The organism is Stenotrophomonas panacihumi (assembly GCF_001431645.1).
Lineage (GTDB): Bacteria > Pseudomonadota > Gammaproteobacteria > Xanthomonadales > Xanthomonadaceae > Stenotrophomonas_A > Stenotrophomonas_A panacihumi.
Genome location: NZ_LLXU01000052.1, coordinates 1 through 54,908, shown reverse-complemented (window position 1 = coordinate 54,908; position 54,908 = coordinate 1). Strand labels below are relative to the sequence as shown.

56 protein-coding genes are annotated in these 54,908 nt (G+C 68.7%); 14 read left to right on the top strand and 42 right to left on the bottom strand.

The window, feature by feature from the left end; all coding sequences use genetic code 11:
* Window positions 1-48 precede the first annotated feature (48 nt).
* Window positions 49-540 (bottom strand): CYTH domain-containing protein, encoded by a 492-nt coding sequence (locus tag ARC20_RS03410; RefSeq protein WP_057644350.1) that lies wholly within the window; start codon window positions 538-540, stop codon window positions 49-51.
* Between the two features lie 9 nt (window positions 541-549).
* Window positions 550-1,881, bottom strand: coding sequence for a 23S rRNA (uracil(1939)-C(5))-methyltransferase RlmD (rlmD, locus tag ARC20_RS03405; RefSeq protein WP_057644347.1), 1,332 nt, complete (start codon window positions 1,879-1,881; stop codon window positions 550-552).
* 156 nt (window positions 1,882-2,037) lie between these two features.
* Between rlmD and ARC20_RS03400 the strand changes: the two genes are divergently transcribed.
* On the top strand, window positions 2,038-2,742 hold the full coding sequence (locus tag ARC20_RS03400; protein WP_057644404.1) for an Hpt domain-containing response regulator: 705 nt from the start codon (window positions 2,038-2,040) through the stop codon (window positions 2,740-2,742).
* Window positions 2,743-2,746: 4 nt separating this feature from the next.
* Here the strand turns inward: ARC20_RS03400 and recO are convergent, their stop codons facing one another.
* The 9 genes from recO to rpoE all read right to left on the bottom strand — a co-directional run bounded on the left by recO (window position 2,747) and on the right by rpoE (window position 11,475).
* Complete coding sequence (gene recO / locus ARC20_RS03395; protein ID WP_057644343.1) at window positions 2,747-3,466, bottom strand: DNA repair protein RecO; 720 nt, start codon at window positions 3,464-3,466, stop codon at window positions 2,747-2,749.
* Window positions 3,467-3,504: 38 nt separating this feature from the next.
* A complete protein-coding gene (gene era / locus ARC20_RS03390; RefSeq protein ID WP_057644339.1) occupies window positions 3,505-4,413 on the bottom strand; it encodes a GTPase Era in 909 nt (302 codons plus the stop codon).
* Window positions 4,410-5,096 (bottom strand): ribonuclease III, encoded by a 687-nt coding sequence (rnc, locus tag ARC20_RS03385; RefSeq protein WP_057644337.1) that lies wholly within the window; start codon window positions 5,094-5,096, stop codon window positions 4,410-4,412. The genes era and rnc overlap by 4 nt, the downstream gene beginning before the upstream one ends.
* Window positions 5,080-5,460, bottom strand: coding sequence for a DUF4845 domain-containing protein (locus ARC20_RS03380; protein ID WP_057644333.1), 381 nt, complete (start codon window positions 5,458-5,460; stop codon window positions 5,080-5,082). Before ARC20_RS03380 ends, rnc begins: the two co-directional genes overlap by 17 nt.
* 33 nt (window positions 5,461-5,493) lie before the next feature.
* Window positions 5,494-6,294, bottom strand: coding sequence for a signal peptidase I (lepB, locus tag ARC20_RS03375; protein ID WP_057644330.1), 801 nt, complete (start codon window positions 6,292-6,294; stop codon window positions 5,494-5,496).
* Between the two features lie 93 nt (window positions 6,295-6,387).
* A complete protein-coding gene (gene lepA / locus ARC20_RS03370) occupies window positions 6,388-8,196 on the bottom strand; it encodes a translation elongation factor 4 (protein WP_108143441.1) in 1,809 nt (602 codons plus the stop codon).
* A 129-nt stretch (window positions 8,197-8,325) separates the two neighbouring features.
* Window positions 8,326-9,876, bottom strand: coding sequence for a DegQ family serine endoprotease (locus ARC20_RS03365; RefSeq protein WP_057644327.1), 1,551 nt, complete (start codon window positions 9,874-9,876; stop codon window positions 8,326-8,328).
* Between the two features lie 109 nt (window positions 9,877-9,985).
* The gene (locus tag ARC20_RS03360; RefSeq protein ID WP_057644326.1) at window positions 9,986-10,852 is read right to left on the bottom strand and encodes a sigma-E factor negative regulatory protein; all 867 of its coding nucleotides are present in this window, start codon (window positions 10,850-10,852) and stop codon (window positions 9,986-9,988) included.
* Window positions 10,849-11,475, bottom strand: a complete 627-nt coding sequence (rpoE, locus tag ARC20_RS03355) for an RNA polymerase sigma factor RpoE (RefSeq protein ID WP_057644322.1) — start codon at window positions 11,473-11,475, stop codon at window positions 10,849-10,851. The genes ARC20_RS03360 and rpoE overlap by 4 nt, the downstream gene beginning before the upstream one ends.
* Before the next feature lie 237 nt (window positions 11,476-11,712).
* Between rpoE and ARC20_RS03350 the strand changes: the two genes are divergently transcribed.
* Entirely contained in the window at window positions 11,713-13,776 is a 2,064-nt protein-coding gene (locus ARC20_RS03350; RefSeq protein WP_057644318.1) for a 3-hydroxyacyl-CoA dehydrogenase NAD-binding domain-containing protein, read from the top strand.
* An 84-nt stretch (window positions 13,777-13,860) separates the two neighbouring features.
* On the opposite strand, the gene ARC20_RS03345 is transcribed toward ARC20_RS03350, so the two are convergent.
* The 6 genes from ARC20_RS03345 to ARC20_RS03320 form a co-directional block, all read right to left on the bottom strand.
* Window positions 13,861-14,877 carry a cation diffusion facilitator family transporter gene (locus ARC20_RS03345; RefSeq protein WP_057644315.1) on the bottom strand — a complete coding sequence of 339 codons (1,017 nt, stop codon included), beginning with the start codon at window positions 14,875-14,877 and terminating at the stop codon, window positions 13,861-13,863.
* A 138-nt stretch (window positions 14,878-15,015) separates the two neighbouring features.
* The gene (gene mmsB, locus ARC20_RS03340; protein ID WP_057644312.1) at window positions 15,016-15,903 is read right to left on the bottom strand and encodes a 3-hydroxyisobutyrate dehydrogenase; all 888 of its coding nucleotides are present in this window, start codon (window positions 15,901-15,903) and stop codon (window positions 15,016-15,018) included.
* Window positions 15,904-15,916: 13 nt separating this feature from the next.
* The gene (locus ARC20_RS03335) at window positions 15,917-17,068 is read right to left on the bottom strand and encodes an enoyl-CoA hydratase/isomerase family protein (RefSeq protein ID WP_057644308.1); all 1,152 of its coding nucleotides are present in this window, start codon (window positions 17,066-17,068) and stop codon (window positions 15,917-15,919) included.
* Window positions 17,065-17,862: an enoyl-CoA hydratase gene (locus ARC20_RS03330; RefSeq protein WP_057644307.1), complete on the bottom strand. Its 798-nt coding sequence runs from the start codon at window positions 17,860-17,862 to the stop codon at window positions 17,065-17,067. The genes ARC20_RS03335 and ARC20_RS03330 overlap by 4 nt, the downstream gene beginning before the upstream one ends.
* On the bottom strand, window positions 17,859-19,040 hold the full coding sequence (locus tag ARC20_RS03325; protein ID WP_057644303.1) for an acyl-CoA dehydrogenase family protein: 1,182 nt from the start codon (window positions 19,038-19,040) through the stop codon (window positions 17,859-17,861). The genes ARC20_RS03330 and ARC20_RS03325 overlap by 4 nt, the downstream gene beginning before the upstream one ends.
* A gap of 5 nt (window positions 19,041-19,045) precedes the next feature.
* Complete coding sequence (locus ARC20_RS03320; RefSeq protein ID WP_057644300.1) at window positions 19,046-20,551, bottom strand: CoA-acylating methylmalonate-semialdehyde dehydrogenase; 1,506 nt, start codon at window positions 20,549-20,551, stop codon at window positions 19,046-19,048.
* A 118-nt stretch (window positions 20,552-20,669) separates the two neighbouring features.
* Here ARC20_RS03320 and ARC20_RS03315 point away from each other — a divergent pair, with 118 nt between their 5' ends.
* The 5 genes from ARC20_RS03315 to katG all read left to right on the top strand — a co-directional run bounded on the left by ARC20_RS03315 (window position 20,670) and on the right by katG (window position 29,615).
* Window positions 20,670-22,034 (top strand): helix-turn-helix domain-containing protein, encoded by a 1,365-nt coding sequence (locus ARC20_RS03315; RefSeq protein WP_057644296.1) that lies wholly within the window; start codon window positions 20,670-20,672, stop codon window positions 22,032-22,034.
* Window positions 22,035-22,123: 89 nt separating this feature from the next.
* Entirely contained in the window at window positions 22,124-24,712 is a 2,589-nt protein-coding gene (mutS, locus tag ARC20_RS03310) for a DNA mismatch repair protein MutS (protein ID WP_057644291.1), read from the top strand.
* Window positions 24,713-24,861: 149 nt separating this feature from the next.
* On the top strand, window positions 24,862-26,328 hold the full coding sequence (locus ARC20_RS03305) for a catalase (RefSeq protein WP_057644288.1): 1,467 nt from the start codon (window positions 24,862-24,864) through the stop codon (window positions 26,326-26,328).
* 115 nt (window positions 26,329-26,443) lie between these two features.
* A complete protein-coding gene (locus ARC20_RS03300) occupies window positions 26,444-27,067 on the top strand; it encodes a DUF937 domain-containing protein (RefSeq protein ID WP_057644287.1) in 624 nt (207 codons plus the stop codon).
* Between the two features lie 301 nt (window positions 27,068-27,368).
* Complete coding sequence (katG, locus tag ARC20_RS03295; RefSeq protein ID WP_057644283.1) at window positions 27,369-29,615, top strand: catalase/peroxidase HPI; 2,247 nt, start codon at window positions 27,369-27,371, stop codon at window positions 29,613-29,615.
* A gap of 63 nt (window positions 29,616-29,678) precedes the next feature.
* On the opposite strand, the gene ARC20_RS03290 is transcribed toward katG, so the two are convergent.
* Window positions 29,679-30,086, bottom strand: coding sequence for an RNA-binding S4 domain-containing protein (locus ARC20_RS03290; RefSeq protein WP_057644281.1), 408 nt, complete (start codon window positions 30,084-30,086; stop codon window positions 29,679-29,681).
* A complete protein-coding gene (locus ARC20_RS03285; RefSeq protein WP_146165842.1) occupies window positions 30,079-30,339 on the bottom strand; it encodes a hypothetical protein in 261 nt (86 codons plus the stop codon). The genes ARC20_RS03290 and ARC20_RS03285 overlap by 8 nt, the downstream gene beginning before the upstream one ends.
* 206 nt (window positions 30,340-30,545) lie before the next feature.
* On the opposite strand from ARC20_RS03285, the gene ARC20_RS03280 reads away from it, so the two are divergent.
* A complete protein-coding gene (locus tag ARC20_RS03280; RefSeq protein WP_057644276.1) occupies window positions 30,546-31,997 on the top strand; it encodes an MATE family efflux transporter in 1,452 nt (483 codons plus the stop codon).
* Window positions 31,998-32,065: 68 nt separating this feature from the next.
* On the opposite strand, the gene rplS is transcribed toward ARC20_RS03280, so the two are convergent.
* The 7 genes from rplS to ffh all read right to left on the bottom strand — a co-directional run bounded on the left by rplS (window position 32,066) and on the right by ffh (window position 37,666).
* Window positions 32,066-32,473: a 50S ribosomal protein L19 gene (gene rplS, locus ARC20_RS03275; RefSeq protein ID WP_057644274.1), complete on the bottom strand. Its 408-nt coding sequence runs from the start codon at window positions 32,471-32,473 to the stop codon at window positions 32,066-32,068.
* A gap of 207 nt (window positions 32,474-32,680) precedes the next feature.
* Window positions 32,681-33,448: a tRNA (guanosine(37)-N1)-methyltransferase TrmD gene (gene trmD / locus ARC20_RS03270; protein ID WP_057644271.1), complete on the bottom strand. Its 768-nt coding sequence runs from the start codon at window positions 33,446-33,448 to the stop codon at window positions 32,681-32,683.
* A gap of 45 nt (window positions 33,449-33,493) precedes the next feature.
* A complete protein-coding gene (gene rimM / locus ARC20_RS03265; RefSeq protein WP_057644398.1) occupies window positions 33,494-34,006 on the bottom strand; it encodes a ribosome maturation factor RimM in 513 nt (170 codons plus the stop codon).
* A 40-nt stretch (window positions 34,007-34,046) separates the two neighbouring features.
* Window positions 34,047-34,307, bottom strand: coding sequence for a 30S ribosomal protein S16 (gene rpsP, locus ARC20_RS03260; RefSeq protein WP_057644269.1), 261 nt, complete (start codon window positions 34,305-34,307; stop codon window positions 34,047-34,049).
* A 100-nt stretch (window positions 34,308-34,407) separates the two neighbouring features.
* The gene (locus ARC20_RS03255) at window positions 34,408-35,205 is read right to left on the bottom strand and encodes an aminotransferase class IV (protein WP_057644266.1); all 798 of its coding nucleotides are present in this window, start codon (window positions 35,203-35,205) and stop codon (window positions 34,408-34,410) included.
* Window positions 35,202-36,272, bottom strand: coding sequence for an NAD(P)H-dependent flavin oxidoreductase (locus ARC20_RS03250; RefSeq protein ID WP_057644265.1), 1,071 nt, complete (start codon window positions 36,270-36,272; stop codon window positions 35,202-35,204). The genes ARC20_RS03255 and ARC20_RS03250 overlap by 4 nt, the downstream gene beginning before the upstream one ends.
* The gene (ffh, locus tag ARC20_RS03245) at window positions 36,272-37,666 is read right to left on the bottom strand and encodes a signal recognition particle protein (RefSeq protein WP_057644261.1); all 1,395 of its coding nucleotides are present in this window, start codon (window positions 37,664-37,666) and stop codon (window positions 36,272-36,274) included. Before ffh ends, ARC20_RS03250 begins: the two co-directional genes overlap by 1 nt.
* 122 nt (window positions 37,667-37,788) lie before the next feature.
* On the opposite strand from ffh, the gene ARC20_RS03240 reads away from it, so the two are divergent.
* On the top strand, window positions 37,789-38,586 hold the full coding sequence (locus tag ARC20_RS03240; protein ID WP_057644258.1) for a cytochrome C assembly family protein: 798 nt from the start codon (window positions 37,789-37,791) through the stop codon (window positions 38,584-38,586).
* A gap of 9 nt (window positions 38,587-38,595) precedes the next feature.
* Here the strand turns inward: ARC20_RS03240 and ARC20_RS03235 are convergent, their stop codons facing one another.
* Genes ARC20_RS03235 through ARC20_RS18160 form a run of 4 tightly spaced genes read right to left on the bottom strand, consistent with a single transcriptional unit; the run spans window position 38,596 to window position 41,212 of the window.
* Entirely contained in the window at window positions 38,596-38,916 is a 321-nt protein-coding gene (locus ARC20_RS03235) for a hypothetical protein (RefSeq protein WP_057644254.1), read from the bottom strand.
* Window positions 38,917-38,948: 32 nt separating this feature from the next.
* Window positions 38,949-39,785 carry an alpha/beta hydrolase family protein gene (locus ARC20_RS03230; RefSeq protein WP_057644249.1) on the bottom strand — a complete coding sequence of 279 codons (837 nt, stop codon included), beginning with the start codon at window positions 39,783-39,785 and terminating at the stop codon, window positions 38,949-38,951.
* Between the two features lie 9 nt (window positions 39,786-39,794).
* Window positions 39,795-40,904: a DUF3182 family protein gene (locus ARC20_RS03225; RefSeq protein ID WP_057644246.1), complete on the bottom strand. Its 1,110-nt coding sequence runs from the start codon at window positions 40,902-40,904 to the stop codon at window positions 39,795-39,797.
* Window positions 40,895-41,212, bottom strand: coding sequence for a hypothetical protein (locus tag ARC20_RS18160; protein ID WP_146165841.1), 318 nt, complete (start codon window positions 41,210-41,212; stop codon window positions 40,895-40,897). The genes ARC20_RS03225 and ARC20_RS18160 overlap by 10 nt, the downstream gene beginning before the upstream one ends.
* A 53-nt stretch (window positions 41,213-41,265) precedes the next feature.
* Here ARC20_RS18160 and ARC20_RS03220 point away from each other — a divergent pair, with 53 nt between their 5' ends.
* Genes ARC20_RS03220 through ARC20_RS03205 form a run of 4 tightly spaced genes read left to right on the top strand, consistent with a single transcriptional unit; the run spans window position 41,266 to window position 42,612 of the window.
* A complete protein-coding gene (locus tag ARC20_RS03220) occupies window positions 41,266-41,544 on the top strand; it encodes a hypothetical protein (RefSeq protein WP_057644242.1) in 279 nt (92 codons plus the stop codon).
* Between the two features lie 14 nt (window positions 41,545-41,558).
* Window positions 41,559-41,819 (top strand): hypothetical protein, encoded by a 261-nt coding sequence (locus ARC20_RS03215; RefSeq protein ID WP_057644240.1) that lies wholly within the window; start codon window positions 41,559-41,561, stop codon window positions 41,817-41,819.
* Window positions 41,820-41,824: 5 nt separating this feature from the next.
* Entirely contained in the window at window positions 41,825-42,403 is a 579-nt protein-coding gene (locus ARC20_RS03210; protein ID WP_146165840.1) for a DUF4142 domain-containing protein, read from the top strand.
* Window positions 42,404-42,429: 26 nt separating this feature from the next.
* Entirely contained in the window at window positions 42,430-42,612 is a 183-nt protein-coding gene (locus tag ARC20_RS03205; RefSeq protein WP_057644235.1) for a DUF3606 domain-containing protein, read from the top strand.
* A gap of 52 nt (window positions 42,613-42,664) precedes the next feature.
* Here ARC20_RS03205 and ARC20_RS03200 read toward each other — a convergent pair whose 3' ends face one another.
* The 7 genes from ARC20_RS03200 to ARC20_RS03170 all read right to left on the bottom strand — a co-directional run bounded on the left by ARC20_RS03200 (window position 42,665) and on the right by ARC20_RS03170 (window position 48,701).
* Entirely contained in the window at window positions 42,665-43,057 is a 393-nt protein-coding gene (locus ARC20_RS03200; protein WP_057644232.1) for a DUF805 domain-containing protein, read from the bottom strand.
* Between the two features lie 99 nt (window positions 43,058-43,156).
* Window positions 43,157-44,539 carry a DNA repair protein RadA gene (radA, locus tag ARC20_RS03195; RefSeq protein ID WP_057644229.1) on the bottom strand — a complete coding sequence of 461 codons (1,383 nt, stop codon included), beginning with the start codon at window positions 44,537-44,539 and terminating at the stop codon, window positions 43,157-43,159.
* Window positions 44,540-44,632: 93 nt separating this feature from the next.
* Window positions 44,633-45,133 (bottom strand): P-loop NTPase family protein, encoded by a 501-nt coding sequence (locus ARC20_RS03190; RefSeq protein ID WP_108143440.1) that lies wholly within the window; start codon window positions 45,131-45,133, stop codon window positions 44,633-44,635.
* 29 nt (window positions 45,134-45,162) lie between these two features.
* The gene (locus ARC20_RS03185) at window positions 45,163-45,843 is read right to left on the bottom strand and encodes a lysoplasmalogenase (protein WP_057644223.1); all 681 of its coding nucleotides are present in this window, start codon (window positions 45,841-45,843) and stop codon (window positions 45,163-45,165) included.
* The gene (locus ARC20_RS03180) at window positions 45,843-47,735 is read right to left on the bottom strand and encodes a M61 family metallopeptidase (protein ID WP_057644221.1); all 1,893 of its coding nucleotides are present in this window, start codon (window positions 47,733-47,735) and stop codon (window positions 45,843-45,845) included. The genes ARC20_RS03185 and ARC20_RS03180 overlap by 1 nt, the downstream gene beginning before the upstream one ends.
* A 98-nt stretch (window positions 47,736-47,833) precedes the next feature.
* Window positions 47,834-48,103: a DUF2024 family protein gene (locus ARC20_RS03175; protein WP_057644218.1), complete on the bottom strand. Its 270-nt coding sequence runs from the start codon at window positions 48,101-48,103 to the stop codon at window positions 47,834-47,836.
* A gap of 67 nt (window positions 48,104-48,170) precedes the next feature.
* On the bottom strand, window positions 48,171-48,701 hold the full coding sequence (locus ARC20_RS03170; RefSeq protein WP_057644215.1) for a carboxymuconolactone decarboxylase family protein: 531 nt from the start codon (window positions 48,699-48,701) through the stop codon (window positions 48,171-48,173).
* A 100-nt stretch (window positions 48,702-48,801) separates the two neighbouring features.
* On the opposite strand from ARC20_RS03170, the gene ARC20_RS03165 reads away from it, so the two are divergent.
* Window positions 48,802-49,689: an AraC family transcriptional regulator gene (locus ARC20_RS03165; protein WP_057644212.1), complete on the top strand. Its 888-nt coding sequence runs from the start codon at window positions 48,802-48,804 to the stop codon at window positions 49,687-49,689.
* 61 nt (window positions 49,690-49,750) lie between these two features.
* Here ARC20_RS03165 and cyoD read toward each other — a convergent pair whose 3' ends face one another.
* The 5 genes from cyoD to ARC20_RS03140 all read right to left on the bottom strand — a co-directional run.
* A complete protein-coding gene (cyoD, locus tag ARC20_RS03160) occupies window positions 49,751-50,086 on the bottom strand; it encodes a cytochrome o ubiquinol oxidase subunit IV (RefSeq protein WP_057644209.1) in 336 nt (111 codons plus the stop codon).
* Complete coding sequence (gene cyoC, locus ARC20_RS03155; protein ID WP_057644205.1) at window positions 50,086-50,721, bottom strand: cytochrome o ubiquinol oxidase subunit III; 636 nt, start codon at window positions 50,719-50,721, stop codon at window positions 50,086-50,088. The genes cyoD and cyoC overlap by 1 nt, the downstream gene beginning before the upstream one ends.
* Before the next feature lie 2 nt (window positions 50,722-50,723).
* Entirely contained in the window at window positions 50,724-52,715 is a 1,992-nt protein-coding gene (cyoB, locus tag ARC20_RS03150) for a cytochrome o ubiquinol oxidase subunit I (RefSeq protein ID WP_057644203.1), read from the bottom strand.
* Window positions 52,715-53,650, bottom strand: a complete 936-nt coding sequence (gene cyoA / locus ARC20_RS03145) for a ubiquinol oxidase subunit II (RefSeq protein WP_057644200.1) — start codon at window positions 53,648-53,650, stop codon at window positions 52,715-52,717. Before cyoA ends, cyoB begins: the two co-directional genes overlap by 1 nt.
* A gap of 271 nt (window positions 53,651-53,921) precedes the next feature.
* Window positions 53,922-54,908 (bottom strand): DUF1254 domain-containing protein (locus tag ARC20_RS03140; RefSeq protein WP_057644195.1); only part of this gene is annotated, 987 nt, incomplete at its 5' end.

The following is a 54,908-nucleotide window of genomic DNA, read 5'->3' as shown; positions in this document are numbered from 1 at the left end:
GCAACGATGCGTCGCGGCGGCGGCCATGCGCACCGCCGCCGACGACCCTCAGCGCGGCCAGCGGCTGTAGGGATGCGCCGCCAGCGCGAGGTTGTAGTAGCGCACGTCGTCGGTGACTTCCTCGCCCAGCCAGGCGGGTCGTTCGAATGCCTCGTCGGCGTGGTCCAGTTCGATCTCCGCCACCACCAGGCCCGCGTTCTCGCCGAGGAATTCGTCCACTTCCCACAGGTGGTTGCCCTGCCGCACCAGGTGCCGGCGCTTGTCCACCAGCCCGCCCACGCACAGCGCCAGCAGCGCGCGCGCGTCGTCCACCGGGATCGGGTAATCGAACTCCTGCCGCGTATGGCCCAGCTCGCGCGATTTCAGGTTGAGGTAGGCCGCTTCGCCCTGGATGCGCACGCGCACCGACGCCTTCTGCGCGCCGCTGTCCATCGCGGCGGCGTCGTTGATGTAGCCCTGCGCCATCGGCACGACCGCATGCGCCGCATCGCGCCAACCCTCGCCGGTGACCAGGAACTTGCGCTCGATCTCGATGCCCATGCGTATTCCTCAGCGCTCGAACAGCGCGATGCTTTCCACGTGCGCGGTGTGCGGGAACATGTCCATCGCACCGGCCGCCTTGAGCTTGAAGCCCTGCTCGTTGACCAGGAAACCGGCGTCGCGCGCCAGCGAACCCGGGTGGCAGCTGACGTACACGATGCGCTCGAACTTCTTCAGCGGCAGCTGCTTGAGCACGTCGATGGCGCCGGAGCGCGGCGGGTCGAGCAGCAGCTTGTCGAAGCCCTGGCGCATCCACGGCGCCTGGCGCTGGTCCTGGGTGAGATCGGCGGCGAAGAACTGCGCGTTGGCCAGGCCGTTGCGCTCGGCGTTCTCCTTCGCGCGCGCCACCAGCCCCGCGTCGCCTTCCACGCCCACCACCTCGCGCACGCCGCGCGCCAGCGGCAGGGTGAAGTTGCCCAGGCCGCAGAACAGGTCGAGGATGCGGTCTTCCGGCTGCGCGTCGAGCAGGCGCAGCGCGTGGTCGATCATCTTTTCATTGAGCGTGGCGTTGACCTGGATGAAGTCCAGCGGACGGAACGCCAGTTCCACGTCCCACTGCGGCAGGCGGAACGACAACGGCACGTTTTCCGGCCACAGCGGATGCACCGATTCCACGCCGCCGGGCTGCAGGAAGATGGCGAAATCCTGCGCCTGCGCGAAGGCCACCAGCGCCTGCCGGTCGGCCTCGCCCAGCGGCTGCAGGTGGCGCACGGTCAGCGCGACGGCATCGTCGCCGGCGATGAATTCGATCTGCGGGATGTCGCGCTTGCCGTCCAGGCTTTCCACCAGCGCCGACAGCGCGGTGATCTTCTCGCCGATCTGCGGGATGACGGTGTAGCAGACCGACAGGTCGGCCACGAAGCGCGGATCCTGCTCGCGGAAGCCGACCAGCGTCTTGTCCTTCTTCTCCACGCGGCGCACCGAGAACCGGCCCTTGCGGCGGTAGCCCCAGTTGGCCCCGACCAGCGCCGGCAGCACGCGCTCGGGCGTGACGTGGCCGATGCGCTGCAGGTTGTCCATCAGCACGCGCTCCTTGGCGACGATCTGCTGGCCTTCCTCCAGGTGCTGCAGCACGCAGCCGGCGCAGGTGCCGAAATGCGGGCAGCGCGGGGTCACGCGCTCCGGCGAGGCCTGCAGCACCTCCAGGGTGCGCGCCTCGTCGAAATGGCGGCTGCGCGAGGTCGGTTCGGCCACCACCACCTCGCCGGGCAGGGCGCCGGAGATGAAGGTGACCTTGCCACCCTCGCCCTCGCGGCGGGCAACGCCGCGGCCGTCATGGCTGAGGTCGAGGATGTCGGTCTGGAAGGGGGTGCGGTCGAGGCGTCTACCGGATCTGGCCACGTGGCGACAAGCTGCGGGCAAAAAGGGCGCGTATTGTGGCAGATGACACCGGCGGTGGCCGGGTTCACCCGTTCATTGTCGTTTGCTGGAAAGGCAGGCAAACTCACCCGGCCGCAGGACGTTGCTGCGGCGTGCTGACATGGAGGCAGCAAGATGATGGCGTCGCGAGAGCCCCCCCGTCCCCGCGTCCTGCTGGTCGAGGACGACCCGATCAGCCTCGGTTTCTTCCAGGCCGCCCTGGAACCCCTCGCCCTTCGGCTGGACAGTGCCGACAGCCTCGCCGCGGCCCTGGAACGTTCCCGTGACGTGCGCCACGACTTGTGGTTGATCGATGCCCATCTTCCCGATGGCAGCGGCAGCGAATTGCTCGCGCGCCTGCGTACCTTGCACCCCGGCACGCCGGCGGTGGCGCACACGGCCGATGCCGGCGCCACCGCGCGCCTGCTGGCCGACGGCTTCCTCGACGTCCTGATCAAGCCGCTGCCCGCGCTCGAGCTGCAACAGCAGGTTCGCCGGCGGCTGCCGACACGGGCCGGCAGCGAGGCGATGGGCACCATCGTGATCCAGCGCGACTGGGACGAGGATGCCGCGCTGGCCGCGCTCAACGGCCAGCAGCATCATCTCAATGCACTGCGCGAACTGTTCTTGTCCGAATTGCCGGGCACGCGCGACGCGGTGGATTCGGCGCTGCGCCAGGACGACGAACCGACCCTGCGCAACCACCTGCATCGGCTGCAGGCCAGCTGTGGTTTCGTCGGCGCGGCGCGATTGGCGCAAGCCGTGCGCGAACTGCGCGGCGACCCGCACTCTCCGATTGCGCGCCATCATTTCCACGACGCCGTCGCCGCCCTGCTCCACTGAAGGCTCAGCGCGGCGTGAGGTCGCGCAGCATGTCCCAGGCTTTCAGCCCGCGCCCGCCCAGGTGGTGCAGCAGCACCGCGCGCAGGCCCAGGCGCAGGCCGGGCAGGTCGAGCGGATCAGGCGCCTGGTCATGCGCCAACGCCAGCAGGCCGCGCCCGGTGGCGGTGGCATTGCGCTCGCCCGCGCCGCGGTCGCTGAGCAGCCGCCGCGCGCCTTCCAGCGGGTCGAGCTGGTAACGCGCGGCCGGGTCGATCGGCTGGCCATCCACGTCGTGTTCGAGGTCGAATCCCACGCCGAGGGCTTCGAGCAGGTCGCGCTCGAAACGACGCAGGCTCCACGCCAGTGGTTCGGCCGCGCGCAGGCGTTCGCGCACGCGGGCGTAGGCGGCGTGCAGTTCGGGCAGCGGGTCATGGCGCGGCGCCAGCCGCAGCACCAGCTCGTTGAGATAGAACGCGGCGAGCATGGCATCGCCCTGCAGGCGTGGCGCGGCGTCCTCGGCTTCGGCGGCGCGCAGTTGCGCCAGTTCGCCGCGCTGCACCGCGCTGAAGCGGATCGACTGCAGCGGCTGCAACGCCGCGCGCAGCGCCTGCTTGCGTTCGCCCTGCACGCCGCGCGCCAGCAAACCCACGCGGCCGTGTTGCCGGCTCAGCACCTCGACCAACAGGCTGGTCTCGCGCCAGTGCCGGGCATGCAGGACGAAGCCGGTTTCATCTTCCAGGCGCATGCGCCCGCCTCAGGCCGCGCGCGGCAGCGCGGCGGGGGTCATTCGTAGCCGAACGCCTTGAGCGCGGCTTCGTCGTCCGACCAGCCCTCGCGCACGCGCACCCAGGTTTCCAGGAAGACCTTGGCGCCGAACAGGCGTTCCATCTGCTGGCGCGCCTTGGCGCCGATTTCCTTCAGGCGGGTGCCGCCCTTGCCGATCACGATGGCCTTCTGGCCCTCGCGCTCGACCCAGATCACCGCGCCGATGCGCAGCAGCGCGCCGTCCTCGGCGAAGCGCTCGATCTCCACGGTGGTGGCGTACGGCAGTTCTTCGCCCAGTTGGCGCATCAGCTGCTCGCGGACCAGTTCACCGGCGAGGAAACGCTGGCTGCGGTCGGTGATTTCGTCCTCGCCGAACATCGGCGGTTGCTCGGGCAGCAGGCCCAGCAGGTCCTTGACCAGCGCTTCCAGGCCCTTGCGCTTGAGCGCGGACACCGGGTGCACGGCGGCGAAGCTGCGCTCCTGGCTGACTTCGGCCAGGAACGGCAACAGCGCGGACTTGTCCTTCAGGCGGTCGACCTTGTTGACGATCAGCACCACCGGGATGCCGGCGTCGCTGAGCACGTTGTAGGCCAGCGTGTCTTCTTCATCCCAGCGGCCGGCCTCGATGACCATCATCGCGGCGTCCACGTCCTCCAGCGAGCCGCGCGCGGCGCGGTTCATCACCCGGCTCATCGCCGAGGCCTTGAACTTGCCCTGCTCGCGATGCAGCCCAGGGGTGTCGACCAGCACGATCTGGCCCTGCGGGAAGCTGGCGATGCCGAGCAGGCGGTGACGGGTGGTCTGCGGGCGGTTGGAGACGATGCTCACCTTGGCGCCGACCAGCGCATTGGTCAGGGTCGACTTGCCCACGTTGGGGCGGCCAATGACGGCCACGCTGCCGCTGCGATAAGAGGTTGATTCGCTCACTTGCCTGGGTCCAGTTGGCGCAGTACCGCGGCGGCGGCCTGCTGTTCGGCCAGGCGCCGCGACCCGCCCTCGCCCTCGGCGCACAGCGCCGGCTCGGACAGGATGCAGCGTACCTGGAAATGCTTGGCGTGGTCGTCGCCACTTTCGGAAACGAGTTCATACGCCGGCAGCGGCCGCTGCCGGGCCTGCAGCCACTCCTGCAGGCGGGTCTTGGGGTCCTTCTCCGGCTTGCCGACCGGCAACGCGGCCAGCGCCGATTCGAACCACGGCAGCACCGCGGCGCGGCAGGCCTCGAAGCCGGCATCCAGGTAGATCGCCGCGACCACGGCTTCCACGGCGTCGGCGAGGATCGAATCGCGCCGATGGCCGCCGGATTTCATTTCGCCCGGGCCCAGCGTGAGCCGTTCGCCCAGTTCCAGCGCGCGGCCGATCACCGCCAGCGCCGGCTCGCGCACCAGCTCGGCGCGGGCGCGGGTCAGCGCGCCTTCGTCGGCCTTGGGCCAGCGCAGGTACAGCGCCTCGGCGATCAGCAGGTTGACCACGCCGTCGCCGAGGAATTCCAGTCGTTCGTTATGCGGGGCGCCGGCGCTGCGATGCGTCAGCGCCTGCGCCAGCAGCGACGGATCGGCGAACACATGGCCGATCCGGTCGCCGCGCTGCGGGGTTTTACTCGCTGATACCACTACGGGTCAGGTCCTGGCTGGCACTGAAGTTGCCGACCACGTCGAGGTTGCCGACCAGCGGGCGGCGCACTTCGTAGTTCACGTTCATGCGCCAACCGTTGCCCACTCGCTCGAACGACACGTCGTCCTTCTGCACGTTTTCCGAATAGTTGATGTACAGGCGGCGGAAGAACAGGTCCTTCGCCCGGCCCGGGTCCATGTCGCCACTGCCCGGCTCGTTGGCCACGCCCTTCATGGCTTCCTTCACCGAGTAGAACTCCTGGTACATCGGGAACAGCTTCATGCCGATGTACAGGCCGAAACCGACCACCGCCAACACCACGATGAATGACAGCAAGGTCATTCCGTTCTGATTGCGCTTCATCGCTACTCCCCTAGCTACGCCACGCGTATTGGATTACTGGATACCTGTCCCGATCCGCGACGGATCGAAACTCCCCTTGCAGAACCACCCCTCGCAATTGAGCCAGATCAAGAACGCCTTGCCGCGGAGATTCTGCTCCGGCAGGAAGTGCGTCTGGGTCCAGAACCGGCTGTCCTCGCTATTATCGCGATTGTCGCCCATCACGAAATACTGCCCCGCCGGCACGACCCAGTCGCCCTGGCCGGCGGCGTTGGAACGCCCGATCAGCTCCAGCACGGTGTGCGTACGGCCCGGCAGGGCCTCGCTGAGCAGGGTGGCGCCGGTCATCTCCGCGCCGCGGCCCTTGCCCACGTACTCGCCCTTGACCTCGTACTTCATCGGCTCGCCGTTGATGTACAGGGTATCGCCGTGGAAGCCGATGCGGTCGCCCGGCAGGCCGACGACGCGCTTGATCCAGTTCTCGTCCGGGGCATGCGGCGGCTTGAACACCACCACGTCGCCGCGCTTGGGCTCGCCCACCGGCACGAACTTGGTGTTGGTGATCGGCAGGCGCAGGCCGTAGGCGAACTTGTTGACCAGGATGAAATCGCCGATCAGCAGGTTGGGCATCATCGAGCTGGACGGGATCTTGTACGGCTCGGCGATGAAGCTGCGCAGGATCAGCACCACCGCCAGCACCGGGAAGAAGGCGCGCGAGTACTCGATGATCACCGGCTCGCTGTCGAGCAGGCTGGCGCGCGCGGCGCGGCGCTTGGCCAGGAAGAGCTTGTCCAGCAGCCACACCAGGCCGGAGCCCAGCGTCAGCACGACCAGCGCGATCTCAAACCATTTCATGCGTATTCCTTTGCGGTGGGAGTCGGGAGGGGCCTTCCACCGGGAGACGAGCGCGCGCGGCGCATGTGACTCCCCGTGGCAGCCCCCTTCCCCTTACTTGTTGTCCATCTGCAGCACGGCCAGGAAGGCTTCCTGCGGGATTTCCACGCGGCCGACCTGCTTCATGCGCTTCTTGCCTTCCTTCTGCTTCTCCAGCAGCTTCTTCTTGCGCGAGACGTCGCCACCATAGCACTTGGCCAGCACGTTCTTGCGCATGGCCTTGACCGTGGTGCGGGCGATGATCTGCGCGCCGATCGCGGCCTGGATGGCCACGTCGAACATCTGCCGGGGAATGAGGTCCTTCATCTTCTCGCACAGCTCGCGGCCGCGCCGGTCGGCATGGCTGCGGTGGGCGATCAGCGACAGCGCATCGACCTTGTCGCCGTTGATCAGCACGTCCACGCGCACGAACGGGCCGGCCTCGAAGCGCACGAAGCTGTAGTCCAGCGAGGCGTAGCCGCGGCTGACCGACTTGAGCTTGTCGAAGAAGTCCAGCACCACCTCGGCCATCGGCAGCTCGTAGCTGATCTGCACCTGGCTGCCCAGGTAGTTGATGCCGAGCTGGCTGCCGCGCTTTTCCTCGCACAGCTTGATGATGTTGCCGATGTATTCCTCGGGGGTGAGGATGTTGGCGCGGATGATCGGCTCGCGGATTTCATCCACGTAGTTCACCGGCGGCAGCTTGGCCGGGTTGTCCATCATCACCACGGAGCCGTCGGTCTTGAGGACTTCGTAGATCACCGTCGGCGCGGTGCTGATCAGGTCGAGGTTGTACTCGCGCTCCAGGCGCTCCTGCACGATTTCCATGTGCAGCATGCCCAGGAAGCCGCAGCGGAAGCCGAAGCCCATCGCCTCGGAGCTTTCCGGCTCGAAGCGCAGCGCCGCGTCGTTCAGGCGCAGCTTTTCCAGTGCCTCGCGCAGGTCCGGGTAGTCCTCGGCATCGACCGGGAACAGGCCGGCGAACACGCGCGGCTGCATTTCCTGGAAGCCGGGCAGCGGCTTGGGCGCCGGGTCGGCGGCCAGGGTCAGGGTGTCGCCGACCGGCGCGCCGTGCACGTCCTTGATCGACGCGGTGACCCAACCCACTTCGCCGGCGGACAGCTTCTGCAGCACCTTGCGCTTGGGGGTGAACACGCCGACCGCATCGACCTGGTGGTTGCGGCCGGTGGACATCACCTGCAGCTTGTCGCCCGGCTTGATCTCGCCTTGCATGACGCGCACCAGCGACACCACGCCGAGGTAGTTGTCGAACCAGGAGTCGATGATCAGCGCCTGCAGCTTGTCGGTGTCGCGCGGCACCGGCGGCGGGATGCGCTGCACGATCGCCTCGAGCACGTCCTGCACGTTCAGGCCCGTCTTGGCGCTGACGGCGACGGCATCGGCGGCGTCGATGCCGATGACGGCCTCGATCTCGACCTTGGCGCGCTCGGTGTCGGCGGTCGGCAGGTCGATCTTGTTGAGCACCGGCACCACTTCCAGGCCCTGCTCCACGGCGGTGTAGCAGTTGGCGACCGACTGCGCCTCCACGCCCTGGGCGGCGTCCACCACCAGCAGCGCGCCCTCGCAGGCGGCCAGCGAGCGGCTGACTTCATAGGAGAAGTCGACGTGGCCGGGGGTGTCGATGAAGTTCAGGTGGTAGACCTGCCCGTCCTTCGCCTTGTACGGCAGGGACACGGACTGGGCCTTGATCGTGATGCCGCGCTCGCGCTCGATCGGGTTGGAGTCGAGCACCTGCGCTTCCATCTCGCGGGCCTCGAGGCCGCCGCAGAGCTGGATGATGCGATCGGCCAGCGTGGACTTGCCGTGGTCGACGTGGGCGATGATGGAGAAGTTGCGGATGTTCCGCATCGAATCGATGGACATTGGAGGTGGGCGGCGGCTCTGGGCCGTCGTCAGGATAACGGCGCATTATCGCACGGCCGGGGCCCTGCCCGCCCCACGGGGCGGACGACGGGGCGCGGCGGGCCGTTCAGCTCCGCCGCGCCGGCGGTCTTACTCGCCCGCCTTGACTGCCACGTAGCTGGTGGCCTGGCCGCTGGTGACCAGCAGCATGACCACGTCGCCCTTCTTGTAGCTGGCCAGTTCGCGGTTCAACGCGGCCACGCTGCCGACCGGGGTACGGCCCACGCGCAGGATCACCAGGCCGGGGCTGAGCCGGGCCTCGCGGGCCGAGCTGCCGGTGACCGCGGTGATGCGCACGCCTTCGCCGGCCTTCAGGCCCACGCGCTCGCGCTCGGCGGCACCGAGGTCGGCGACCTGCAGGCCCAGCAGCGCGGCGCTCGCCGGGCCGCTGGGGGCGGCCTCGTCGTCATTGGCGGCGGTGGCCGGGCGCACATCGCTGTCCAGCGTGGTCAGGGTGACGCTGATGTCCTTCGGCTTGCCGTCGCGCAGCACGCCCAGGCGCACCTTGGTGCCCGGCGGCATCACGCCGATCATCGGCGGCAGGTCGCTGGCGGCGTTGATCGGCGTGCCGTTGACCGAGCGGATGACATCGCCCACCTCCAGGCCCGCCTTGCCGGCCGGGCTGCCGGCCACCAGGCTGTTGACCAGCGCGCCCTTGGTGTCGGGCAGCTTCAGGCCCTGCGCCTGCAGCGAATCGATCGGCCCGACCTGCACGCCGAGCTGGCCGCGGCTGACGTGGCCGGTCTTCTTGATCTGCTCGGCCGCGCTGACCGCCAGGTCGATCGGAATCGCGAAGCTGATGCCCATGTAGCCGCCGGAGGCGGAGAAGATCTGCGAGTTGATGCCGACGACTTCGCCGCGGGTGTTCAGCAGCGGGCCGCCGGAGTTGCCCTGGTTGATCGCCACGTCGGTCTGGATGAAGGGCACGTAGCGCTGGTCGGCATACGGATTGGCGCGGCCGGTGGCGCTGACGATGCCGGCGGTGACCGAGTGGTCCAGGCCGAACGGCGAGCCGATCGCCACTACCCACTGGCCAGGCTTGAGCGTGTTGGAATCGCCGATGCGCACGGTCGGCAGGTTGCTGGCGTTGACCTTCAGCAGGGCGACGTCGTACTGCTCGTCGCTGCCGACCACCTTGGCCTTCAGCTCGCGGCCGTCGGACAGCTTGACGGTCACGTCGCTGGCGCCGTCCACGACGTGGTGGTTGGTGAGCACGTAGCCGTCCGGCGAGATGATGAAGCCCGACCCCATCGCGCGGCCGACGATGTCGCCGTCGTTGCCGCCACCGCCGCGGCGCGGGCCCTGGCCCTGCCCCGGCATGCCGGGCATGTCGAAGAAGCGGCGGAAGAATTCGGGAATCTGCTCATCGTCCGGCATCTGCTGCCCGTCGCGATCGGAGCGCCGCATCATGTCCGCGCGGGTGACCTTGGTGTCGATGTTGACCACGCCCGGGCCGACCTGCTCGACCAGATTCGTGAAGTCCGGCAGCCCGGCGACCAGCTGCGGCGCGGGGGTCGCGCTGCGGGTGGCGATGGGGGCGGTGTCGGCGGCGGGCGCGGCGCCGGGCTGCTGCGCGCAGGCGGCCAGCGGCAGCGAGACGGCCAGCAGGCCCAACATCTGGTTGCGGATACGGGGATTCATCGGGAACACGCTCCTCAGGGACAAGGTCTGGTGCTGGAAAGGCAAAGCGGGGCCAACCCGCCCGCGGGGCGGGCGGCTGGGGGAACACTACGAAACGGGGGATGACGGCTTAGTGGCTGGGCATCGGTGGCAGGCGTTCTTCCTCGCCCGCGGCGGCCTGCGCCGGTTCGAACGGATAGAACGTGGCCGCCGGCTCGCCAGTGCTGAAACTGGCGTTGAGCGTGCTCTGGCTGCCGGCCAGCGTCGAACGCGGCCAGGGCCTGGCCTGCACGGCGGTGTCCGGGTGCGCGAAGGGGTTGGCCGGCGCCGAGGCATTGGCCACCGCGTTGGTGAGGGCATGCACGACCGGCGCGGCATTGGCGACCTGCCGCTGCGGCGCCGGGTCGCGCCGTGCGGCGCTGGCGCGCGCGGCCTGCTGCACGCGGGTGGCCGAGGCGACGTTGCGGCTGCCGGCATCGCGACGCGCGGCCGCCAATGCAGCGGCGGGCGCGGCGGCAGCCATGGTGCCGATGGCGTTGTCGCCGTCCGGATCGGCCGGCGTCGGCAGCGGCGCGGCGGGAATCTGCGCGGTGCTGGCGAATACCGGCGTCGGGACGTCGGGCGTGGGCTCGGGGATGCGGTCGCGGGTCACGAACAGGGCCAGCGCGGCGACCGAGGCGGCAATCGCCCCGCCACCCCAGCGCCAGGCACGGCCGCGCGCCGGAGCCGGCACGGCCCGCGGGGCGGGTTCGGCGGCCACGGCACTGCGCACGCGCGCGGCGAAATCCACCGGCGCCAGCGCACTGGCCATGCCGCGCAGCACGTCGCCGCACAGCTGCCAGCGCTCATGGCAGCCGGACAACTCGTCGTCGTGCTGCAGGCGGCGCAACAGGAAGCGCGCTTCATCGGCCGGCAGTTCGCCGTCGACCAGCGCCGACAGCTGCTGCCGGTAGTGGATCTCGAACTTGTCGTTGTGGGAAGAAGTGGGTTGGCTCATACACGGTCACGCTGTCGGTCACGGGTGGCGCTGTCGGTCTCCAGCAGAGGCCGCAGCTCGGCGTCGATGGCTTCGCGCGCCCGGAAGATGCGCGAGCGCACCGTTCCGATCGGGCAATCCATCTTCTGCGCGATGTCCTCGTAGCTCAGGCCCTCCACCTCGCGCAGGGTGATGGCCGCCCGGAGTTCTTCCGGCAAGGCTTGGACAGCCTTCATCACGGTTTGTTCCAGCTCCTGGCGCATCAGTTCACGCTCCGGGGTGTCGGTGTCGCGCAGACGGGTGGCCCCGTCGAACTGCTCGGCATCGGCGACGTCGATGTCGTCGGTGGGCGGGCGGCGGTTGTGCGCGACCAGGTGGTTCTTGGCGGTATTGACGGCAATGCGGTGCAACCAGGTATAGAACTGGGCGTCGCCGCGGAAATTGCCCAGCGCGCGGTATGCGCGCAGGAAAGTCTCCTGGGCCACGTCCTGGCACTCGCTCCAGTCGCTGATGTAGCGCCCGATCAACGCGACGATCCGATGCTGGTACTTGCGCACCAGGACATCGAACGCCGCGCTCTCGCCGCGCTGCACGCGCCGGACCAGTTCCAGGTCCAGATCCTGTGGTGTATCGACTTCGGCCATGTCGGGCCGCACTCCTGTCGCCCGTCATGTCCGGGCTTTATGACCAGCGCTGGTTGGAAAAGTTCGCGGGGCCACCCGGGGCGCCACGCCGCAAGGTTAACGGGCGTTGCACCAGACTGGCGACCACCGCCGGCCGGGCGTGGCCTGTCCCACCCCCTGTCTTTGGGGATTTGACGTGAAGGAAACAACCTCTGGATGATAACGACCCCTTCCATACACACGCGGATGGTCAGACCCATGCTCTCAGGCTTCGATGGGCTCCGATTCAGTCACTGGCAGACCGAGATCCGCGATGACGGCATCGTGGTGCTCAGCCTCGATCGCGCCGATGCACCGGTCAACGCCTTCTCGCAGGACGTGCTGCTGGAGCTGGCCGAGCTGATCGAGCGCATCGCGATCGATCCGCCGCGCGGCGTGGTGATTCGTTCGGCCAAGGCGAACGGCTTCATCGCCGGCGCCGATCTGAAGGAATTCCAGGAGTACGACCGCCGCGGCACGGTGAACGACGCCATCCGCCGCGGCCAGACCGTCTTCCAGAAGCTGGCCGAGCTGCCCTGCCCGACGGTGGCGGCCATCCATGGCTTCTGCATGGGCGGCGGCACCGAGATCGCGCTGGCCTGCCGCTACCGCGTGGCCTCCGACGATGCCTCCACCCGCATCGGACTGCCGGAAACCAAGCTGGGCATCTTCCCGGGCTGGGGCGGCAGCGCCCGCCTGCCCAACCTCATCGGCGCCCCCGCCGCGATGGATCTGATGCTGACCGGCCGCACCGTCTCGGCCAGCGCCGCGCGCGCGATGGGCCTGGTCGACAAGGTCGCCGCGCCCGCCGTACTGGTCGATACCGCCGCCGCGCTGGCGCTCTCGGGCACGGTGCGTCCGTTCAAGCAGCGCTTCACCGGCTGGGTCACCAACACCTGGCTGGCGCGCAAGCTGCTGGCCCCGCAGATGACCAAGCAGGTCGCGCGCAAGGCCCACAAGGAGCACTACCCGGCGCCGTATGCGCTGATCAACGTGTGGGCGCGCACCGGCGGCGCGGGCATCCAGGCGCGCCTGGACGCCGAGCGCAAGGCGGTGGTCAAGCTGGCCGGCACGCCGACCGCGCGCAACCTGATCCGCATCTTCTTCCTGACCGAACGGCTGAAAGGCCTGGGCGGGAAGGAACACAACATCAAGCACGTGCACGTGGTCGGTGCCGGCGTGATGGGCGGCGACATCGCGGCATGGTCGGCCTACAAGGGCTTCGAGGTCACGCTGCAGGACCGCGAGCAGCGCTTCATCGACACCGCGCTGGCGCGTGGCAACGAACTGTTCAACAAGCGGGTCAAGGACGCGGGCAAGCGCCCGGCGGTCGCCGCGCGGCTGAAGAGCGACCTCGCCGGCCACGGCGTGGCGCAGGCGGACCTGGTGATCGAGGCGATCATCGAGAAGCCCGAAGCCAAGCGCGACCTCTACCAGCAGGTCGAGCCGCAGATGAAGGCCGACGCGCTGCTGACCACCAACACCTCCTCCATTCCGCTCACCGAGCTGCGCGAGCACATCCAGCGCCCGGCGCAGTTCGCCGGCCTGCACTACTTCAACCCGGTGGCGATGATGCCGCTGGTGGAGATCGTGCAGCACGACGCCATGGCCGAGGAAACCCGCAAGCGCCTGGCCGCGTTCTGCAAGGCGCTGGACAAGCTGCCCGTGCCGGTGGCCGGCACGCCGGGCTTCCTGGTCAACCGCGTGCTGTTCCCGTACATGCTCGAAGCGGCCACCGCCTACGCCGAGGGCATCCCCGGCCCGGTGATCGACAAGGCCGCGGTGAAGTTCGGCATGCCGATGGGGCCGATCGAGCTGATCGACACCGTGGGCCTGGACGTGGCCGCCGGCGTGGGCGAGGAACTGGCGCCGTTCCTGGGCCTGCCGATCCCGGACGCGCTGAAGACCGTCGAGCCGGGCAAGCGCGGCAAGAAGGACGGCCAGGGCCTGTACAAGTGGGAGAACGGTCGCGCGGTGAAGCCGGAGGTGCCGAAGGATTACGAGGCGCCGGCCGACCTGGAGGATCGCCTGATCCTGCCGCTGCTCAACGAAGCGGTGGCCTGCCTGCACGACGGCGTGGTGAGCGATGCCGACCTGCTCGATGCCGGGGTGATCTTCGGCACCGGTTTCGCGCCTTTCCGCGGCGGCCCGATCCAGCACGTGCGCGCGACCGGCGCCGATGCGCTGGTCGAACGACTCAAGACGCTGCAGACGCGTTATGGCGACCGCTTCGCCCCGCGCCCGGGCTGGGACATGCCCGCGCTGCGCGAGCCGGTGGCCTGAGGGTCGCTGCCCATGCAATGAAAAACGCCGCCTTCGGGCGGCGTTTTTCTTGAGGCCTCGCAGGCGCAACCCCGCGTGCGCACCTCAGCGATGCGTATGCCCGTGATGCCCCTGCGCATCGGCGCCGTGGTCGTGGTCGTGGCCGTGGTCGTCGTCATGCGCATGCCCGGCATGGTCGTGCGCGCCATGCGCCGCATGCCCCTTCCCCGCCTGCACCGCGCACGCATCGCCGCAGTGGTCGGCTTCGACCTGCAGCGTCACATGGTCGATCTCGAACTTCGCGTGCAGCAGCGTGGCCAGCGCGCGGCGCAGGCCGTCGCTGTCCGTACCCTCCGCCGCCACGACATGCGCGGTCAACGCCGGCGTGCTCGAGGCCAGCGCCCATACGTGCAGGTCGTGCACGTCCACCACGCCGGGCTGCGCGCACAACGCCGCGCGCACCGCCGCCAGGTCCACGCCCTTGGGCACGCCTTCCAGCAATACGTTGAACGCCTCGCGCAGCAGCAACCAGGTGCGCGGCAGCACCCACAGGCCGATCAGCACCGCCAGCACCGGGTCGATCCACTGCCAGCCGGTGAAGCGGATCGCCAGCGCGCCGAGGATCACCGCCACCGAGCCGAGCATGTCGCTCCACACTTCCAGGTAGGCGCCCTTCACGTTGAGGCTCTCGCCGGCGCCGGCACGCAGCAGGCGCATGGCGATGAGGTTGACCACCAGGCCGAAAGCGGCGATCACCAGCATGCCGGTCTCGCCCACCGCCTGCGGCGTGCGGAAGCGCTGCGCGGCCTCCCACAGGATGTAGGCGCCGACGCCGAACAGCAGCGCACCGTTGGCCAGCGCGCCGAGCGCCTCCAGCCGCGCGTAGCCATAGGTGCGCTTGGCATCGGGCGGGCGGCGGCTCAGGCGCACGGCGACCAGCGCGATCATCAGGCCGAGCGTGTCGGTGGCCATGTGCGCGGCATCGGACAGTAGCGCCAGGCTGCCGGTGACGAAGGCGCCGACGATCTCGGCGACGAGGAAGCTGCCGGTGAGGGCGAGTGCCCACCACAGCGGCTTCTCGTGGCGGATCTCGCTGGGGGCGTGGTTGTGGTCGTGTCCCATCGCGCATGTTCCTTGAACTGGCCGCCACGATAGGCGGCCGGTGCGCGCGGAGACTATTACACGCGGGTGGCTCGGGTCCGTTCGTGGCTGCACGCATCGGCCGCGGGCCCTCCCCCGCGGCGCGATGCGTCGCCCTCCTCAGTTCTCGGAGACCAGCTTCACCACCGAGGAGAAATCCAGCTTGCCGTTGCCGGCGCGGCTGTTCATCGCATAGAGATTGCGTGCCAGCTCGCCCAGCGGGATCGAAGCGCCCACGCCCATCGCCGCCTCCACCGCCAGCCCCAGGTCCTTGAGCATCAGGTCGTTGCCGAAGCCGCCCGTATACCCGCGCGAGGCCGGCGCATTCTCCAGCACGCCCGGCCACGGGTTGCACACTTCGGTGGCCCAGCTGCGGCCGGTGCTCACCGCCATCATCTGCGAGAGCACCTTGGCATCCAGCCCGTGCGCCGTGCCCAGCGCGATGGCCTCGCCGGTCACCGCCATGATCACGCCCAGCGCCATGTTGTTGCACAGCTTGGCCACCTGCCCCGCGCCGCTGTCGCCGACGTGGAAGATGTTCTTGCCCATCGCCTGCAGGAACGGCCGCGCGCGTTCCAGCGCCTCGGCGCCCCCGCCCACGATGAAGGTCAGCGTGCCGGCGGCCGCGCCGGCGGTGCCGCCGGAGACCGGCGCGTCGAGCATCTGCAGGCCACGCGCGGCCGCGGCTTCGGCCACCTTGCGCGCACTGGCCGGGGCGATGGTGCTGCAGTCGATCACCAGCGCGCCGGCCGGGATCTTCTCCAGGATGCCGTGCTCGCCGAGGTAAAGGCCTTCGACGTGGCGGCTCGCCGGCAGCATCGAGATGACCACCTCGGCGTCGGCCAGCGTATCGGCAGCCGAAGTGGCGGCGCTGGCGCCGGCGGCCACGGCGGCCTCCAGCGCGGCGGGCACCAGGTCGAACACGCGCAGCACGTGACCGGCCTTGGCGAGGTTGGCGGCCATCGGCCCGCCCATGTTGCCCAGTCCGATGAAAGCGATCCGGCTCATTGCAATGTCTCCGTCAGGCGTGGCCCAGGTCGGCCAGCGGGTGCGCCGCGGCCGTCCAGGGGGATTGGAAGAAGGTTTCGGCCCACGCCGCATCGGCGTGCGCCAGCAGCGCCGGATTCCAGTGCGGCTGGCGATCCTTGTCGATCAGCAGTGCGCGGATGCCCTCGGCGAAATCGCCGTGCGCGGCGGCATGCAGCGCCACCACGTACTCGGTGCGGAACGTTCCTGCCAGGGTGCGGGTGTCATCGCTGTGCTGCAACGCCCAGGCGAGGCGCGCCGAACCGGGCGAACCGGCGGCCAGCGTGGCGCGCGCGGTCTGCAACCACGGGTCTTCGCTGGACAGCGCGCCGATCGCCGAGACCACCTGCTCCAGCGAGCCGCTGGACACCAGGTGTTCGATCAGCTCGGCGTGCATCTGCAGCGGACCGGGCGAGAGTGGCTGGGCGAGGCCTTGCAGGAATTCGCCCAGGCGGGCGCGATCCTGCGTGGCATCGCCGCGCCATGCATGCGCGGCCAGCGCATCGATGACCGCGTCGTACTGCGCGTGCTCCAGCTGGTAATCGGCCAAGCCGGCGTAGATCGCGTCGCTGGCGTTCAACGGCGCACCGGTCAGCGCGAGGAAGATGCCCGCGCCGCCCGGCACGCGCCGCATCAGCCAGCTGCCGCCGACGTCCGGGAACAGGCCCACGGTGATTTCCGGCATCGCCAGTTTCGAGCGTTCGGTGACCACGCGGTGGCTGGCGCCGGACATCAGCCCGATGCCGCCGCCCATCACGATGCCGTGGCCCCAGCACAGGATCGGCTTGGGATAGGTGTGGATGAAGTAGTCGAGGCGGTATTCCTCCTCGAAGAACTGCGCGGCATGGCGGTTGGCGGTGATGTCGCGGGCACCGGACTGGCGGTACTCGACCATGCTGCGGTACAGGCCATGCAGGTCGCCGCCGGCGCAGAACGCCTTGTCGCCGGCGCCGCGCAGCACCACGCAGGCCACCGTGTCGTCGGCCGCCCAGGCCCGCAGTTGCGCGTCGAGCAGCCGCGTCATGTCCAGCGAGAGGCCGTTGAGCGTCTTCGGCGCGTTGAGCGTGGCGATGCCGATGCGATGGCCTGCCTGGCCGTCGCGGGTTTCGAACAGCACCGGGGCTTCGTGGGCGTCGGCGATGTTCATGCGTTCGTCCACTGCGCGGCGCGCTTTTCCAGGAAGGCGTTGACGCCTTCGACCTGGTCGGCGGTATCGAACAGGTCGACGAACGCCTCGCGCTCGGCGACCAGCGCCGCGGCGTGGCTGCCATGGCGGGTGGACTGCACCAGCGTCTTGCACGCCGCCACGCTGCCCGGGCTCTGCTTGCCGGCCTTGTGCGCCCACTCCAGCGCGCGCGCCTTCGCTTCGCCCTTGCCCACCACTTCTTCGACCAGGCCGATGCGCAGCGCGGTGTCCGCATCCACGCGCTCGCCCAGCAGGATCATCCGCTTCGCCCAGCCCTCGCCCACCAGGCGCGGCAGGTTCTGCGTGCCGCCCGCGCACGGCAGCAGGCCCACGGTGGCTTCCGGCAAGGCCATCTGCGCATGCGACTCGGCGATGCGCAGGTCGCAGGCCAGCGCGCATTCCAGCCCGCCGCCCATCGCATAACCGTTGATCGCGGCAATGGACACGCCGCGGAACGCGCTCAAGGCCTCGAACGCCTCGCCGAAACGACGCGCCGCCTCGCGCGCGGCGCCCTTGTCGCCGGAGGCGAACTGCTTGAGGTCGGCGCCGGCGGAGAAGAACTTCTCGCCCTCGCCGGTCACCACCAGCGCGTAGATGCCACGGTCGGCATCGAGCGCCTTCACCAGGTCGCGCAGCGCCGCCAGGCTGTGCACGGTCCAGGTGTTGGCCGGCGGATGGCTCAGGGTCACGAGGGCGACATGCCCATCGCGCTCGACCTTCAGGCCGGTGTGCTCGCGCTGCAGCCAATCGCTCATCGCAGTTCCTCCTCGGTGCTCAGCAGGTGGCGGGCGATGATCATGCGCATCACCTCGTTGGTGCCTTCCAGGATGCGATGCACGCGGCTGTCGCGCAGCAGGCGCTCGATCGGGTACTCGCGGATGTAGCCATAGCCGCCGTGGATCTGCAGCGCCTCGTCGCAGATCGCGAAGCCCGCATCGGTGGCGAAGCGCTTGGCCATCGCGCACCACACGGTGGCGTCGCGCGCGCCGGCATCGAGCTTGCGCGCGGCGGTGTGCACCATCTGCCGGGCGGCGACCAGCTGGGTCGCCATGTCGGCCAGCTTGAACTGCAGCGCCTGGAAATCGGCCAGCTTCTTGCCGAACTGGCGGCGTTCGCCCATGTAGCGGCGCGCCGCATCCAGCGCGCCCTGCGCGGCGCCCAGCGAGCAGGCCGCGATATTGATGCGGCCGCCGTCCAGCGCCTTCATCGCCAGCTTGAAGCCCTCGCCTTCCTTGCCGAGCAGGTTGCCCGCCGGAATGCGCACGCCTTCGAAAGTGACGCCGCGGGTGGGCTGGCTGTTCCAGCCCATCTTCTCTTCCTTGCGCCCGTAGCTGATGCCCTTGGCATCGGCCGGCACCACGAAGGCGCTGATGCCGCGCGCGCCCTCTTCGCCGGTGCGCGCCATCACCACCAGCACGTCGGTGGAACCGGCGCCGGAGATGAAGGCCTTGCTGCCGTCGAGCACGTACTCATCGCCCTCGCGCACCGCGCGGGTCTTCAGCCCGGCGGCGTCGGAGCCGGCGCCCGGCTCGGTGAGGCAATATGAGGCCAGCTTCTCGCCGCTGGTCAGCAGCGGGCCCCAGTGCTGGCGCACCGGTTCCTGGGCGAAGCTGGCGATCAACCAGGTCGCCATGTTGTGGATGGAGAAAAACGCCGAGGTCGAAGGATCGACCGCCGCCATCTCCTCGAACACGATCGCCGAATCCAGGCGCTTCAGGCCCAGGCCGCCGTACGCCTCGTCGGTGTACAGGCCGCAGAAGCCCAGCTCGCCGCCCTTGGCCAGCGCCTCGCGCGGGAAGTGGCCTTCTTCGTCCCACTTGGCGGCATGCGGGGCCAGTTCCTTCTGCGCGAACTCGCGCGCGGCCTGGCGGAACGCCTCCTGCTCTTCGTTGAGGTCGGCCGTGTCGAACGGCAAATTCATCGCGGCATTCATGGCGGTCACTTCAGGTTGATGGTGGTGTTGACGCCGTGGCCCAGCGTGCTGTCGTCGAACCAGCGCGCGGTCACGGTCTTGGTCTGGGTGTAGAACATCACCACCTGCTTGCCGTACGGGCCGAGGTCGCCGAGCTTGGAAGCGCGCGAACCGGTGAAGGAGAACAGCGGCACCGGCACCGGGATCGGCACGTTGATGCCGACCTGGCCGACGTCGATGTCTTCCTGGAACTTGCGCGCGGCCGCGCCGGACTGGGTGAACAGCGCGGTGCCGTTGCCATTCGGGTTGGCGTTGACCAGGGCGACGGCGTCATCGAGCGTTTCGGCTTCGAGGATGACCAGCACCGGCCCGAAGATTTCCTCGTCGTAGATGCGCATGCCCGGCTTGACGCCGGAGAAGATCGTCGGGCCGACGAAGTTGCCCTGCTCGTAACCGGCCACGTGCGGCTTGCGGCCGTCCAGTTCGAGCGTGGCGCCCTGTTCGATGCCCGAGGCGATCAGGCCTTCGACGCGCTCGCGCGCCGCGCAGGAAATCAGCGGGCCGACATCGGTGCCGCTCTCCGTGCCGCCGTTGACCTTCAGCGTCTTCGCCTTGGCCACCAGCTCGGGAATCCAGCTGCGCGCCTCGCCCACCAGCACCAGCGTGGAGGCGGCCATGCAGCGCTGGCCCGCCGCGCCGAACGCCGCGCCGGCCATCGCGTTGAGGGTCTGTTCCTTGTTGGCGTCCGGCAGCACGACGGCGTGGTTCTTCGCGCCCATCATGCACTGCACGCGCTTGCCGGCCAGCGAGGCGCGGTGGTAGACGTGGGTGCCGACCTTGGTCGAACCGACGAACGACACCGCCTTGATGTCCGGGTGGTCGCAGATCGCGTTCACCACGTCCGGGCCACCGTGCACGACGTTGAGCACGCCCTTCGGAATGCCGGCTTCCAGGGCCAGTTCGACCAGCCGCATGGTGACCATCGGGTCCTGCTCGGACGGCTTGAGCACGAACGTGTTGCCGGTGGCGATCGCCATCGGGAACATCCACAGCGGGATCATCGCCGGGAAGTTGAAGGGGGTGATGCCGGCGCACACGCCCAGCGGCTGCATCAGCGTGTAGGTGTCCACGCCGGTGGCGACGTTGTTGGCCAGCTCGCCCAGCTGCAGGTTGCCGATGGCCGCGGCGTGCTCCACCACTTCCAGCCCACGGAACACGTCGCCCTCGGCGTCGGGCAGGGTCTTGCCCTGCTCGGCGGTGAGCAGCGCGGCCAGCTCGCCCATGTGCTCGCGGATCAGCTGCTGGTACTTCAGGAAGATGCGCGCGCGGGTGCCGATGGGGGTCTTGCGCCAGGTCTTGAAGGCCTCCCTGGCGGCGGCGACGGCGGCATCGACCTCGGCGCTGGTGCAGAACGGCACCTTCGCCAGCACGGCCTGGGTGGCGGGGTTGACCACGTCCTTCCAGTCGGTGGAGGCCGATTCGACGAATTCGCCGTCGATCAGCAGGGAGACGCGGGAGATGGACTCGCTCATGGGGATGACACCGGCAGCGGAAGAATGTTCGCATTGTTCGCAAACGCCCACCGGGATTCAGCCCATCCGGCGCTTAATCGCGCTAAGCTGCGAACAACATTCTGCGAAGTTTGCGAAGATGCCTGTCTCCCAACGCCAGCTGGGGCTGCGCCTGCAGCGCCTGCGCCAGCGCCATGGCCTGACCCAGGCCGAGCTGGCGCGGCGGCTCGGGCTCTCGCCGAGCTACCTGAACCAGATCGAGCGCAACCAGCGCCCGCTCACCCTGGCGGTGCAGCAGCGGCTGAAGGACACGCTCGGGGAGATCGGCGGCCTGCTGGATCGCGACGACCCGGCCGCCCTGGTCGACCCGCTCGAGGACACCCTGCGCGCGCTCGGCCATACCGCCGTCAGCCCGACCGAGCTGCGCGCCCTGGCCGGCAACCTGCCGCAGGTGGCCAACGCCCTGCTCGACCTGCACCGTGAGCACCGCCACCTGCAGGAACGCGCCGCCGCGCTGGAACTGCAGCTGGGCGGCAGCCACGGCGCCACGCCGCTGCTGTCCCCCGGCGACCACGTGCGCGACCACTTCAACCGCGAGCGCAACTACATCCCCGAGCTGGATGAGCGCGCCGAAGCGCTCTACGCCGAGCACGGCCTCACGCCGGACACCCTCGCCCCGCGCCTGCGCCAGCTGCTCGCCGACCGCCACGGCCTGCGCGTGCGCGTGGACGGACAGGCCGGCGACAAGCGGATGTACGACGCCGCCACCCGCACGTTGTGGCTGCCGGCCTGGCTGCAGCCGGGCCAGCAGGCGTTCCAGATGGCCGCGCAGCTGGCGCTGCTGGAACACGGCACGCTGATCGACCTGCTGATCGCCCGCGCCGGCTTCGACGATGCCGAACGCATCGCGCTGGCACGCATCGGCTTCTCCAACTACTACGCCGGCGCGCTGGTGATGCCCTACGGCGAATTCCTGCGCAGCGCCGAGGACAGCCGCTACGACATCGAATGGCTGGCGCAGCGCTTCGCGGTCGGCTTCGAGGCGGTATGCCATCGCCTGAGCACGCTGCAGCGACGCAACGCCCCGGGGCTGCCGGTGTTCTTCATGCGCGTAGACCGCGCGGGCAACGTCTCCAAGCGGCATTCGTCCACCGATTTCCACTTCTCGCAGGTCGGCGGCACCTGCCCGCTGTGGATCGTGTACGAGGCGTTCAACCAGCCCGGCCGCATCCTTACCCAGGTCGCGCGGATGCCCGATGGTCGCCAGCATTTCTGGCTGGCGCGGCAGGTCAGCAGCGGGCCGCCGGGCTTCGGGCAGCCGCGCAAGACCTTCGCGCTGGCGCTGGGTTGCGACCTGCGCCATGCCGGGCGCTGGGTGTATTCGCGCGGGCTGGATCTGCAAGGCGGCAGCGCGGTGCCGATCGGCCCGGGTTGCCTGACCTGCGAACGCATGGATTGCCTACAGCGCGCCTTCCCGCCGCTGCGCCGTTTGGGCCCTGGCTGAGGCGAAAGCGGCGGCTCGGCGGCGGGCGCATCCACTACACTTGCCTGCTCGCTGGCCACGCGCCGCGCCGTCCCCCTGCAGCAGGTTCCATGAAGTCGGAAAAAGCCCAAGAACACACCCCGCTGATGAAGCAGTTCTTCGCAGCCAAGGTCGAGTACCCCGACCTGCTGCTGTTCTTCCGCATGGGCGACTTCTACGAGCTGTTCTACGACGACGCGCGCAAGGCCGCGCGGCTGCTGGACATCACCCTCACCCAGCGCGGCAGTTCGGGCGGCGCGCCGATCCCGATGGCCGGCGTGCCGGTGCACGCCTACGAAGGCTACCTGGCACGGCTGGTGGCGCTGGGCGAATCGGTCGCCATCTGCGAGCAGATCGGCGACCCGGCACTGGCCAAGGGACTGGTCGAACGCAAGGTGGTGCGCATCGTCACTCCCGGCACCGTCACCGACGAGGCGCTGCTGGACGAGCGCCGCGACACCCTGCTGATGGCGCTCTCGCGCAGCAAGGCCGGCTACGGCCTGGCGTGGGCGGACCTGGCCGGCGGCCGCTTTCTGGTCAACGAGGTCGACAGCGAGGACGCGCTGGAAGCCGAACTGGCGCGGCTCGAACCCGCCGAACTGCTGATTCCCGACGAGGAAGGCTGGCCGGAATTCCTGCGCCAGCGCACCGGCCTGCGCCGCCGCGCGCCGTGGCTGTTCGACAGCGACAGCGGCCGCCGCCAGCTGCTGGCCTTCTTCAAGCTGCACGACCTCACCGGTTTCGGCATCGAGGAACGCCCGCGCGCGATCGCCGCGGCCGGTGCGCTGCTCGGCTACGTCGAAGAAACCCAGAAGCAGCGCCTGCCGCACCTCACCGCCATCGCGATGGAGAACGCCGGCGAGGCGATCGCGATGAACGCCGCCACGCGCCGCCACCTGGAACTGGACACGCGCGTGGATGGCGATACCCGCCACACCCTGCTCGGCGTGCTCGACAGCACGGTCTCGCCGATGGGTGGGCGCCTGCTGCGGCGCTGGCTGCATCGCCCGCTGCGCCTGCGCGAGGTGCTGGTGCAGCGCCACCACGCGGTGGGCACGCTGATCGACCGCGGCACCGATGCCGACCTGCGCGAGCGCTTCCGCGCGCTCGGCGACATCGAACGCATCCTCACCCGCGTGGCGCTGCGCTCGGCGCGCCCGCGCGACATGTCCACGCTGCGCGACGGCCTGGGCATGCTGCCGGATATCGCCGCCCTGCTCTCGCCGCTGGATTCGCCGCGCCTGCAGGCGCTGGCCGCCGAACTCGGCGAGCATGCGCAGGTCGCGCACCTGCTCGCCAGCGCGGTGGCGCCGCAGCCGCCGCTCAAGCTCAGCGACGGCGGCGTGATCGCCAGCGACTACGACGCCGAACTCGACGAATTGCGCCGGCTGTCCACGAACGCCGACCAGTTCCTGATCGACCTGGAACTGCGCGAGCGCGAGACCAGCGGCATCCCGACGCTGAAGGTCGGCTACAACCGCGTGCATGGCTATTACATCGAGGTCAGCAAGGGCCAGGCCGACAAGGCGCCGCTGCACTACAGCCGCCGCCAGACGCTGGCCAACGCCGAGCGTTACATCACCGAGGAACTGAAGTCCTTCGAGGACAAGGTGCTCTCGGCGCGCGAGCGCTCGCTCTCGCGCGAGAAACTGCTGTACGAAGGCCTGCTCGATGCGCTGGGCGAACACCTGGAGCCGCTCAAGCGCTGCGCCGCCGCGCTGAGCGAGCTGGACGTGCTGGCCGCCTTCGCCGAACGCGCGCAGGCGCTGGACTGGGCGCAGCCGGAACTGGATACCGCGCCTTGCCTGCGCATCGAACGCGGCCGCCACCCGGTGGTGGAGGCGGTGCGCGAGCAGCCGTTCGAGCCCAACGACCTGGACCTGCACCCGGACCGTCGCATGCTGGTGATCACCGGCCCGAACATGGGCGGCAAATCGACCTACATGCGGCAGAACGCTTTGATCGTGCTGCTGGCGCACATCGGCAGCTACGTGCCGGCGAGCCGCGCGGTGATCGGGCCGATCGACCGCATCCTCACCCGCATCGGCGCCGGCGACGACCTCGCCAAGGGCCAGTCGACCTTCATGGTCGAGATGGCCGAGACCAGCTACATCCTGCATCACGCCACCGCGCAATCGCTGGTGCTGATGGACGAGATCGGCCGCGGCACCTCCACTTACGACGGCCTGGCGCTGGCCGATGCGGTCGCGCGCCACCTGGCGCATCGCAACCGCTGCTACACGCTGTTCGCCACGCATTACTTCGAACTCACCGCGCTGGCGGACGAATCGGTCGAGGGCGGCCCGAGCGGCATCGCCAACGTGCACCTGGATGCGGTGGAGCATGGCGAATCGCTGGTGTTCATGCATGCGGTGAAGGAAGGCCCGGCCAACCGCAGCTTCGGCCTGCAGGTGGCCGCGCTGGCGGGCCTGCCCCGCGACACGGTGGCGCAGGCACGCCGGCGCCTGGCGGAGCTGGAGCAGCGCGGCGGCGAAACGCATGCGGCGCAGATGGCGCCGCAATCGCTGGACGCGCCGCAGCAGTTCGGATTGTTCACGCCGAACTCGGCCGCGCTCGACGCCCTGCAGGCGCTGGACCCGGACGAGCTGACGCCCAAGCAGGCGATGGAAGCGCTCTACCGGATCAAGGCGTTGCTCTGACGCCAACGCGCACGGGCAGGCATCGTCCGTCGCGATACCTGGGAAAGATCGCACCGATCCATTTTTTTCATCGAAGCAGTGCCGGAATTCGATTTCCCGGCATCCGGCATGGACGTAGCCTGCGGACTCTTTCCTGCAGGACACTCCCGATGAGCAAGCCCGCTTCCGGCAGCCAACCCGGACAATGCCCGCTGACCACCGCCTTCGGCGCGCCGGTCGTCGACAACGAAAACAGCCTGACCGCCGGCCCGCGCGGTCCCTTGCTGATGCAGGACGTGTGGCTGATAGAAAAACTCGCCAACCTCAATCGCGAGGTCATTCCCGAGCGCCGCATGCATGCCAAGGGGTCCGGCGCCTTTGGCCACTTCACCGTGACCCATGATCTTTCCCGGCACACGCGCGCCAGGCTGTTCGGCGAGGCCGGCAAGCGCACCGACGTGTTCGTGCGCTTCTCCTCGGTGGCCGGTGAACGCGGCGCCGCCGACGGCGAGCGCGACATCCATGGCTTCGCGGTGAAGTTCTACACCGAGGAAGGCAACTGGGACTTGGTGGGCAACAACACGCCGGTCTTCTTCGTGCGCGACCCGCGCAAGTTCGCCGACCTCAACAAGGCGGTGAAGCGCGACCCGCGCAGCAACCTGCGCTCGGCCGCGCACAACTGGGATTTCTGGACCCTGCTCCCCGAGGCGCTGCACCAGATCACCATCGTGATGAGCGAACGCGGCATTCCCGCCGGCTATCGCCACATGCATGGCTTCGGCTCGCACACCTACAGCCTGGTCGATGCGCAGGGCCAGCGCAGCTGGGTGAAGTTCCACTGGCGCACCCAGCAGGGCGTGCGCAACCTCACCGACGCCGAGGCGGCCGCCATGATCGGCCGGGATCGCGAGAGCTACCAGCGCGACCTGTACGAGGCGATCGAGCGCGGCGAGTTCCCGCGCTGGACGCTGTACGTGCAGGTCATGCCGGAGGCCGACGCGCACAAGGTGCCCTACCACCCGTTCGACCTCACGAAGATCTGGCCGCATGCGGACTATCCGCTGATCGAGGTCGGCGAGATGGAACTGAACCGGAATCCGGACAACTACTTCGCCGACGTCGAGCAATGCGCGATGGCACCGAACAACCTGGTACCGGGGATCGGCATCTCGCCCGACAAGATGCTGCAGGCGCGCATGTTCGCCTACTCCGACGCGCAGCGTTACCGCCTGGGCGTGAACCACCACCAGGTGCCGGTGAACGCGGCACGCTGCCCGGTGCACAGCAACCATCGCGATGGCGCCATGCGCGTGGACGGCAACTACGGCGGCACGCGGCATTACACGCCCAACAGCTACGGGCTGTGGTCCGAGCAGCCGGCCTACCGCGACCCGCCGCTGCCGATCGACGCCGGCGGTGGCGACTTCTGGAATTTCCGCGACGACGACAATGACTGGTATACCCAGCCCGGCAACCTGTTCCGCCTGATGTCCGACGCGCAGCGACAAGTGCTGTTCGAGAACACCGCGCGGGCGATGGGCGATGCGCCCGAGTTCATCAAACGCCGGCATATCGGCAACTGCGAGCGCGCCGATCCCGCGTATGGCGCGGGCGTGGCGAAGGCGCTCGGGCTCTAGCCACCGCGCCCGGCGGGCCGCAGGGGCGGCAGAGGTGCGGTGCCGTAGACACTGCGGTAATGCGCCTCTGCTAGCCTCGGTGGCCCGCCACCCCCGGCCTCGCCAGGACGCTGCCATGAGCACCACGCCGCTCGCCAACAACCTCCTCCAACAGCTGCAGGGAGGGGGTATCGAACAGATCGCCTCGCAGCTCGGCGTGCAGCCCGCGCAGGCGCAATCCGCGGTCGCCACCGCCCTGCCGCTGTTGATGGGCGCGCTCGGCCGCAACGCGCAGCAACCCGAAGGCGCCGATGCCCTGCTCGGCGCGCTGCAGCGCGACCACGCGCCGCCGCAGGGCGGGCTGGATCTCGGCGGCCTGCTCGGCTCGGTGCTGGGCGGCGGCGGCGCCAGTCCGCAGACCGACGGCGCCGGCATCCTCGGTCACATCTTCGGCGGCAGCGCACCGCAGGCCGCCAGTGGGCTCGGCCAAGTCACCGGCCTGGACAGTGGCCGCTCGGGCCAGCTCCTGCAGATCCTCGCGCCGATCGTGCTGTCCTTCCTCGCGCAGCGTTTCCTCGGTGGCGGCAGCGGCGATGCCACGCAGCTGAGCCAGGCGCTCGGCGCCGAACACCAACAGGCGCGCGCCGAGCCCGGCCTCTCCGGCCTGCTCGGCAACGTGCTCGACCAGGACGGCGATGGCCAGCTCGGCGTCGGCGATCTCCTCAAGCTCGGCACCGGCCTGTTCGGCAACAAGGGGTAAGCCCCCGACGTGCGATGCGTTGCATGACGCATCGCACCATAGCTGACGGCTATCAGGCCGTTCGGTTTATTCGAATTCACCTAGTGATCGGCGTTACTTATCGTCTTCAGACCCCGTGAGGAGGAGCTCGCCATGCATCACCCGCGCGTCGCAGTGCCCCCGTCGTTGATTCCCGGTCGCCCCACGCGACAAGGCTAGCGCCCTCCGCCGAGTGACCTCGGCATGCACGTCCAATACCCAGGTATCCGGTCCGGGAAGGATCGGATGTTGCTCAGTGCCCAAGAACCAAGGTGGACATTCCATGACCAGCGAAGCGAAGTGCCCGTTCAACCATGCCGCCGGTGGCGGTACCCACAACAAGGACTGGTGGCCGAACCAGCTGCGCGTCGACCTGCTGCACCAGCATTCGACCAAATCCAATCCACTCGGTGAAGCCTTCGATTACGCCGAAGCCTTCAAGCAACTCGACTACGCCGCACTGAAGGCCGACCTCAAGGCACTGATGACCGACTCGCAGGACTGGTGGCCTGCCGACTTCGGCCACTACGGCCCGTTGTTCATCCGCATGGCGTGGCATGCCGCCGGCACCTACCGCATCGGCGACGGCCGCGGCGGCGGCGGCCGCGGCCAGCAGCGCTTCGCGCCCCTCAACAGCTGGCCGGACAACGTGAGCCTGGACAAGGCGCGTCGGCTGCTGTGGCCGATCAAGCAGAAATACGGCCAGGCGATTTCCTGGGCCGACCTGATGATCCTCACCGGCAACGTCGCGCTGGAATCGATGGGCTTCAAGACCTTCGGCTTCGGTGGCGGCCGTCCCGACACCTGGGAGCCGGACCAGGACGTGTACTGGGGCAACGAGAAGACCTGGCTGGGCGGCGACATCCGCTACGCCAAGAGCGAGCCGGGCGACGAGGAAGGCCAGCTGGTGGCCGATGCCGAACTGCACGGCCACGAACACGACCGCACCGACGACAAGGGCCGCAACCTGGAAAACCCGCTGGCCGCGGTGCAGATGGGCCTGATTTACGTGAACCCGGAAGGCCCGGACGGCAACCCCGACCCCCTCGCCGCCGCGCACGACATCCGCACCACGTTCGGGCGCATGGCGATGAACGATGAGGAGACCGTCGCGCTGATCGCCGGCGGCCATACCTTCGGCAAGACGCATGGCGCCGGCCCGGCGGACAACGTCGGCCGCGAGCCGGAAGGCGGCGAGCTGGAGGAGCAGGGCCTGGGCTGGAGCAACAGCTTCGGCAGCGGCAAGGGCGGCGACACCATCACCAGCGGCCTGGAGGTCACCTGGACCAGCACCCCCACCCGATGGACCCAGAACTTCTTCTGGAACCTGTTCGGCTTCGAGTGGGAATTGACCAAGAGCCCGGCCGGTGCGCACCAGTGGACGCCGAAGGGCGGCATGGGCGCGGGCACCGTGCCGCATGCGCATGACAAGGACAAGCGCATCGCGCCGGCCATGCTGACCACCGATCTCTCGCTGCGCTTCGACCCGGTGTACGAAAAGATCTCGCGCCGTTTCATGGAAGACCCGGAAGCGTTCGCCGATGCGTTCGCGCGCGCGTGGTTCAAACTCACGCACCGCGACATGGGCCCGCGCGCGCGCTACCTCGGCCCGGAAGTGCCGGCAGAGGAACTGATCTGGCAGGATCCGCTGCCCGCCGCCACGCAGCCGTCGCTCGACGAAGCAGACATCACCACGCTGAAGGACAAGATCGCCGGCGCCGGGTTGAGTGTCGCCGAGCTGGTCTCCACCGCGTGGGCGTCGGCGTCGACCTTCCGAGGCTCGGACAAGCGCGGCGGCGCCAATGGCGCGCGCATCCGGCTTGCACCGCAGAAGGACTGGGCGGTGAACAATCCGCCCGCGCTGGCCAAGGTGCTCAAGACGCTGGAAGGCATCCAGTCCGGCTTCGGCAAGGGCGTCTCGCTGGCCGACCTCATCGTGCTGGCCGGCAATGTCGGCGTCGAGCAGGCGGCCAAACAGGCCGGGGTGAACGTCAGCGTGCCGTTCGCGCCAGGCCGCGTGGATGCGAGCCAGGACCAGACCGACGTCGAGTCCTTCGAGCCGCTGGAACCGCGGGCCGATGGCTTCCGCAACTACACCAAGGCGCGCTTCGCGGTGCCCGCCGAACACCTGCTGATCGACCGCGCGCAGCTGCTCACGCTTACCGCGCCGGAAATGACAGTATTGATCGGCGGCCTGCGCGTGCTCGGCGCGAACGCCGACGGCAGCAACACCGGCGTGTTCACCGACAAGCCGGGCACGCTGAGCAACGACTTCTTCGTCAACCTGCTCGACATGGGCACCCAGTGGAAGCCGACCTCGAAGCATCGCGACACGTTCGAAGGCCGCGACCGCAACAGCGGCGAGGTGAAGTGGACGGCCTCGCGGGTGGACCTGGTGTTCGGTTCGAACTCCATCCTGCGCGCCAACGCCGAGGTCTATGCCAGCGCGGATGCCAAGCCGAAGTTCGTGCAGGACTTCGTCGCCGCATGGACCAAGGTGATGAACCTGGACCGCTTCGACCTGGCCTGATCTTTCTCGCTTGCGAAAACGCGAACGCCCCGGCCTGGCCGGGGCGTTTCGTTTTGCGTGGCGTCACAGGGCGTCGATATCACCGAGTGCGCGGATCAACCGCCGCGCGCGCTTGTCGGGGCGATGCTCCGGTGCCTGGTAGCCATCGCGGCGGGCGACGAGTTCGGCCCGCTGCTCGGCGCGCCGCTGCCGCGAGGCGTCGCTTTCTGCATATAGCTGCTGCGCCACCGGCGCGGGCCCGCGCTGTTCGCTCAGGCCCAACACCTGCACCTCGAAGACTTCCTCGCCGCGGACCACCCGCAGGGCCTGGCCCGGCCGCACGCTGCGCGAGGGCTTGGGCCGCTGCCCGTCCACGTCGACCTTGCCCGTCTCCACCGCCTGCTTGGCCAGGCTGCGGGTCTTGTAGAACCGCGCCGCCCACAACCAGATGTCCAGGCGGACGCCCTCCAGGGGAACTACCGTTTCAGTCATTCTTCTTGCCGAAATCCACCTTCATGGGGTCCTTGTTGCCCTGCCCGCTCGTCCAGTTCAAGCTGCGGTCGGTGCCGCAGTTGCGATCGCGCGCGGAGGTGCCGCTATCGCGCGAGGTAGTGAGCGGGTCGTCGCCCACCAGGCATTCGGGGCGCCGCGAGGCGATCGAATCGCCCTGCAGGCCGTTGTCGCTCGCGCAGCCGCCCAACAGCAGCATCGCGCCCATCACACCCAATCGCCAGCCCTTACGCATGGAATTCCTCGTCCGTGATCCGCGTGTCGCGGGGTCGGGCTGATCTTAGGCCCGCCTGCCGGCCGGCCACAAATGCCGGCGGTCACGTTTCCGAACTGGCATCCAGTGTAGGTCGAAAACGACCCGCGCCCCAGTGCCATCGGCAACCTGCCAGGCGCGGCAAGGCGGTGGTAGTGTGCGCCACTTCCCCACGGCATCCCGCGCGCATGGCCAAACCGACCCAGCTCACCGAAGGCCCCATCGGACGCAACCTGCTGCTGTTCGCGATGCCGATCCTGGCCGGCAACATGGCGCAGTCACTGAACGGTTCGGTGAATGCGATCTGGGTGGGGCGCTTCCTCGGCGAGTCCGCGCTGACGGCCACCGCGAACGCCAACAACATCATGTTCTTCCTGATCGGCTCGGTGTTCGGCATCGGCATGGCCGCCACCATCCTGATCGCCCAGGCCATCGGCGCCGGAAACACGCGCCAGGCGCGGCAGGTGATGGGCACCAGTGCGACGTTCTTCTTCGGGCTGTCGGTGGTGATCGCCGCGGTCGGCTGGGCGCTGTCCGGGCGCATGCTCGGCGCGATGGGCACCCCCGCCGACGCGTTGCCGCTGGCGGAGGCTTACCTGCGGGTGATCTTCCTGGCGATGCCGCTGCTGTACATGTTCGCCTTCCTGTCGGCGGCGCTGCGCGGCGCGGGCGATTCGCGCACGCCGTTCCGCTTCCTGCTGCTGTCCGTCGCGCTGGACATCGTGCTCAACCCGGTGCTGATCTTCGGCCTCGGGCCGGCGCCGAAACTGGGCATCGCCGGCGCGGCGTGGTCCACCCTGTTCGCGCAGGCCATCGCGCTGGCCGGCCTGCTGCTGTACATGCGCCACAAGCGCCACCTGCTGTGGCTCGGCCGCCACGACATGGCGATGTTCCGCATCGACATGGACATCCTGCGCGCGCTCATCGTCAAGGGCGTGCCGATGGGCCTGCAGATGGTGCTGATCTCGCTGGCGATGATCGCGATGATGACGATGGTCAACGGCTTCGGTACCGATACCGCGGCCGCGTACGGCGCGGCGATGCAGCTGTGGACGTATGTGCAGATGCCGGCGATGGCGATCGGCGCGGCATGTTCGTCGATGGCCGCGCAGAACGTCGGCGCCGGGCGCTGGGATCGCGTGGATGCGACCGCGCGCGACGGCGTGGCGATCAACTTCCTGATGACCGGCGTGCTGATCCTGCCGCTGATCCTGCTCGACCGCTGGACACTGGCGCTGTTCCTGCCGGCCGATGGCACGGCGCTGGAGATCGCGCGGCACCTCAACCACATCTCGATCTGGTCGTTCCTGCTGTTCGGCGTGACCTTCGTCGTCTCCGGCGTGGTGCGTTCGACTGGCGCGGTGATTCCGCCGCTGGTGATCCTCGGCCTGTCGCTGTGGGGCATCCGCGTGCCGTTCGCCAAGGGACTGATGCCGACGCTGGGCGCCGACGCGATCTGGTGGAGCTTCCCGACCAGCGCGGCGTGCGCGATGGTGATGTCGCTGGCGTATTACCGCTGGGGCCGCTGGCGCAAGGCGCACATGCTCACGCCGCACGCCAAGCCGCATCCGGAAGAAGTGGCGGTCCCGGCGGAAGTGCCGGCGCAACCGCCCTCGCCGGTCGCCGACAACGCGCCATAACCCAACAAAAAAGCCGCCCCGAAGGGCGGCTTTCCGTTTCGACGCGGCGGGCGAACCCGCGGTCGGAATTACTCGGCCTTGGCAGCGGCCTGGCGGGCAGCCTTGGCCTGCGCAGCGGCGGCCAGGTCTTCCTTGATGCGGGCAGCCTTGCCTTCCAGGCCACGCAGGTAGTACAGCTTGCCGGCGCGAACCTTGCCGCGGCGCTTCACTTCGACCGAGTCGATGGTGGCGCTGTGGGTCTGGAACACGCGCTCGACGCCGTAGCCGTGCGAGATCTTGCGGACGGTGAACGAGGAGTTCAGGCCGGCGTTCTTCGTGCCGATGACCACGCCTTCATAGGCCTGGACGCGCTCACGGTTGCCTTCCTTCACCTTCACGTTCACCACGACGGTGTCGCCCTGGCTGAACTTCGGCAGTTCACGGGTGATCTGGGCGGATTCGAATTCCGCGACGATGGACTTGTTCAGCTTGCTCATGGGGACACCGATATCTGTATTCGGGTGGTCGTGTCGTTTATCGACAGCGTGGGCTCATGCAGTCGCAGGATTGCGCCGCACGTTTGTTATGAGTGGGTCTTGCGGGGGTCTTGCAAATTCCGCCATCCGGGCCAAAGCCGGCCGATGGGAACGCGGCATGATAGCCGAACCGCCTGCCACGCGCTAGGGGCAAGCCCCGCGCGGGGATCAGCCGCCGGCGGGCTCCTCGCCCGGCCGGCCCTGCTGGCGGAACGCCTCCAGCAGTTTGCGGTCGGCCTTGTCCAGGCTGGCCTCGTCGAACAGGTCCGGCCGGCGCAGCCAGGTCCGCCCCAGCGACTGCTGGCGGCGCCAGCGCGCGATGGCGGCGTGGTTGCCCGAACGCAGCACCTCCGGCACGTCGCCCCACTCGTGGCTGGACGGGTGGGTGTAGTGCGGGCAATCCAGCAGGCCTTGCGGGCCCTCGAAACTGTCCTGGTCGGCGGATTCGGCGTCGTTGAGCGCGCCCTCCTGCAGCCGGGTCACCACGTCGATCAGCACCGCCGCGCCGAGCTCGCCGCCGGACAACACGTAGTCGCCGATGGAGATTTCCTCGTCGACTTCATGGTCCAGGAAGCGCTCGTCCACCCCCTCGTAGCGGCCGCACAGCAGGATCAGGCGCGGCAGCTTCGCCAGTTCGCGCGCACGCGGCTGGGTCAGCGGGCGGCCCTGCGGGCTGAGGTAGACCACCGGCGCCGGACGCTCGTCGGCCGCGCGCGCCGCCGCCAGGCAGTCACGCAGCGGCTCGATCATCATCACCATGCCCGGGCCGCCGCCGAACGGGCGATCATCCACGCGGCGATAGTTGCCACTGGCGTAATCGCGCGGATTCCAGCCCTGCAGTTCAAGCAAGCCACGCTCCTGCGCCCGCCCGACCACGCCGAACGCGGCGCACTGCTGGATGAACTCGGGAAACAGGCTGAGGACGTCGATGCGCATGGGCGGGTCGATCCGTGGCGGTGCCGGCGCGTGCCGGCGGGAAGATCAGAACTCCGGATCCCAGTCGACCACGATCCGGTTGGCCTCGAAATCGACCGACTGCACGAAATCCGGCTGGACGAAGGGAATCAGCCGCTCGCGGTCGCCGCGCACGGCCATCACGTCGTTGGCGCCGGTGGAGAACAGGTGCGACACCGTGCCCAGCTCGACACCCTCCACCGTGGAAACGGCGAGGCCTTCGAGATCGACCCAGTAATACTCGTCCGGCTTGGGCGGCGGCAAGGCGCTGCGCGGGACGAAGATCTCCGTGCCGCGCATGGCCTCGACCACGTCGCGGTCGGTAACCCCCGGCAGCTGGGCGGTCAGGTGCTTGCCCGACTCACGGCCACGCGCCCCGGTCATCTCGCGCTCGTCCCCGTTCGGGGCGCGCAGGATCCAGGGCTGGTAGCGGAAGATGGACAGTCGCGGCTCGGTCCAGGACTCGAGCTTGGCTTCACCGCGAATGCCAAAAGCGCCGACAATCCTGCCCAGCAGGATGCGGCGCCCGGTGTCTTTCATCATGCTGCTGATGGGGCCGCGCGAGGCGGCCCCTCCAGGATCAGGCCGCGACGGCCTGGGCCTTGGTCGCTTCCTTCACCAGGTTGCGGACCTTGTCGGTCAGCTGGGCGCCGTTCTTGACCCAATGGTCAACGCGGGCCAGGTCCAGCACGACGCGCTGCTCGGCGCCCTGCGCCACCGGGTTGTAGTAACCCAGGCGCTCGATGTTGCGGCCGTCGCGCGCAGCGCGCACGTCGGAAACGATGATGTGGTAGAACGGACGCTTCTTGGCGCCGCCACGGGTCAGGCGAATCTTGACCATTTTCTGTAGTTCCTGTGTTGCCCAGTCGCCAGGATGGCGAGGTAAGCCGGCGATTATAGCGGCGGCCAGGCGCCAAGCCAACCCGCCCCGGCCGCCGAGGTCATAACGGCTGCCACGCGCATGCCGCAAGCGCTTGATCCAGCAGGGTCCGCGCTTCGGGCGCCCCCGCGAAGACCTGCCCACCCACCGCCCTGATCGCCCGCAGCCCTCGGGCGTTGCAGGCGAACGCAGCCGTGAAGGCCGCCAATTCAGGCAGCGCTACCGCACGCACCTGCTGGCTCACGCCTAGCGTGTCCAGCCCTTGCTGCAACAAGCGCTCCTGGGTGCCCCGCAGCGCCGGACCGGCCGGCCAGGTAAACCCCTGCCCGTCCCACAGGCACAGGTTCCAGGTGCTGCCTTCGATGAGCTGCCGGGCATCGTCCACGAATACCGCGTCGTCCCAGCCGTCGGCCATGGCTTGCCGTCGCAGGTCGAACAACGCGAACGTGCCGACGTGCTTGATCTCCGGCCGGTGGCGGCGGAACACCACCGGCTGCACCCGCATCGGTTGGCCGGTCCAATCGGACGCCGGCGACACCGAGACCAGCACATCCGGCGCCACGCTGCGCAACGGTGCGCGGAAATCGAACGCGCGCGAGAACACGGTCAGGCGCAGCCAGGCATCGCGATGCCCCGCGGCTTCCCACGCCTGCCGCGCCTCGAACCGCACGCGGGCCGGATCCAGCTCGCTAGCGAACAGCGCGCGCGTGCCCTCCTGGAGCCGCGCCAGGTGCAGATCCAGCCCCTGCACCGCGCCATCGACACAACGCAATGAGGTGAAATGCCCGTAGTTGACCAGCGCGGCAGCGGCGAGTGCATCCGCCCCGGCGGGCTGGCCGTTGCACCAGACCGCGCTCATGGCAACAGCGCCTGCGCGTGGTTCCACCATTCGTGCAGCGCCTCGGCCGCCGGCCGCGAAGGCGCCATCCAGGCCGATTGACCGGCCCACGCCTGCATGCCGTCGATCCGGTTCTCGCGTACCGCCTGCGCGCGCATGGCCGCGGTGAGGCCGCGCTGCACCGGATACGGTGCCGGCGCCACACCTGATTCCGCCAGCGCCCGCACGTAGGGCGTGGCGAGGCCGCGCCCGAGCCGCCCACTGAAACCCCGCGTCGGTGCGGTGTCTTCCGGTTCGGCCGTGGCGAGCACGTCGGCCCAGGCCGAAGGCAGCGCCGCTTCCGGCGTGCGCAGGAACGCGGTGCCGATCTGCACGGCGCTGGCGCCCAGCATCAGCGCCGCGGCGATGCCCCGCCCGTCGGCGATACCACCGGCGGCGATCACCGGCACGGAAAGATGGTCCACCAGCCGCGGCAGCAGCGAGAACAGCCCGACCAGCTGCCGGTCGGCCGCCCGCGGATCAAAGGCACCGCGGTGACCGCCGGCCTCGAACCCTTGCGCCACCACCGCATCGGCGCCCGCCGCTTCGGCGCTGCGCGCCTCTTCCAGTGTCGTGGCGCAGGCGAACCAGGCGATGCCGGCCGCCTTCAATCGCGCGACCTGCGCCGGCGCGAGCACGCCCATGATGGTCGACGCCACCGCCGGACGTGCGGCGATGAGCGCATCGAACTGTGCATCGAAATCTGCCGGGGTCGCATCTCCGGCTTGCGCCGGGACTTCGGGGCCCCACTGGCCCAGGAACGCGCGCATCGTGGCTTCGGCGGCGGCGTCGCGGCGCGGCGGTGCATCCGGCAACCAGAGATTGACCTGCGCCGGTCCGCCACTCGCCTCGCGAAAGCGCGCCATCCACTCGCCGATCTCCTCCGGCCTGGACAGCACAGCGCCCATCGCGCCCATGCTGCCGGCATTGGCCAGCGCCGCGGACAGCGGCACCGGGCAGGCGCCGGCCATCGGCGCCAGCAGGACGGGCATCGCCAGCCCGAAGCGCCGTGCGAAACCCGCTGCCCGCTCGCGCGCCGAAGCGTCCATCAGCGGAACGGCAACCCGCCGCGGCCACCCATGCCGCCCATGCCGCCCATGCCCCCCATCATGCCGCGCATGCTGCGCATCATGCCCTTCATGCCGCCGCCGGCCAGCTTGCCCATCATCTTTTCCATCTGCTGGTACTGCTTCATCAGCTTGTTGACGTCGGACGGCTGCATGCCCGAGCCACGCGCGATGCGCGCGCGGCGCGAACCGTTGAGCAACGCCGGGTTGCGGCGCTCCTTCTTGGTCATCGAATTGATGATGGCGATCATCCGCGGCACTTCCTTGCCGGTGACCTGGTCCTTGACGTTGTCCGGGATCTTGCCAATGCCCGGCAGCTTGTCCATCAGCCCGCCGATGCCGCCCATGTTCTGCATCTGCTCGAGCTGGTCCTTCATGTCGTTGAGGTCGAACTTCTTGCCCTTGGCGACCTTGGCAGCCAGCTTGGCGGCCTTCTCCTGGTCCACGCTCTGCTCGACCTGCTCGACCAGCGAGAGCACATCGCCCATGTCCAGGATGCGGCTGGCGACGCGGTCGGGGTGGAACACGTCCAGGCCGTCGACCTTCTCGCCGGTACCGACGAACTTGATCGGCTTGCCGGTGATGTAGCGCACCGACAGCGCGGCGCCGCCACGGGCGTCACCATCGGTCTTGGTCAGCACCACGCCGGTGAGCGGCAGCGCCTCGCCGAAGGCCTTGGCGGTGTTGGCCGCGTCCTGGCCGGTCATCGAGTCGACCACGAACAGCGTCTCGGCCGGATTGACCGCCGCGTGCAGCGCCTTGATCTCGGCCATCATCGCCTCGTCGATGGCGAGGCGGCCGGCGGTATCGACCAGCAGCACGTCGACGAAGGACTTCTTCGCATCGTCGATGGCCGCGCGCACGATCGCTTCGGGCTTCTGGTCGGCGCTCGACGGGAAGAACAGCACGCCAACCTGCTCGGCCAGCGTCTTGAGCTGCTCGATGGCCGCCGGACGGTAGACGTCGGCACTGACCACCATCACCTTCTTCTTGCGCTTTTCCTTCAGGTGCTTGGCGAGCTTGCCCACCGTGGTGGTCTTGCCCGCGCCCTGCAGGCCGGCCATCAGGATGACCGCCGGCGCCGGCACGTTGAGGTTGAGGTCGCTGGCGGCCGCGCCCATCACCGCGGTCAGCTCGTCGCGCACGACCTTGATCAGCGCCTGGCCCGGGGTGAGCGACTTCAGCACTTCCTGGCCGACCGCGCGCACCTTGATGCGCTCCACCAGCGCCTGCACCACCGGCAGGGCGACGTCGGCCTCCAGCAGGGCGATGCGCACTTCGCGGGTGGCCTCGCGGATGTTTTCCTCGGTCAGGCGGCCCCGGCCGCGCAGGCGCTCGATGGTGCCGGAGAGACGTTGGGTAAGGGACTCGAACATGCGCGCTGTGCCAGGGGAAACGGACCGCGATTATAGCGGCAGCGCCCGGCCCGGCCGGGAGCGCCCGCCGGGCGCGACATCGGGGCCTGCGGCGGCGGCCCGCGGTATGCGAAACTGCCGCGATGACGCCCCTCGTATTCATCGCCACCGTGCTCTACCTGGTCGCCACCGGCCTGCTCGTGGGCAGCGTGGCGCGGCAGGGGCGCCCGGCGCACGGCTGGCTGCTGCCGGCCGGCGGGGCCGTGGCGGCGCACGCGATGTACCACGTGCTGGTCGCCACCCGCACCGCCGGCGGGCCGGACATGCATTTCTTCGCCGCGCTCTCGCTGGTGGGCCTGGGCATGGCCGCGCTGACCACCCTGGTGGGCGGGCGCGGGCGCATGGCGGCACTGGGCGTGGTGGTGTTCCCGCTGGCCACGCTGCTGCTGCTGGCCTACCACGGGCACGGCCACGAGCCGAGCGCGGCACTGGGTTGGCGCCTCGAAGTGCACGCCTGGCTGGCCCTGCTCGCCTACGCCACGCTGGCCATCGCCGCGCTGCTGGCGATGATGCTGTGGCTGCAGGAGCGGGCGCTGCGTCGCCGCGATTTCCACCGCTGGCTGCGCGCACTGCCGCCGCTCACCGAACTGGAAACGCTGCTGTTCCGCACGATCGCCGTCGGCTTCGCGCTGCTGAGCCTCACGCTGCTGACCGGCCTGCTGTTCGTCGAGGACTTCTTCGCCCAGCGCCTGATGCAGAAAACCGTGCTGAGCGTGCTCTCGTGGCTGGCCTTCGGTGCACTGCTGGTGGGCCGCTGGCGCTACGGCTGGCGCGGCACCAAGGCGGTGCACTGGACGCTCGCCGCGATGGGCCTGCTGCTGCTGGCGTTCTTCGGCAGCAAGTTCGTGCTGGAACTGATCCGCGGCGTGCAGCCCGCCTGACCCGGCGGCTCAGGCCGCGCCGCCACCGGAACGCATCGCGCTGCCCTCGCGCAGGAAGGTCATGCGGTTCACCCGTTCGACGAAGCGGCGGATCTCGCCGGCCAGCGCACGCTGCGGCGCCTGCGCCAGGAACACCTGCACCTGGTCGCCCTCGATGCGCGGGGGCTCGCGCAGCAGGCTGGGCGACAACTCTTCCACGCAGAGCTGGAACACCGCGCGCCACTCCTCGCCCGGCACCTTGTCCAGCATCACCAGCATCGGCTCGCGCGCGAACGCGGCGCCGACCGGCACCTGGAACCCGACGACATGGACGAAATGACGCAGCGGCATGGCGCGATGATAGCCATGCCCGCCCGTGCCAGCTAGCGATTGGCCCGCAGCTGCATCGGCGGCACGCCCTCCTTGTGCCCGGCCGAGGGGTGCACGAAGCGCTTGCGCTCGGCCACGACCTCGCTGGCGACGTCCACGCGGCGCCCCACCACCATCTCGGTCAGCCAGTCGATCAGGTAACGCGTGTAGGCCTGCTGGTGCTCCTTGACCGTCAGCGCGTGGTCGGCCCCGCGCAGCAGCCGCGAGGTCACCGAGCGGGCGCGGGAGAACGCATTGGCGTAATTGCGCATGACCTGGTGCGGCACGATCGTGTCGCACTCGGCCTCCACCAGCAGCACGTCGCCCTCGTATTGCGCGCAGGCGGCCAGCGCGCGGTTCTCGCTCGCGGCCACCTCGCTGCGCCGGTAGTCCATCAGGTCCGGCTCGCGGTTGAGCGCGACCTTCGGCGCATCCCAATGCGCGTCGCGGTACAGCGCCGGGGAGCGCAGCGCCAGCCACGCCACGTGGCGCTCGCGCGTCAGCAAGGCGGAGAGGTAACCGCCATAGCTGAGTCCGACCACGGCAATGGCCCCCGGGTCCACGTAAGGCAGCGACGCCAGGTGGTCGTAGGCGGCGATGATGTCGGCCAGGTTCTGCGGCCGGGTGACGGTCTCGCGCATCGACACCCAGCCCTCGTGGCCACGCAGGTCGAAGGTCAGGCATACGCAGCCCAGGCCCACGGCCTCGCGCGCGCGCACGAGGTTGTGCTGCTGCTTGCCGCCCCAGCCGTGCACGAACAGCACGCCGGGAATGCCCGTGGGCGTGAGCAGGGTCGCGCCGACTTCGGCGTCCTGGACGGGAATCTGCAAGGTGGAAAGCTTGACCTCCACGGGTCCTCCTCATGCATCGGAAACGGTGACGTATTTCACCAGCGGGCCGAGTTCCGGATCCTCGGCGTCGTAATACACCTCCGCGCCAGACGGCGCGCGCTGGCCGTGCAACTCACGCGTGGCGGCGCGCACGCGTGCCAGCGCCGGGTCCCGCGCGAAGGCGGTCATCGCCGCCAGTTCGGCCGGGGTGGCGCCGCCAACCCGCCAGGACTGCTCCAGCACGCCGCATCGCGGCCGCCCGTGCACGTCCTCGCCGCAGGCGACATCGTAGTTGCGCCGCGACAGGTGCAACTGCGGCCAGGCCTGGCGCAGCGCCCGGTCGAAGGCATGCGCGGCCACCACGGCCTGCCGCTGCAGCGGAGGCAGCGGCGCTTCCAGCAACGCCTCCAGTGTCCCGCGAACCACCTCCAGGTCCGAGCCGCCGTATACCTCGTGCCCGTCGCGCGCGCGCGTCGTCGACTGGGTGCCGTGGTAGGCGATGGACTGCCCGCCGAATTCGACCTCGCCCACGCTGAAGGTGGCCAGCCGCGCCAGATGCATTTCCAGCACCACGCCATGGCGCGCGAGATAGCCTTCGGGCAACTGCGCCAACAGGACATCGAGCATCGGCGCGTCCTCGATCAGCCACTGCCCGCGTCCGCCGACGCCGGTGGGAAGCTTGAGCCTTACCCCGCCCTCGCGCGCCAGCAGCTCATGCGCGCGGCGCGCGTCGGCGGCGGAGAACGCGGTGTAACCCGGCAAGGCGTGCGCGGCCAGCACGCGCGCCGCCGCGGCATTCCATCCCGCGATGGTCGCGGCAGGTGAATCCACCAGCGCGTGCGCGATGACCTTGGTGGCGAGGAACGCATGCGGCACGACGCCGCCGAGCAGGTCACCCCGGTCGGCGATACCCAAGCGCGACGCGGTGGGCGCATCGAGCGTGTCATCCGGCACGAAGTAGGCGCCTTCGGCGACACCTTGCGCATCGCGCGCCACGCCGGCGTAAGGCAGGCGCAGCAGCTGCGCCACGCGTCGCGCCACCCAGTCGTGCGTGGCGCGCTCGTGCCCGCCTTCAGGGGTATCGCGGATGCGCAAGGCATGCACCCTTACTAGCGCGCGGCCACCCGCGCTCAATGCCATAACCATGCCGCCAGCCCCACCGCCACCACCAGCAGGGCCCATGCAAGCGGATGCAGCGATTTCCACCACGCCCTGGCCACGCCGGTGCCGGCGCTTTCATGCGGTGTGTTCGAACCTGCCTGCGAGGAAGAACGTGGGCGCATGGAACGACTCCGCGTCGGAAAGCCACAGCGTCCGATCGTCGCGGTGATCGTGGCGTGCAGCACGCATCGCGTGATCGGCATTGACGCCCTGCACGCGAAACTGAGCTGTTCATCGCGCGCGATGATGCGATGCCTGTATACGCCTTGCTGATCGAGCGTTGACATACCTCGCGTTAGGGTGGCGTCACTCCTCCATCCATGCGATGCGACTGAAGCCAATGAGCAGGGATCCTTCCGTCATCGATGTGCAGGCCGAAATCGCGCACTGGCAGCAACGCCATGCGCACGAGCAGTTGGGCATCAGCAAGTTCAGCGTTCTCTCGCCGGTGGTCAAGCTGGCCTGCGACATCTATCTGCAAGCACCGCGCTCTTCGCTGGAGCAGCGAATGGACATGTTCCGTGACCGGCTGCAGACCCACTTCCTTCCCCCCGGGTCGCAGCCGCACCTGGAACGTCTGGCGACAGACTGCTGGCGACGCCTCGGCGACGCCTCGTAAAAAATGGAGACGTCATGAAAACCCCCTATGAAGTACAGCAGGAAATCGCCCGCATCGAGCGCCTCCTCCCGCACCTGATCAGCGACCAGGGCGAACGTGCCGAGGAAATCCTCGGCTTCCATGTCGCCGGCCTCTATGCCAGCGCACCGGTGAGCGAGCATGGGCTGATCGGCGAACGCGTCCTCCACATGCAGGGCCTTTGCCGCGAAGCGGCCAACGCCCCCGATCCCGCCGCCCTGCCCCTGCTGGCCGCCGCGCAGCCGCAATGGGCCTGAACCGCATGCGCCTGCGCAGCGGCCCTGTATTGTTCGCCGCGCTCGTGGCCGCCGGCTGCGGCGGCCCGGGAAGCGAAGCCTCGCGCACCGCACCCGAAGTGGCGCCCGCGCCCCGCCCTGCCGTCATCACCGGCAGCGGCTTGGGCACTCCCCTGCAGGGTGACGGCCAGGTGCTGGGCATGCTGGCTGCCTTTGAACAGAACGAGATCGACCTGGCCCGGCAAGCCATTTCGCGCGGCGTGGGCGGCAAGTCGGAAGATTTCGCGCACGGCATGGTGCGCGACCATGAGCGGGCCTTGGCCGACGTGCGGCAGCGCGGCGCGGAAGAGAGCGAGCGCTCGCGCGCCTGGCGCGCGCGCGGCCAGGCCACCACGGCCTCCACCGGCATGGAAGACGAACCCAACAGCTACCGCAATGCCTTCCTCAAGGCCGCCACCGCCGACTACGGCGATGCGCTCAAGGCGATGGATGCGGAATGGCTTCCCTCCGCCAAGGGCGCGGACACGCGCGCCTATCTGGTAGCCAGCCGCACACGGCTGGCGGAAGCGTTCGAGCGCGCGCAGGCCGCCGTGTCGACCCGTTGATCCCCATCCGCTTTCTGGAGCGTCCCATGAATACCCCAGCAGACGACCGCCGCCCGCAGGACATGGCGAACGTCAACATCAACGAGGAATGGGAGTTGCGCTGGTGGGCCCGCGAACTGGGCCTGAGCGAGAGCCAGCTCAAGGAAGCAGTGCGCGAAGTCGGCACCACGACCACCAAGCTGCGCGACTACAAGCCACCGAATCCATGATGAAAAAGGGCGGCCCGAGGGCCGCCCTTTTCGTATCGCATTGCGACGGGCCTCAGCCCGCGCGCTTGGGATCGGCGCCCCAGGCGTTGTCGCCCGATTCGCCTTCCAGGCACATGAAGACCAGCACGACCAGACCGCCCACGTAGGGGATCAGGTTGAGCAGCCAGAACCAGCCCGAACGACCCTGGTCATGGAAACGACGCACCTGCACGGCGATCGACGGCACCAGCAGCGCCAGCGACACCAGCACGTACAGCGTCAGCGCGATGAAGAAGCCCGCGCCCGGACCATCGTCGCTACGGCCGACGAAGGCGCCGACCAGCATCAGCGTGCCGAACACCGCCAGCAGCAACAGGTTGAACAGCACGTACATCCAGTATTCCTTGCGCCGCGAGCGACCCGAGAAATCGGCATAACGCTTGATCGGCAACAGCATCCACTCCATGTTTCCCCTACTCCTTGTCTGGTTTTATTCGGACCGCGTCTCGCGCGGCGCGCGCATCTTGTCACAGCAGCGCATCGATTCCCACCCGCCGCGACGGGCTCAGGCCGCCTCGATGGCCTCGGCGAGCCGCTCCACCGCGATCACCTCCATGCCCTTGACCGCACCGCTCTTGGGCGCATTGGCCTTGGAGACGATCGCGCGCTTGAAGCCGTGCGTGGCCGCTTCGCGCAGGCGTTCCTCGCCGTTGGGCACCGGGCGGATCTCGCCGGACAGGCCGACCTCGCCGAAGGCGATCGTCTTCTCGGCCAGCGGCTGGTCGCGCAGCGAGGACAGCACGGCGAGCAGCACCGGCAGGTCGGCCGCGGTTTCCTGCACGCGGATGCCGCCGACCACGTTGACGAACACGTCCTGGTCGCCCACCAGCACGCCACCATGGCGATGCAGCACCGCCAGCAGCATCGCCAGGCGGTTCTGTTCCAGACCCACGGCGACACGGCGCGGATTGGACAGCGGCGAACTGTCCACCAGCGCCTGCACTTCCACCAGCAACGGGCGCGTGCCCTCGCGCGTCACCATGACGCAACTGCCGGGCTGGTGCGTGCTGCCCCCGGACAGGAAGATCGCCGAAGGATTGGCGACTTCCTTCAAGCCCTTCTCGCCCATCGCGAACACGCCCAGTTCGTTGACCGCGCCGAAGCGGTTCTTGAACGCGCGCAGGATGCGGAAGCGGCTGCCGCCATCGCCTTCGAAATAGAGCACGGCGTCGACCATGTGCTCGAGCACGCGCGGGCCGGCGATGCCACCCTCCTTGGTGACGTGGCCGACGAGGAACACGGCTGTGCCGGTCTCCTTGGCATAGCGCACCAGCCGCGCCGCGCTCTCGCGCACCTGGCTCACCGAGCCGGGCGCGGCGGTGAGCGACTCGCTCCACAGCGTCTGCACCGAATCGGCGACGATCAGCTTCGGCCGGGCGACGCTGGCATGCTGCAGGATCTGCTCGATGCCGGTTTCCGACAGCGCGTTGAGCCCCTCCAGCGGCAGGTCCAGGCGCACCGCGCGGCCGGCGACCTGCGCCAGTGATTCCTCGCCGGTGACATAGAGCACCGGCAGCTGCGCGGCCATCTTCGCCAGCGCCTGCAGCAGCAGCGTGGACTTGCCGATGCCCGGGTCGCCACCGACCAGCACCACCGCGCCCTCGACCAGCCCGCCACCGAGCACGCGATCGAACTCGCCGATGCCGGTGGACACGCGCGCGTGCTCGCTGTGCCGCACATCCTTGAGCGCGGTGATCTTCGGCGGCTCGACCGCGCCGGCCCAGCCGCTGCGACGCGCGGCGGCCGGCGCCTTGGCCGTGGCGCCCGCGCTCTCGAGCACGATCTCGCTGAGCGTGTTCCAGGCGCCGCATTCGCCGCACTGGCCCTGCCATTTGTTGAATTCGGCGCCGCACTCGGTGCAGACGTAGGCGATCTTCGCCTTGGCCATCGCTGTTCGTATCCGCTGGGAAGGAAGACAGGATAGCCGGGCGGGTCTCAGCAGGCGCGACGAAGCGGCTGCGGTGCACCGCCGGTGGGCGCTTCAGCGGCGAGCCGACACGCCATCGAGGAATGCACTGGCCTCCCCGCGAGAGACCAGGCGATGCACGGCCACCCGATCCTCCCATTGCGCGAGCAACCGCATGACCCCTGGCCGCGAACGCCTGCGGTAGCCCCAGGTAAATCCCAGGAAGGCCGGGTCCAGCTTCTCCGGACAACCCGCCGCCATGTCCGCGCGCACCCGTCCCCGTTCCAGCCATGCCCGTCGCAGCACGCCCCACAGGCATTGCCAGCGTGGCAAGTCGAGGAACACGACGGTGTCGCAGGCCGCCAGCCGTTGCGGCAGCGTGCGCGAATAGTTGCCGTCCATGATCCAGGCCGGACGCGCCAGCAACGCGGGCAGGCGTGCCGCCCATTCGGCCGGCGTGGGCTCGACCCAGCCAGGCGACCAGTAATGCGCGTCGAGGTGGATCACCGGCAGCCCGAGCCGCTCGCCCAGTTGGCGGGCGAAGTGGCTCTTGCCGGCCCCCGGCGGGCCGATCACCAGAACACGTCGCCTGGCGGCCCGCCCTGTCATCGTTCCGCTGCCTGCGGGCGGGGGCTGGATGTGGCGATCAGCCACTGCGCGGCGTAGTACGTCGCCAGCACGCCGGCGATGGCCCCGGGCAGCGGGCCGGCGAAGCGATCCCACGCCAGCAGCGAATCGCTCGCCACGAACAGCACCGCGCCGAGCGCCGCGCGCCGGGCGTGCGTGCCGTCGGCAGGCGGACGCCAGCCGCGGGCCAGCGCCAGCGCGGCCATCGTCGCCAGCACCGCCGTATAGGCGATGACCGCCCCCCGCAGCGCAGCCGGGAGGTGCGGCCACAGGCCGACGAGATTGAAGACCGCGTAGGCGGCGAGCACCGGCGCGGTCAGCGCCAATGCCCCGGCCCGCACGCCACGGGCGAACGCGACGATGTAGGCGATATGCGCAAGCAGGAAAGCCGCCAGGCCGGCGACGAACGCATCGACCGGCCACATCAGGCAGACGTCGCCGACCAGCGAAAACCCCAGGCCGACCCGCACCCAACGCCGATACACGCCGGGCACGGCCGCCGTCGCACGCAGGAGGATCAACACGGTGGCCGCCGGCTTGCACAGGTAGTGCAGCCAGCGCAGGCCCTCGACACTGGCGCCGGCGATCGCGCCGGCCGCCAGCACCACCAGCAGCGGAACCCACCACGCCTCGAAGCGATGGCGGGTTCCGGTGGACATCAGCGCGCCTTGTACAGGTCGGCCAGGCGATCCGGCTTGCCGGCGATGCGCTCCAGGTTCGGGTACAGCAGGCCGCCGTGGTAATCGATGCGCACGGTTTCATAGCGATCGGACTGCTTGACCAGCAGCTCGATCGGCGCCTTGTCGGTCTTCGCCGCGGCGACCGCGTCCTTCAGGCCATCGTTGCTGTACTCGCGCCCGTTGACCGCCACGATGGTCATGCCCGGCGCCAGGCCGGCGTTGAACGCCGGGCCATCCCACAGCACGTCGGCGAGCACGCCCTGCCCGTTGGTGGCCAGGCCGATCGAATAGGTCAGGTTGGCGCCCTTGCTGCGCGCCTCCAGCGCCTTGAACGCATCGTTGGGCTTGTCGTTGTAGACCAGCTTCCAGCCGGCCGCCTCGATGCCGCCCACCAGCGGGCCGTGGCCCTCGATGCGGGTCTTCAGCAAGCTCGCCCAGTCATACGGCGCGATGCCGTTGAGCGTGGCGACGATGTCCTCCACGGTGTACGGGTTGACGTTCCAGTCGCCGTTGTCCATGCCGAAGAACGCATGAGCGAAATCGTCGATCGAGCGCTTGTTGCCGCTCAGCTCGCGCAGCTTGTTGTCCACCTCCAGCCACACCATCTGGCCGCCGGAGTAGTAGTCCTCGCTCATCTGGTAGTTGCGGAACGCCAGCGGGCGGCGCTGCGCGATGGTCGGGTCGTTGGTGGTGTCCAGGACCGTGCGCCATGCCAGGCCCGGGCGGCCGCGATCATAGGTGGCGGCGACGTTGGCGAGCATGTCGCGCGCCTGGTCCTGGGTCCACAGGCCAGAGCGCGCGGCCACGACCTGGCCGAAGAACTGGGTCTGGCCTTCATACAGCCACAGCAGGCTGTCGCCCATCGGCACGTTGAAGTTCGGCGTGGCGAGGTCGGCGCCGCGGCGGTACTTGCCGTTCCAGGAGTGATTGAACTCGTGGGACAGCAGGTCGCGCATCCACCAGCTCTTGTCCCAATCAGTGAAGTAGCCGACCGGGCCGCTGTTCTCGCTGGAGCGATGGTGTTCCAGGCCGATGCCGCCAAGCTTGTCGGTCAGGGCCAGCAGGAACTCGTAATGGTCGAAGTGGCGCGCGCCGTACAGCTTGTCCATCTGCGCCACGAGCTGCTGGTGGATCTTGACCTGCGCGGGCGTGGACTTGAGGTACTTGGCGTCATCGGCGAACACGTTCAGCGCCACCGGCTGCCTGCCTTCGGCCAGCACGACGCGCTGGTGGTATTTGCCGGCGAACAGCGGGGAGTCGACGAGGTCGTCGTAATCGATCGGCTTGAAGGTGACGGTGTCGCCGACGCGGCTTTCGGTTTCCAGCGCGGTGGCGTAGTCCCAGCCCTTGGGCAGGGTGACGCTGGCCTGCGCCTTGATGTTGCGGGCGTAGTAGCCGGCCGGATACAGCGAGTTGCTGTTCCACTGCAGGTTGAGCATTTCCGGGGTCATGACCACGCGGCCCTGCCCCGCGCCCTGCGAGGACAGGAACTGGAACTCGGCGCTGATCTGGGTGACGCCTTCGGGCACGTCCACCTGGAAGGCGTAGACGTCGTACTTGTCGCGCGTCCACGGCAGCACCTTGCCGTCGGCGGACTTCACCACCAGGCCGGCGAGCTTGTCGATGGTGCCGCTCGGCGAGTGGTGGCCGGGGATCCACTGCGGATACAGCAGGGTCATGCGGCCGGCGGTGGCCGGCATCGTGGTGCGGACGCGGAAGATGCGGCGCTCGATGTCGGTGGCGTCGACGTCGATGCGCAGCAGGCCCTCATAGGGGACATCGCGCGGCGGGGCGGTCTGGGCCAGCGCGTTGGCGGCGGGAAGGGACATGGCGGCCAACAGCGGCAACGACAGCACGGCGCGGATCTTCATGAGGCTCCTGACAAGGGACTTGGCGATTTGGCGAACCGCCGATCCTACGCCCGGGGCCAGAGGCCGTCGATTGCCATAAGTGGCGGTTCACCATGCCGTCAATCACAGTTCTCCATCTCGATGATGGCGAAGCCGGTCCGGTGGATTTCCGTCTCGATCGGCGCGGAAGCCGATTCCACGCGGCAGAAGCGGCACTCGCGCGTGCCGAGCGATTCGGCCGCCACGCCCTTGGCCGCCAGGTAACGGCGGCCATGCGCCAGCACCGTGGCCGGTTCGTTGTCGGGTGGCTGGTCGCGAACCAGGATGTCGAAGTGCATCCGGCGGCCGTCCGGCCGCAGGATATGGGTATCGAAAACCGCGATTTTCATGGGGTGTTTTCCACGGATGCGTGCAGCGTGCCGGCCCGGCCCATCCCGGGGCCGGGCCGGCCGCCGATCACTTGAAGGAGACCGCCGGGAAGTCCACCGGCACGTCCAGGGCCACGTTGATGTAGTTGGTGAAAACGTTCAGGGCGACGTGGGCGATGATTTCGACCACCTGCTCGTCGGCGAAGCCGGCCTGCCGCAGCTGGGCGACATCGGCGTCGGTGACCTGCGCGCGCTGCTCGACCACCTTCAGCGCGAAGGCCAGCGCGGCGGCGGTGCGCGGGTCACTGGATTCACCGACCTGGGCGGCGGACATTTCGCCAGCGGTGGCGCCCGCGTTCTGGCCCAGCACGGTGTGGGCCGCCAGGCAATATTCGCAGCGGTTGCGGTTGGCCACGGCCACGGCGATCTGCTCGCCGAGCTTGGCCCCCAGAGTGCCCTTGCTGCCCAACGCGCCGAAGGCAGCCCACATGCTCTGCAGGGCAGCCGGCGAATGGGCCACCGCCTTGAACATGTTGGGGGTCGCGCCGAAAGCATGATGGACCTGGGCCAGCAGCGGCTGGCTGGCGGCGGGGGCGTTTTCCAAGGTGATGCGGGACATGTCGATTTCCTGAGGGGGGTGATGGCGAGAGCCCGCAGTATGTCGACGCCAGACGTATGATTGGATCCGCAAGATCCACAAAACATATCCATTCGTACACATGTCCGCCGCCCCGCCCCTTGATCGCCTTTCCGGCATCCTCGAACACTTCCGCATTCGCGCCGCGCTTCACCACTCCGGCGCGCTGTGCGGGATCACCCATTTCGATGCGGGCGAGGGATACGGCTACCTGCACGTGCTGCGCCGCGGAGAACTCGAGGTAAGCCACCCGGGCGCGCGGACCGTCCCGCGGTCACTGCGGCTCGATGCACCGACGCTGCTGTTCTATCCCCGCCCGCTCACCCATCACTTCCACAATCCGCCGGTGGAAGGTTCGGACTTCGCCTGTGCGCGGCTGACGTTCGAAGGCGGCGCCGGCAACCCGCTGGCGCGTTCCCTGCCACCCCTGCTGGTGCTGCCGCTGGCGCGCGTGCCGGGCCTGGAGCAGGCACTGGAATTGCTGTTCTCGGAAATCGATCGCGTGCGCTGCGGGCAACGGCTACTTGTCGACCGGCTGTTCGAGGTCGTGGTGATCCAGCTGCTGCGCTGGATGCTGGATCACCCGCAAGAAGCAGGCATGCACCCTGGCCTGGTCAACGGGCTGTCGGACACGCGATTGGCGCGGACCCTGGTGGCCATGCACGGCGGACCCGGCGAGGCGTGGACGCTGGAGCGCATGGCCGGATGCGCGGGGATGTCGCGCACGGCATTCGCCAACACGTTCCGCGAGCGGGTCGGCCAGACCCCGGCCGACTACCTGACAGGCTGGCGCATCGCCCTGGCCCAGCACCGGCTGCGCGAAGGCCAGCCGATCAAGCGGCTGGCGGAAGAACTCGGGTACGCGAACCCTTCGGCGCTGTCGCGCGCCTTCGCGGCCAAGGTCGGGATGTCGCCGCGTGCCTGGCTCGCCATGGCCACCGAGGCCGAAGCCGCGCCGCCCGCGGGCTGATGCCGGCGCAAAAAAAAGGCCGCCCGAAGGCGGCCTTTGCGAAGCAGGCAGACGCCCTGCCTCAAGGCATCATGTTGATGTTCATGTTGTGCATCACCCACAACGAGCCCACCACCACGATGCCGATGATCAGCACCGAGAACAGGCCCACCTGCACGTTCGAACGCTGCTCGGGCGAGCGGTCCATGTGCAGGAAGTAGACGATGTGCACCAGCATCTGCACCGCCGCCATGATCGAGATGATCGCCACCGTCACGCCGCGCGAGAAGGTGTGGTTCATCACGATGGCGAACGGGATCACGGTCAGCACGACCGCCATCACGAAGCCGATCAGGTAGGACTTCACCCCACCGCCATGGCTGGCGTGGGCGTCGGAGTGGTTGTCATGGCCGGCCATTACAGCGCTCCCAGCAGGTAGACGATGGTGAAGACACCGATCCAGATGATGTCCAGGAAGTGCCAGAACAGGCTCAGGCACGCCAGGCGCGTGGTGTTGCGCGCGGTCAGGCCGTTCCTGGCGATCTGGATCACCAGCACCAGCATCCACAGCAGGCCCGAGGTCACGTGCAGGCCGTGCGTGCCGACCAGCGTGAAGAACGCCGACAGGAACGCGCTGCGGCCGGGGCCGGCGCCTTCATGGATCAGGTGGTTGAACTCGTACAGCTCCATGGCCAGGAAGCCCAGGCCGAACAGCGCCGTCACCGCCAGCCAGCCATAGAAGGCAGTCATGTTGCGCTTGCCCGCCGAGATCATGGCGAAGCCGAACGTCAGGCTGCTGAACAACAGCAGGAAGGTTTCCACCAGCACGAAGCGCAGGTCGAACAGCTCCCTGGCCGTCGGGCCATCGACCGTCGCGCCGGCCAGCACCGCATAGGTGGCAAACAGGCCGGCGAAGATGAGGCAGTCGCTCATCAGGTACACCCAGAAGCCGAGCAGCGTGTTGCCGCCGGCGTCGTGGTGACCGTGGTCGTGGTCATGCTCGTGGCCGCCCGCGTGGGCGGCGTGGGTGTCGAGGGTAGTAGCCGTGGACATGCTCAGACCGCCTTCTTTGCCTGCGCCTGGTCAAGCAGGGCGAAACGCTCGTTCTCGATGCGCTCCACTTCCGCTGCCGGCACGTAGTAGTCGATGTCGTTGTCGAAGGTGCGCGCGATGAAGCTGCCGATCATGCCGACCAGGCCCACCACCGCCAGCCACCAGATGTGCCAGGTCAGCGCGAAGCCCAGGACGATGCCGAACGCGCCGATCCAGAAGCCAGCCGCCGTGTTGCGCGGCATGTGGATGTCTTCGTACTTGGCCGGACGCACCCAGCCCTTGCCCTGCTGCTTGTCTTCCCAGAACTGGTCCAGGGCGTCGACGTGCGGCAGGTGGGCGAAGTTGTAGAACGGCGGCGGCGAGGAGGTGGCCCACTCCAGCGTGCGGCCATCCCACGGGTCGCCGGTGAGGTCCATGTTCTCCTTGCGCTTCCACACGCTGTAGACCAGCTGCAGCAGGTTCAGCGCGATGCCGCAGGCGATGATCGCCGCACCCACCGCGGCCACGATCAGCCACGGGCCCCACTCGGGGTGGTTGTAGGTGTTCAGGCGACGGGTCATGCCCAGGAAGCCCAGCACGTACAGCGGCATGAAGGCCACGAAGAAGCCGATGATCCAGCACCAGAACGAGGCCTTGCCCAGCTTCTCGTTGAGCTTGAAGCCGAACGCCTTCGGGAACCAGTAGGTCAGGCCGGCCAGGTAGCCGAACACGACGCCGCCGATGATCACGTTATGGAAGTGCGCGATCAGGAACAGGCTGTTGTGCAGCACGAAGTCCACCGCCGGGATGGCCAGCATCACGCCGGTCATGCCGCCGATCACGAAGGTGATGATGAAGCCGATCATCCACAGCACCGGCGAGGTGAAGTGCACGCGGCCGCGGAACATGGTGAACAGCCAGTTGAAGATCTTCACGCCGGTCGGGATCGAGATGATCATCGTCGTGATGCCGAAGAAGGCATTGACGTTGGCACCCGAACCCATGGTGAAGAAGTGGTGCAGCCACACGATGAAGGACAGCACGCCGATGCACGCGGTGGCGTAGACCATCGAGGTGTACCCGAACAGCTTCTTGCGGCAGTACGTGGCGACCAGCTCGGAATAGATGCCGAACGCCGGCAGGATCAGGATGTAAACCTCCGGGTGGCCCCAGATCCAGATCAGGTTGACGTACATCATGGCGTTGCCGCCGCCGTCATTGGTGAAGAAGTGCGTGCCCAGGTAGCGGTCCGCACCCAGCAGCGCCAGGGCGACGGTCAGGATCGGGAAGGCGGCGATGATCAGGATGTTGGTGATCAGCGCGGTCCAGGTGAAGATCGGCATGCGCATCAGGGTCATGCCCGGCGCGCGCATGCGCATGATCGTCACGAAGAAGTTGATGCCGGTCAGCAATGTACCCAGGCCGGATATCTGCAATGCCCAGATGTAGTAATCCACGCCGACGCCTGGACTGTATTCCAGGCCCGACAGCGGCGGGTACGCCAGCCAGCCGGTCTGCGCGAATTCACCCACGCCCAGCGAGATGTTGACCAGGGCCACGCCCGCCACGAACAGCCAGAAGCTGAGCGAGTTGAGGAACGGGAACGCGACGTCGCGCGCGCCGATCTGCAGCGGCACCACCAGGTTGACCAGGCCGGTCATGAACGGCATGGCCATGAAGAAGATCATGATCACGCCGTGCGCGGTGAAGATCTGGTCGTAGTGGTGCGGCGGCAGCACGCCTTCACCGCCGCCGGCGGCCAGCGCCTGCTGGGTGCGCATCATCGCCGCGTCGGCGAAGCCGCGCAGCAGCATGACCAGCGCCACGACGATGTACATCACGCCGATCTTCTTGTGGTCGACCGAGGTGAACCATTCGCGCCAGAGATAACCCCAGAGCTTGAACTTGGTGAGCGCGGCCACGAGGACCAGGCCGAGCAGTGCGGCGCCACCGAGGGCGACCATGATGATCGGCTCGTGGTACGGAACCGCCTCGAGCGTGAGTTTGCCTAGCATCAGTTGTCTCCGGAGGTGCACATGGCGACCGGTTCGGCGCCGGTGGCCGCATGGTCATGGCCCTCGTGCTTGTGGCCACCCATCATGTGTTTGTCGAGCAAGGCCTTGAACAGGCCGTCCTGCACCGACGCGAAGTAGGTGACCGGGTACTGCTCCTTGTCATTGCGGTTGGCCGCCAGCGCCTGGAACGCGGCGTCGTCCATCTTCTGCGGCGAGGCCTTCACCTTCTGCAGCCAGGCCTGGTAGCCGGCGTTGTCGGTGGCATGCACCGCGAAGCCCATCTTCGAGAAGCCGTGGCCGCTGTAGTTCGCGGAGATGCCGAAGTACTCACCCGGCTCGTTGGCGATCAGGTGCACCTTGGTCTGCATGCCGGCCATCGCATAGATCTGCGTGCCCAGGTGCGGGATGAAGAAGGAGTTCATCACCGTGTCGGAGGTGATGCGGAAGTTCAGCGGGGTGTCCACCGGCACCGTGATCTCGTTGACCGTCGCCACGCCTTCCTGCGGGTAGATGAACAGCCACTTCCAGTCCATCGACACCGCTTCGATTTCCACCGGCGGCACGTCCGACTGCAACGGCCGGTACGGGTCCAGCGCGTGCGAGGAGCGCCAGGTCAGCACCGCCAGCACCAGGATGATCAGGCAGGGGATCGACCAGACGACGACCTCGATGGCGGTCGAATGCGACCACTCGGGCTCATAGCGGGCCTTGGTGTTGGAAGCGCGGTACTTCCAGGCGAAGGCGATCGTCATCACGATCACGGGGATCACGACCAGCAGCATCAGCACCACGGAGGTGATCAGCAGGGTCTTCTGGTCCTGGCCGATCTGACCTTTGGGGTCGAGAAGGGCCGACTGGCAACCCGCCAGCAGCGCCATGGACAGCAGCGCCAGACCGGGCCGCAGCGCGCGCCCGAGGGTTTTCAACGGAATCATCGGTAGATCCAATTGCGAGGGGGCGCCAACCACCGCCACCCGCCGGAAAGGCGTTCCAGGCCCGCGGGCGCCGGTGGACGACGCGGACCTGAACAGGGGGCGCAAGTTAGCCCCGCAATTTTAAGCCTAACGACGTTTTCACGAAAGGCGGCGGGCAATGATCCGGCGCAAATGGCCGCGCGCGAGTGTGCGACACGTTGTCGCAGAACTCGCGCGCACGCCGGGATGCAAGGGGCATGCCCGACGTGCATACGGGAATACCCAGACGCGATTACATCGGTTGCGGCTCGGGGAATTTCCAGCTGCCGTCGAGGATCGAGGCCTGCGGGCGATACAGCCGCACGGTGTAGTTCCAACCTGGCGGCGTGGGGATGCAGTTGGGGATTTGCCCGTCGCAGCCGCCGAACTGGATGCGCACGCTGCCGTCGGCTTCCTTGTGGCCCGTGATGCTGTTGATGGAGTAGGCGTTGCGGTCGTTCTTGGCGAAGTAGCCGTCCGGCCCATAGACGCTCACCGACCAGAACGCATCCACCGGCACCTTGCCCACCGCGAGCTGGTAGACGGTGGCGCCGTCGTTGCGGGGCGGCGTGAAGCCCAGGTAGGTGGCGTCCTTGTCCGGGTTGCCGCCCCACCCCGCCGCCGTGCCGATGAGGTGGTTGACCGGATCGACCTGGCCCTTCTGGCCGAAGGCGCCCTTGAAGCCCGCCTGCGTGGCGCCGAGCGCGAGCAGCGCATCGCGCACCTTTTTCTGGCTGGCCGGGTCCCAGGAAGGCAGCTCCAGCGTGCCCGGGCCGCCCGGCTGCGCGACGGTGATCGCGTCCTGCAATGCGTGGACCTGCCCGACGTCTGCGGCGTCATTCGGATCGACCAGCGTACGGACGCCGACCACCACGTAGCGCGTGCCGGCCTTGTCTCGGGTGATGCGGTGCGGGCCGGCGCCGTACTCCGTCCAGGCGTAGTGGTCCTGGTTGATGACCTGCAGCGACTGGAAGCGCGTGCCGGCATCGGGGAGCGTCACCGTGACCGGGCCGGCATCCAGGTCGAATACCGCCGAGCTGTAGAGCGTGTCGCGGTTGAGGCGGATCACGGTCTGGTGGTCGACGGAGGCCGGCTCGCGATGATGGAACAGCTTGCCGATGCCACCGGCTTCCTTGGCGAGGTTGGCCATGTAGGTATCGGATTCGGCGCGGATGAAGTTGTCCGGGGTCACCACGGTGGCGCCGGGGACGGGCGTCGGGGGGGCGGCCGGGGCTGCGGC

Coding starts and splice junctions, on each gene's coding strand:
- ARC20_RS03410 (WP_057644350.1), bottom strand. CDS start 540: ATGGGCATCGAGATCGAGCGCAAGTTCCTGGTCACCGGCGAGGGTTGG.
- ARC20_RS03400 (WP_057644404.1), top strand. CDS start 2,038: ATGGCGTCGCGAGAGCCCCCCCGTCCCCGCGTCCTGCTGGTCGAGGAC.
- recO (WP_057644343.1), bottom strand. CDS start 3,466: ATGCGCCTGGAAGATGAAACCGGCTTCGTCCTGCATGCCCGGCACTGG.
- ARC20_RS03380 (WP_057644333.1), bottom strand. CDS start 5,460: ATGAAGCGCAATCAGAACGGAATGACCTTGCTGTCATTCATCGTGGTG.
- lepB (WP_057644330.1), bottom strand. CDS start 6,294: ATGAAATGGTTTGAGATCGCGCTGGTCGTGCTGACGCTGGGCTCCGGC.
- lepA (WP_108143441.1), bottom strand. CDS start 8,196: ATGTCCATCGATTCGATGCGGAACATCCGCAACTTCTCCATCATCGCC.
- ARC20_RS03365 (WP_057644327.1), bottom strand. CDS start 9,876: ATGAATCCCCGTATCCGCAACCAGATGTTGGGCCTGCTGGCCGTCTCG.
- ARC20_RS03360 (WP_057644326.1), bottom strand. CDS start 10,852: ATGAGCCAACCCACTTCTTCCCACAACGACAAGTTCGAGATCCACTAC.
- rpoE (WP_057644322.1), bottom strand. CDS start 11,475: ATGGCCGAAGTCGATACACCACAGGATCTGGACCTGGAACTGGTCCGG.
- ARC20_RS03350 (WP_057644318.1), top strand. CDS start 11,713: ATGCTCTCAGGCTTCGATGGGCTCCGATTCAGTCACTGGCAGACCGAG.
- ARC20_RS03345 (WP_057644315.1), bottom strand. CDS start 14,877: ATGGGACACGACCACAACCACGCCCCCAGCGAGATCCGCCACGAGAAG.
- mmsB (WP_057644312.1), bottom strand. CDS start 15,903: ATGAGCCGGATCGCTTTCATCGGACTGGGCAACATGGGCGGGCCGATG.
- ARC20_RS03335 (WP_057644308.1), bottom strand. CDS start 17,068: ATGAACATCGCCGACGCCCACGAAGCCCCGGTGCTGTTCGAAACCCGC.
- ARC20_RS03330 (WP_057644307.1), bottom strand. CDS start 17,862: ATGAGCGATTGGCTGCAGCGCGAGCACACCGGCCTGAAGGTCGAGCGC.
- ARC20_RS03325 (WP_057644303.1), bottom strand. CDS start 19,040: ATGAATGCCGCGATGAATTTGCCGTTCGACACGGCCGACCTCAACGAA.
- ARC20_RS03320 (WP_057644300.1), bottom strand. CDS start 20,551: ATGAGCGAGTCCATCTCCCGCGTCTCCCTGCTGATCGACGGCGAATTC.
- ARC20_RS03315 (WP_057644296.1), top strand. CDS start 20,670: ATGCCTGTCTCCCAACGCCAGCTGGGGCTGCGCCTGCAGCGCCTGCGC.
- mutS (WP_057644291.1), top strand. CDS start 22,124: ATGAAGTCGGAAAAAGCCCAAGAACACACCCCGCTGATGAAGCAGTTC.
- ARC20_RS03305 (WP_057644288.1), top strand. CDS start 24,862: ATGAGCAAGCCCGCTTCCGGCAGCCAACCCGGACAATGCCCGCTGACC.
- ARC20_RS03300 (WP_057644287.1), top strand. CDS start 26,444: ATGAGCACCACGCCGCTCGCCAACAACCTCCTCCAACAGCTGCAGGGA.
- katG (WP_057644283.1), top strand. CDS start 27,369: ATGACCAGCGAAGCGAAGTGCCCGTTCAACCATGCCGCCGGTGGCGGT.
- ARC20_RS03290 (WP_057644281.1), bottom strand. CDS start 30,086: ATGACTGAAACGGTAGTTCCCCTGGAGGGCGTCCGCCTGGACATCTGG.
- ARC20_RS03285 (WP_146165842.1), bottom strand. CDS start 30,339: ATGCGTAAGGGCTGGCGATTGGGTGTGATGGGCGCGATGCTGCTGTTG.
- ARC20_RS03280 (WP_057644276.1), top strand. CDS start 30,546: ATGGCCAAACCGACCCAGCTCACCGAAGGCCCCATCGGACGCAACCTG.
- rplS (WP_057644274.1), bottom strand. CDS start 32,473: ATGAGCAAGCTGAACAAGTCCATCGTCGCGGAATTCGAATCCGCCCAG.
- trmD (WP_057644271.1), bottom strand. CDS start 33,448: ATGCGCATCGACGTCCTCAGCCTGTTTCCCGAGTTCATCCAGCAGTGC.
- rimM (WP_057644398.1), bottom strand. CDS start 34,006: ATGAAAGACACCGGGCGCCGCATCCTGCTGGGCAGGATTGTCGGCGCT.
- rpsP (WP_057644269.1), bottom strand. CDS start 34,307: ATGGTCAAGATTCGCCTGACCCGTGGCGGCGCCAAGAAGCGTCCGTTC.
- ARC20_RS03255 (WP_057644266.1), bottom strand. CDS start 35,205: ATGAGCGCGGTCTGGTGCAACGGCCAGCCCGCCGGGGCGGATGCACTC.
- ARC20_RS03250 (WP_057644265.1), bottom strand. CDS start 36,272: ATGGACGCTTCGGCGCGCGAGCGGGCAGCGGGTTTCGCACGGCGCTTC.
- ffh (WP_057644261.1), bottom strand. CDS start 37,666: ATGTTCGAGTCCCTTACCCAACGTCTCTCCGGCACCATCGAGCGCCTG.
- ARC20_RS03240 (WP_057644258.1), top strand. CDS start 37,789: ATGACGCCCCTCGTATTCATCGCCACCGTGCTCTACCTGGTCGCCACC.
- ARC20_RS03235 (WP_057644254.1), bottom strand. CDS start 38,916: ATGCCGCTGCGTCATTTCGTCCATGTCGTCGGGTTCCAGGTGCCGGTC.
- ARC20_RS03225 (WP_057644246.1), bottom strand. CDS start 40,904: ATGGCATTGAGCGCGGGTGGCCGCGCGCTAGTAAGGGTGCATGCCTTG.
- ARC20_RS18160 (WP_146165841.1), bottom strand. CDS start 41,212: ATGTCAACGCTCGATCAGCAAGGCGTATACAGGCATCGCATCATCGCG.
- ARC20_RS03220 (WP_057644242.1), top strand. CDS start 41,266: ATGAGCAGGGATCCTTCCGTCATCGATGTGCAGGCCGAAATCGCGCAC.
- ARC20_RS03215 (WP_057644240.1), top strand. CDS start 41,559: ATGAAAACCCCCTATGAAGTACAGCAGGAAATCGCCCGCATCGAGCGC.
- ARC20_RS03210 (WP_146165840.1), top strand. CDS start 41,825: ATGCGCCTGCGCAGCGGCCCTGTATTGTTCGCCGCGCTCGTGGCCGCC.
- ARC20_RS03205 (WP_057644235.1), top strand. CDS start 42,430: ATGAATACCCCAGCAGACGACCGCCGCCCGCAGGACATGGCGAACGTC.
- ARC20_RS03200 (WP_057644232.1), bottom strand. CDS start 43,057: ATGGAGTGGATGCTGTTGCCGATCAAGCGTTATGCCGATTTCTCGGGT.
- radA (WP_057644229.1), bottom strand. CDS start 44,539: ATGGCCAAGGCGAAGATCGCCTACGTCTGCACCGAGTGCGGCGCCGAA.
- ARC20_RS03185 (WP_057644223.1), bottom strand. CDS start 45,843: ATGTCCACCGGAACCCGCCATCGCTTCGAGGCGTGGTGGGTTCCGCTG.
- ARC20_RS03180 (WP_057644221.1), bottom strand. CDS start 47,735: ATGAAGATCCGCGCCGTGCTGTCGTTGCCGCTGTTGGCCGCCATGTCC.
- ARC20_RS03175 (WP_057644218.1), bottom strand. CDS start 48,103: ATGAAAATCGCGGTTTTCGATACCCATATCCTGCGGCCGGACGGCCGC.
- ARC20_RS03170 (WP_057644215.1), bottom strand. CDS start 48,701: ATGTCCCGCATCACCTTGGAAAACGCCCCCGCCGCCAGCCAGCCGCTG.
- ARC20_RS03165 (WP_057644212.1), top strand. CDS start 48,802: ATGTCCGCCGCCCCGCCCCTTGATCGCCTTTCCGGCATCCTCGAACAC.
- cyoD (WP_057644209.1), bottom strand. CDS start 50,086: ATGGCCGGCCATGACAACCACTCCGACGCCCACGCCAGCCATGGCGGT.
- cyoC (WP_057644205.1), bottom strand. CDS start 50,721: ATGTCCACGGCTACTACCCTCGACACCCACGCCGCCCACGCGGGCGGC.
- cyoB (WP_057644203.1), bottom strand. CDS start 52,715: ATGCTAGGCAAACTCACGCTCGAGGCGGTTCCGTACCACGAGCCGATC.
- cyoA (WP_057644200.1), bottom strand. CDS start 53,650: ATGATTCCGTTGAAAACCCTCGGGCGCGCGCTGCGGCCCGGTCTGGCG.